Raw genomic sequence first — 55175 nt, forward strand, 5'->3', positions numbered from 1 at the left:
CGTCGCCGCAGCGATGGGTGGGTTCATGCCTGGCATCGACGGTGGTGTGGAGATGCTCAGCGACGGGTTCCAGGTCTCCGTTGCCATCATCGTATCAACGCCTTTCCTGGTCGGCCTCTACATCAAGCATATCAAAGAGGACCATGCTCGCCTGGCCGATGCCGAGACGCGCTGGAATTTCGCACTCGCCAGTGCTGGACAAGGCGTCTGGGACGCCGACATGCGCCGCAATACGGTTCACTATTCCACCACGTGGAAGAAGATGCTCGGCTACGAGGATCACGAACTCGGCAACGACCCAGACCTTTGGCTTGAGCTTGCGCATCCCGACGATGTCGCACGCATGGCCGCCGCCGATCACGATCATATGGAAGGACGTACGCTGGAATACAAACTCGAGTTCCGCATGCGCCATAAAAGCGGGCGCTGGATTTGGGTGTCGGATCACGGCAAAGCGATAGAGCGCGAGCCCGACGGGCGTGTGGCCCGCGCGATCGGCTCGATGACGGATATCACCGAGCGTAAGGAAGCCGAGGAACGACTGATTGTTTCCGCGGCTCTTCTCGCCGACGAGAAGGAACGGTTGCGGGTGATGCTGCAGTCGATCGGCGATGCCGTCATCGGCACGGACGCCGACAACAACATCACCTTCATGAATCCGGTAGCGGAAAAACTTACCGGCGTCACCAGCCTCGCTTCGCTCGGCAAACCGCTCGGCTTCGTCTATCGTGTTGTTGACGAGGAAACCGGGCGGCGGCTCGACGAACCGCACCTTGCCGGCAGCAGGCTGGACCGGGCTGAACATAACAGCCGCGCCGTTCTCGTGCGCGGCGACGGCACGCGCTTCAGCATTCGTCAGGTCGTATCCCCGATCCTGAGCGAACAAAACGAATTCAGCGGCTCGGTCATCGTTTTCCAGGACTTTACCGACGCGCGAACATTGCAGCGGCAACTCGCCCATGCCGCCACGCATGACGCGTTGACAGGTCTTGCCAATCGGCCAAGCTTTATACGAACGGTCGAGGATTTCCTTGCCAAGACCAGGCAGGATGGTTCCCGCTATCAGCTGATGTTCATTGACCTCGATCATTTCAAACCGGTCAACGATACCAGCGGGCACGCGGCCGGCGACGCGTTGTTGCGGCAAGTGGCCTCGACGATAAAGGCGGCCTTGGCGCCGACGGATATCGTGGCCAGGTTTGGCGGCGACGAATTCGCGGTGGTGTTGATGTCGCCTTCGCTTGCCGATGGCGAGAAGGCTGCTCTGGCGGTCCTTGGTGCGGTCAGTGCGCTGGAATTCATCTGGGAGGGGCAGACCCACCGCGTTTCTTCCAGCATCGGTCTCACGTCGATCGCGGCCGACGCCGGAGAGGCCAACGAAATCATCGCAAGAGCCGACGCTGCCTGTTATGCTGCCAAGGCGGCGGGCCGGAACTGCGCCTTCATGGCCTTGCCCGGCTCTGCATCCGGCGTCGCCACACCGATGACGCGCGTGGCAACGGGAACCTGACGTTCAAAAGTAAGCCCGCACCGCATCCGGGATAGAAGCCCGAAAAGCAGAACCGATCATCGGACAGGATGAGGCGCCAATTTGGAGCGGGTCAACGTGTCGGTACGGGATGCTCGCCGCGATAGTCGTAGAAGCCGCGTCCGGACTTGCGGCCAAGCCAGCCGGCTTCGACATATTTCACCAGCAACGGGCAAGGGCGGTATTTGGAATCCGATAGACCTTCGTGCAGCACCTGCATGATCGACAGACAGGTATCGAGCCCGATGAAGTCGGCAAGCTGCAGCGGACCCATCGGATGGTTGGCGCCGAGTTTCATGGCGGTGTCGATGGCTTCCACAGAACCGACACCTTCGTACAGCGTGTAGATCGCCTCGTTGATCATCGGCAACAGGATGCGATTGACGATGAATGCCGGGAAATCCTCCGAGACGGTGATCGTCTTGTCGAGCTGCTTCACATAGGCCTTAGCCAGTTCGAAGGTCTGGTCTTCGGTGGCGATGCCGCGCACCAGTTCGACCAGCTTCATCACCGGAACGGGGTTCATGAAATGGATGCCGATGAAGCGTTCCGGGCGATCGGTCTGCGCCGCAAGTCGCGTGATCGATATCGAGGACGTGTTGGTCGCGAGCACCGCAGTCGGATTTAATTGCGGGCATAGTTGCGCGTAGATCTTGCGCTTGATCGTCTCGTCTTCGGTTGCGGCCTCGATAACCAGGTCCGCGGCAGCAAGATCCGCCATCGCCGCAGCGGAACCGATGCGGGACATGGCATTCTTGCGTTCCGTTTCGTCCAGCTTGCCGGACGCCACCTGGCGAGCCAGGTTGCCGGAGATCGTGGCGATGCCCTTTTCGATCCGGTCGACTGAGACATCGTAAAGCAGGACATTGTAGCCGGCCAATGCCGAGACATGGGCAATGCCGCCCCCCATCTGGCCCGCGCCGATGATGCCAACTGTTTCGATCTTGCCGGTCATTCGCTATCCCGCCAACGCTTCTTCTTGTTTTGTGCGATGCAAACTAAATGGCCGGGGTAGGTTTCGTCTACCCCGGCCAACATATTTTAATACCGATCCGAAAAGGGCGTCAAAGCGCCTTTTGGAGTTCCGGCAGTACCTGGAAGAGGTCGCCGACGATGCCGTAGTCGGCGACCTGGAAGATCGGCGCTTCCTCGTCCTTGTTGATGGCAACGATGACCTTGGAGTCCTTCATGCCGGCGAGATGCTGGATGGCGCCGGAGATGCCGCAGGCAATATAGAGGTCAGGCGCCACCACCTTGCCGGTCTGGCCGACCTGCCAATCGTTGGGGGCGTAGCCGGCATCGACTGCCGCGCGGCTGGCGCCGACCGCGGCACCCAGCTTGTCGGCCACGGGCAGGATGACTTCCTGGAACTTCTCGGCCGAGCCGAGGGCGCGGCCGCCCGAGATGATGATCTTGGCCGAGGTCAGTTCCGGACGATCGCTCTCCGACAGCTTGTTTTCGACGAAGGTCGAAAGGCCGGGGTTTGCGGCAGCCGAGACGGTCTCGACTGGAGCCGAACCACCTTCCGGGGCTGCCTGGAAGGAGGCGGTCCGCACGGTGATCACCTTCTTGCCGTCGCTCGCCTGCACCGTCTGGATGGCGTTGCCGGCATAGATCGGGCGCTTGAAGGTGTCGGCCGAGACCACCTCGATGATTTCCGAGACCTGGGCGACGTCGAGCAGCGCGGCGACGCGCGGCGAGACGTTCTTGCCGGTGGAGGTGGCCGCGGCGACGATGGTGTCGTAATTGCCGGCCAATGAGACGACGAGCGCGGCGGTCGGCTCGGCGAGGCGCTCGGCCAGTTCGTCTGCCTCGGCCAGAAGCACCTTGCGCACGCCCTTCAGCTTGCCGGCAGCGTCGGCGGCTGCCTTGGCGCCCTTGCCGGCGACCAGGACGTCGACGTCGGAGCCGATCTTGAGAGCGGCCGACAGTGCCTTGGCGGTCTGGTCGGAAAGCGAGGCGTTGTCGTGTTCGGCGATAAGGAGGATTGCCATGTTCTTGATCCCTTTCCGCTTCGCTTAAAGCACGCCGGCTTCGTTCTTGAGCTTGTCGACAAGCTCGGCAACCGTCTTGACCTTGACGCCAGCCTTGCGGCCGCCCGGTTCCTCGGTCTTGATGACTTTGAGGCGCGGCTTGATGTCGGCGCCGAAATCGGCCGCGGTCTTTTCGTCGAGCGGCTTCTTCTTGGCCTTCATGATGTTGGGCAGCGAGGCATAACGCGGCTGGTTCAGGCGCAGGTCGACCGTCACAATGGTCGGCATCTTCAATTCGACGGTCTGCAGCCCGCCGTCGACTTCACGGGTGATCTTGGCTTTGTCGCCGGCCAGTTCCACCTTCGAGGCAAAAGTGCCCTGTGACCAGCCGAGAAGCGCGGCCAGCATCTGGCCGGTCTGGTTGGAATCGTCGTCGATTGCCTGCTTGCCGAGAATAACGAGGCCGGGCTGCTCCGCGTCGACGACGCCCTTCAGCACCTTCGCGACGCCCAGCGGCTCGACGGCTTCGTCGGCCTTGACCAGGATGGCGCGGTCGGCGCCCATGGCGAGAGCGGTGCGCAGCGTTTCCTGCGCCTGTGCCGGGCCGATCGAGACCACCACGATCTCCTCGACCTTGCCGGCTTCCTTCAGGCGGATCGCCTCCTCAACCGCGATCTCGTCGAACGGGTTCATCGCCATCTTCACATTGGCGAGTTCAACGCCCGAGCCGTCCGCTTTCACACGAACCTTCACATTCGCATCGACGACCCGCTTCACGGGCACCAGGACTTTCATCTGTCTCTCACCTCTCAAGATGCATTCGGGGCGCTATAACAGTACCGGCCCGCTCAGAGTTGTCGAATGCCGACATTTCGGACGCAATTTCTCAAATTCATCCGCCAAGCTTCGGCCGCCTAAACGGTGGCTGACAGGGCTGCCGCAGGCGCGCGGACCGTAGTTGCGGGCGCCATCCCCGTCAATATCGGCAAAAGGCCCAAATCGGTTGAAAATCGCGCCGGAGCGCAGCCTTCTATTGCCTGCCCCAGCGTGATGCCGGCTTCGTTTCCGCAACGGTAGGGAGCGGGGGCGGTACGGCTTCGGCGGGATTGGTTGCCGGCGCTGTTTCGTCCTCGTTCTCCAACAAGGGGACGCCGCGGCTGCGCAGCACCAGAACAAGGATCGCACCCGTCACGATGCCGCCGATATGGCAAGCCCAGGATATCTGCTCCTCGCCTCCCATAGCGAACATCACGAACTGCAGAAGCACCCAAAGGATCAGGACGATGTAGGCCGGCAGCCTGAGTGGAATGCGGGCGAAGGCCAATACCCACACTTTCACGCGTGGATAGAGGATGAGATAGGCTGCCACCACGCCGGCGATGGCACCCGACGCACCGATCAGGGGGTGTTCGGAGCCCGGAGCGACCCAGCCGTGGAAAAGGGCACCGCCGGCGGCACAGGCAAGATAGAAGATCAGGTAGCGGATGTGACCGAGCGCATCCTCGACATTGTCGCCGAACACCCACAGGAACAGCATGTTGCCGCCGAGATGGAAGATATCGGCATGCAGGAAAGAGTAGGTCAGGTAGCTGAGCTGTTCCGGGATCACGATGAATTGCGGCGACAGTTCCGCCATGTCGTGAACAACGGAAGGGATGAAGCCATAGCTCAGCGCGGCACCCGCGGCATATTCGTCACCGCCGACGCGCGTCATCAGATAGATGGCGACATTGAAGAGAATCAGCCCGATGTTGACATAGGCGTAGCGGATGCGGCGCAGATGGTTGGAATCGTAAAGCGGGATGAACATGCGGCCGGCTTCCGCCCCTCATCCGCTGACGCCAAATCAGCGGTTCTTGCCCGGCACCCATAGCACGTCGGACTTTCCATTGTCATTGACCGTGCGCGCGGCCACGAAGAGGAAGTCCGACAGGCGGTTGATGTATTTCAGTGCTTCGGCGCCAACCTGCTCGTCCGGGTTCTGCGCCAGGGCCACCATAACACGTTCGGCACGCCGCGTTACCGTGCGTGCCAGATGAAGTGCTGCGGCCCCCGGCGAACCTCCGTTCAGGATGAAGGATTTCAACGGCTGAAGGTCCTCGTTGAGCAGGTCGATGTCTTTCTCGAGGCGCTCGACCTGCGAGGCGATGATGCGCAAGGGCTCATATTCCAGCGGCTTGCCGTCGTCCGGCACTGAAAGATCGGCGCCGAGGTCGAATAGATCGTTCTGGATAAGGCCGAGCATCCTATCGATTGCAGGGTGCGAGGCGGCGGTGTGCAGACGTGCCATGCCTATGCAGGCATTGGCCTCGTCGACCGTGCCGCAGGCGTCGATACGTAGGTCGGACTTCAGGCGCCTTGCACCGGTGCCTAGACCGGTGGTGCCGGCATCGCCGGTGCGGGTGTAGATCTTGTTGAGTTTGACCAAGGGATCCTCCCGCAGATTTGGAGACTATTTGCGGGTCAGGTACACCGCGATCATGATCAGCACCAATGCCAGGGCCTGCAGCAGGACGCGGGCCTGCATGAGCTTGTTCGAGGTGACGCCCGAGCCGCCGCGCATCATGTTGATGAGGCCGCGGATCAACACCGCCACGACAGCGACCATCACGACGATGGCGAGAATGTTGAAGACAGTTCCCATGGCGTGTTCCGTTCGTTCAGGCGCGCTTGGCGAGGATGCGGTAGAGCAGGGATGCCGGCAACAGACGTTTCAGCACGACCCCGATTCTGGCCGGCATCGTTACCACATAGTGCGGGCGAGGGCGTTGCGACAGAAGCGCATGGGTCAGCACTTTGTAGACCGCTTCCGGTCCGAGCTTGTAGGGAGACTGGCTTCCACCCTGCTGAAGCCGTTGCAATTGGGCCTGGTAGGCATCGCGATGCACCGAATTCTCATGGTCGATGTGCTTCAGGAACCAGGGCAGGCCGTTGCTCGCGATCTTCGAAGCAATCGGCCCAGGTTCGATCAAGGAAACCTGCACGCCGCTGCCTTCCAGTTCCTGGCGCAGGCACAGCATCAAACCTTCCAGCGCATGTTTGGACGCGGCATAAGCACCACGGAACGGCACCGGGGTGAGGCCGAGAATTGACGAGCAATGAACGATGCGGCCGTGACCCTGGGCACGCATGACAGGTACGATGCGGCGGGTAAGATCGTGCCAGCCAAACAGATTGGCTTCGAATTGTTCGCGCAATGCGACCACCGGCAAGTCCTCGACCGCACCAGGCTGGGCGTGAGCTCCGTTGTTGTAGAGGGCGTCAAGCTTGCCGCCTGTGCGTCCGAGCACGGCTTCGACCAGGGCGGCGATCGATTCCGGTTCGCGATAATCAAGGTAGAAGGTCTCGATGCCGTCAGCTTCGAGCTTTGCGATGTCATCGACCTTACGGGCGGTGGCGAACACCCGCCATCCATCCGTCTTCAGTGCTCGTGCGCAATAGGCGCCAATACCTGACGAAGCACCGGTGACGATTATCGTGCGCGGCGCTTGGGATGAGATACTGGAAGAGGCGGCGAGGCTTGCCATTTACCGCAATGACTTCCCATATTCGCCGCCTGGAAACAACCGGAGGGACAGCTTCGTTGCTACGAACCATCGTCGCCTTCCGCCGCGTGCTCTACGATGCGGTCGGCCATTTCAACAATGACGACGGCTGGGCGATGGCCAGCCATCTGGCGATAACGTCGCTGATGGCGCTGTTTCCATTTCTGATCTTTGCCACATCGCTGGCAAGTTTCCTTGGTGCGCAAGCCTTCGTCGAGACGATCGTGCCGTTGCTGTTCGACACCTGGCCGGAACAGATCGCCAAGCCCATCGCACGGGAGGTCGTCAATGTGCTGACGGTTCGGCGTACGGACCTTCTCACTTACGGCGTGCTGCTTGCCGGTTTCTTCGCCTCCAATGGTATCGAGGCGGTGCGCACGTCCTTGAACCGGGCCTATCGCATGACGGAGACACGTTCGATCATCTTTCGGCGAGCCCAAAGCATCGTCTTCGTGCTGATTGCAGCAGTGGGCTTCCTGGCGATCAGTCTTTTGCTGGTTTTCGCACCGCTGATCGCACGTCTGGCGGAGGCGCATTTCCATTGGATAGGCCCCTACATGGGCACCATCACGCTATGGCGCTTCGTTATCGCTTCGACGGTCATCGTGTTCGCGCTTTTCGCCGTGCATATCTGGCTGCCGATGGGGCGACGCAGCATCGTGTCGATCCTGCCGGGCATCGGCTTCACGCTGGTCGGATGGGTGGTAGGGTCGACGATCTTCGCCTCTTACCTCGACCATTTCTCGTCCTATGTGACGACCTATGCCGGCCTTGCCTCGATCATGATCGCGGTGGTCTTCCTCTACATCGTCTCGGTGATCTTCATTCTGGGTGGAGAACTCAACGCTGCCATCAGCCGCTATGCGGAAGCGCGTGCCCGCGTCGGCTGAGTCGTGGCCAGACCGACGCCGAAAGTGGTGATGGCCATGCCGACGATCTGGACGAGGTTCAGATGTTCTCCAAACAGGATCCAGGCCATCACGGCGGTGACCGCAGGAACCAGATAGAACAGCGAGGCAACTTTCGACATCGCGCCATCGCGGATCATCACCATCAACAGGAAGATAGCGCCGACCGAGAGGACCAGAACAAGCCAGGCCATGGCGAAGATGAAATCGCCATTCAAGGTAAAGATACGGGTTTCGAAAGCGAAACTCGCAGCCGCCATCACCGCTGTGCCGCCGATATATTGCCAGAAGGTCGAGGCGACGAGATCCCCGGAAGAGGCAAAACGCTTCTGCCAGACGGTGCCTGCGCTCATCGCGATGACAGAGATAACCGAGGCGGTAAGTGTAGCCGGTGTGATGCCGCCACCAAGCGCACCGAGTTTTGGCCATAGGACAGTGACGACACCGACAAAGCCGATGGCCAGGCCGGTCCAATGGCGGGGTTGGATCTGCTCGCCGAGCAGCTTACCCGCCATGACGGCGGTGATGAGCGGCTGCAGGCCGACGATCAGTGCCGAGATGCCGGCAGGCAGGCCGCGATGGATCGCCCAGAACACCGCGCCAAGATAGATGCCGTGCATGAGAATGCCGGCGATGATCGCATGCTGGGCTTGTGCGCGGTTTGGCCAGCGCGCTTTAAGGAGCACGATCAGCCCAGCGAACAGCGCCGCGGCAATGGCAAATCGGATCGCCAGGAAGGTGAAAGGCTCTGCCCATGGCATGGCATAGCGGGCGCCGATGAAACCGGTCGCCCACAGCACTACGAAGGTGGCGGGAATGAACCGCTTGAACTCGTGCATGGAATGGCGGACCGCTTTCTGATGGAGAATGTGCCGCTCTAGCCCGGCCACCGGGCTGGGCAAAGCCAAAACCGCTTACTTTTAAAGTAACGCGAATTGAAGCTGCTGCCCGAACTGCTCCTATAGCCCAACCATGCGGCGGATGTCCTGGGGTGTTGCGCCGGCGGCGCGTAATGCGGTCAAGCCCGTATCCTTCAGGCTCTTTGAGAGCTTGCGCCCGTCCGGGCCAAAAATCAGTCGGTGGTGGAAGTAGGCCGGGTGCGGCAGGCCGAGCAGTTCCTGCAACAGCCTTTGCACAGCCGTTGCCTGAAAAAGGTCCATGCCGCGTACGACGTGGGTTACCCCCTGCAAAGCATCGTCCAAAACGACCGACAGATGGTAACTGGTCGGGATGTCCCGGCGCGCCAGAATGACGTCTCCCCAATCCTGCGGCCGTGCGGCGATGCTACGTGTGGCCGAAAGGGTCGTGTCTTCGAACTCTGTCCAGAAAAGATCGCTGCCGATCCGCGCCAGGGCCGCGGCGACGTCGAGCCGCCAGGCGAAGGGAGCACCCTGCGCGATGCGGATATCACGCTCCTCGCGCGGGAGGGTTTTGTCGACAGCGGGATAAAGCGGCACGCCGTCGGGATCACGGGGCCAATCGCGCCCGCGTCGTTCGCGATCGCTGATGAAGGCACGGATGTCGCCACGGCTCATGAAGGCTGGATAGACGAGATTTTCGGCGATCAGCCTGTCGAGCGCCGTTTGGTATGCGGAAAAATGTTCCGACTGGCGCCGCACCGGCTCTTCCCAATCCACGCCAAGCCATTCCAGGTCGCGATAGATGCCCGCCTCGAATTCCGGCGTGCAGCGTGTGGTGTCGATGTCCTCGATGCGCAGCAACAGATGTGCGTCGACTTCACTCGCCAATTGCTGGTTCAGCAGCGCCGAATAGGCATGACCGAGGTGCAGTTCGCCATTCGGGCTTGGAGCGAAACGAAATGTCAGGAATGTCATCGACCGGCGGCAATCGGGTTTTGCAAGTGTAGCCGGATTGCTACCTTGCCGGCCTTCCTCGGACAAGCAACATGCAGCGCATCACCTCTCTCAATGACATAGCCGCGGGTCTCGATGCCTTGTGCGACATCGATCCGCGCCTGGAGACGGTGCGGGCCTTTGCCCGGGACGTGCCGTTGCGTCTTTCGGAGCCGGGCTTTGCCAGCCTTGCTTCGATCATCGTCTCGCAACAGGTTTCCCGCGCCAGCGCTGATGCGATTTTCGGGCGGCTGATCAAGCTGCTGGACCCATTGACGCCCGAGGCCATCCTTGGCGCGGGCGAAGATGTTTTCCGCGAGGCCGGATTGTCGCGGCCCAAGCAGCGTGGGCTGCTCGCCGTCGCCGGCGCGGTCGCAGACGGGCTCGACCTGCATCATCTCTGTTCGATGGACGCCGACGAAGCGATCGCCGAACTCACCGCCGTTCCGGGCATCGGCCCTTGGACGGCGGAATGTTATCTGCTCTTTGCCGCCGGGCACCCGGATGTTTTCCCAGCGCGGGACGTCGCACTGCAGAGTGCGGTCGGCCACGCGCTATCGATCGACCCACGCCCGGCCGAGAAAAAACTCATTCTCCTGGCCGAATCATGGGCGCCTTGGAGAGGCGTCGCGGCGCGACTTTTCTGGTCCTATTACAGGGAATTGAAGGGCAGGGATGCCGCTCCGCCCGTTTGAGCCGCAAAAAAGCTTAAAAATCATGCTCTTTTGAGGGGTGTTCGGCAGGGCTTCCCGCTTCACATCCCTGTCATGTCGGGCTTACAGTATCCGCGCCGTTCGGTTGATGAACCAAGGAGGCAAACAACGTGACGGTTGCCGTATCTCCGGATGGGCTTCCAGCACTGGTGCTGAATGCGGACTATCGTCCGCTCAGCTATTACCCGCTTTCGCTCTGGTCCTGGCAGGATGCGATCAAGGCGGTGTTCCTCGATCGCGTCAACATCGTCGCCGAATACGAGCACGCGGTTTCCTCGCCGAACTTTTCGATGAAGCTGCCCTCCGTTGTCAGCTTGAAGGCCTATGTGAAGCCGTCGCGCTATCCGGCCTTCACCCGCTTCAACGTGTTCCTGCGGGACCGCTTCCAGTGCCAATATTGCGGGACGCCGGAGGATCTCACCTTCGACCACGTCGTCCCGCGTCATCGCGGCGGTGCGACGACGTGGGAGAATGTGGTCGCCGCCTGCTCCCCCTGCAATCTGCGCAAAGGCGGCATGATGCCTTCCCAGGCTAAGATGTGGCCGCTGCAGAAGCCTTACCAGCCGACCGTGCACGATCTGCACAATAACGGCCGTCTCTTCCCCCCGAACCATCTGCACGAAAGCTGGATGGATTATCTCTACTGGGATGTGGAACTCGAGCCTTAAGGCTCATCGCCATTTCAAGTGCGCTTGAAGGCCCCGCGAAAGGCGACTGCCGCCAGGATCAGGCTGGCAATGGCGTTCCAGCCGGCCAGCGACAGCCCGAGGATACGCAGGGCTGCCTTGTCGCAAGATGGCGGCACGAACTTGTCCAGCGCATCCAGTACGCCTTTGCCGCCAGTATCGACCGGGCCGGCGACATTGGTGCAGTCGGTTGGGCCCGGCCACCAGCCCCATTCGACGCCGGAATGGAAAACGCCGAGATAGAGGCCATAGACCATCAGCAGCCCGCCGACGACGAGCAGCACGCGGGTGAGCCAGCCCGGCAGTTTGAACATCGCTGCCAGAGCAGCGAGCAGCATCAGCGGTGCGCCGACATAATAGGGGATGCGTTGCTCGTAGCAGAGCTTGCAAGGGATGTAGCCGCCTATGTACTGGAAGGCGAGGGCCGAACCGACGGTGACAGCCATGGCCACCGCAAGGAACGCGGCGGTGAGCATCGGGCCGCGCTGTGCGGGTGTCGTCGCGTCGGACATCGGGTTTGCTCCTATGATCGGCGATCAGTCGCTCAAAGCGCGTATTTGGCCGCGAAATAAAGCAGAATGAGAACAACGGCAGCTGCGCCCGCCAGCAGGCCGAGCCGTTTTTCGATGAACTCGCGGATCGGTTCGCCATAGCGGCGAAGCAGCCAGGCCAGCAGCAGGAAACGGCCGCCGCGGGCGACGATGGCGAGCACGATGAACAGCAGCAGATTAACGCCGATGACGCCGGAGAGGATCGTCACCACCTTGATCGGAGGCAGATGTGCCGCTCCCGACGTGATCAGCATCAAGATGATGAAGCCGATGCCGGACGACATGCGCAGCGCTTCGAATTCGTCATACTTGCCGTAGAATTCCAGCACCGGCTTGGCAATCGCCTCATAGGCGTAATGGCCGAGAAACCAGCCGGCGATGCCGCCGAGAACCGAGGCAACGGTGGCTACGATAGCATAACGATAGGCCCGCTCCGGGCGAGAGAGCGCCATTGGCAGGTAAAGCACATCTGCGGGCACGAGGAAGACCGAGCTTTCCACGAAAGCGATGAAGGCCAGCCACCACTCGGCCGATTTGCGCGCTGCCAGCGACAGCGTCCAGTCGTAAAGTCCGCGAAGCATGCTGCCCCCTTTTCGTGAGTGCATGCTCTAGAAAGAATTTCTTGGCCACACAATGGCGACCCCTTCACGAAAACGAAAGGTCGCACCGGTCCAGAAGCGAGTTTCTGGCGATTTCGGTTCGTGGATGCCACGCCCCAGTTGACGAACCGGTGCGCGACCGTATAGTCCGCGCGCATCCGGACCGCCCGGTCCGAGCCCCTATGGCGGAATTGGTAGACGCGCTCGACTCAAAATCGAGTTCCGCAAGGAGTGCTGGTTCGATCCCGGCTAGGGGCACCATTTTTCTATCTCACGCGAGTTCGCTTCGCTCACCGCTCCGATGGGCGGCCTGGCCGGCCGACGGGCAGTCGCCCTTGCGAACCCTTTGGTTCGGATGAAGTGCAGCGGCGTGCCCATCCCGCGCGCGCGCCGGGCTGGACAACATCCCAGGCATTCAAGATTTTGGTCAGGGTCGCGCGCGCCCAAACGAGCCTGCTTGCCTGGGTAGGTTTGTCTAAAGTGCACACCGTGTAGTCAGATCGACGTGTCCCGATCGACGGAAGTGGCGGCCGATCAATTGCGATTGAACAGACTTCTTATCCTGTTACGCAGAAGGCGGGCGAAATTGCGGGTCTCTCGGTAGAGATGCAGTTGCGAGGCGGCCTGTCTGGTCGCCTTGTCGGCGTCGGGAGTCAGGCCGATGACAAAGGTGCCGACCGGCCGCCGCTCCATCCACAGACGGCTCATCACAGGATGATCGGGCACGGCGCAGGAATCCGTCATGACGATATTTGGATCGTCGAGATGTTGCTTGGTTACTTCGATCATCAAGAGCGTGCCTGGAGAGAACGTCGCCAGCGTTTCATCATAGGCGGTCTTCCAGGTGTAGGCATGGCCGGCCTCGACGAAGACAATGAGGCTGGCGATGGTGCGGCCATCCAGCGTCAACGAATGAATGCGACACATGTCCTGCTCGGCAAGACGATGCACGGCTTCACGCGCGAACGCGGCGCGGAAGCGGTCGATAGCCATCGCGGTGCGTTCGCGTCCTTTCCAACCTGAGGCTTCCAGCGTCAGGAAGTTCTCGATGGCCCGGCGGATTTCTTCCGGCCCGCGTGCCACTTCGTGTCTCAACTCACCGGTCTCGCCAAGACGCCGCTTCAAGCGGCGGAACTCGCGGTAGTGATGCGAACGCAAGGATTGCTTGAGATAGGTTTCGCCGTCGAGTTTGCTTTGGAGCACCGGACGCTGCGTCTCGCCTGTGATCACCAGCGGCAGGTTGCGGGCCTCTGCAAGCGCCCTGAGCAGGCTCGCCATCGAACCATCGAGGCGCATGTCCGGAAAGGCGAAGACCTTGGGCAGTTTCAGATGCGGACGCGACAGCATCGAGAAGAAATCTTCGATCACGCCAATCGGGTCGTCGCGATCAACGAGGGGAGTGCCGACTGGACCGAACGGGCTTGCCCAGGTGCGCATGATGGCAGCCGCGAGAGGGATGCCAGGCCGCTCCACCGAGAATGGCACCAGCAGGCGAAGCCGGCTGCGATGCTCGTTGCCATCCCGGATGACGGCAAGGCGCACCTCCTTGTCTTCCAGGCGCGGCATTGCCGGCGCCAGGAAACGCGGATTGAAGAAAACATTGGGCTCAACGGTGCGATTGCACAGATAATCGAGTTCCTCAACAAGGTCGAAGCCCGCCGAAGCTGCATAGACGGCAAGCGTCCGTTCACGCCGGTTGGAGGCCAGCAACTCGATTTCCGCCAATTCGGCGGCATCGGGCGAAACACCGGCAAGACCGGTCATAAGCGTCCCCGCGGGGCCGCCGCTTGTCTCTTCGATCAGCGGAACGGCGGCCATCAGGCGGTTCCTTTCGCGGGAATGAAGATAAACATGGCAATGCCAAGCTTGCGCCAGACCGTGAATGACAAGGCTGCGGCCTCGAACACCATGGCAAGCGCGGTGGCCAGCGCAGCTCCCCAGAGATGGAAGCTTGGGATCAGCACCACATTGAGTGCAACGTTGATGGCCAGCGTCAAGGCAAAAACGGCGGCGCAGATGTTCTGATGGCCGCTCATGGTGAGCAGGCTCTCGCAGGGTCCCACCGCCGCACGGGCGACGACACCGCAGACGAGCAGGAACAGCAGCGGATAGCCGGTGGAGAATTCCGGCCCAAACAGCATCAGCATGGGCTTGCCGAGGAGAAGCACAACGAATGCCATCAAAAGGGACGGCCAGAACGTCCAGGACACCGTCTCGCGGGCGAAGGCTGCAAGCTTGCTCCTTTCGCCATGGGTGTAATGGGCATAGCGCTGCGCTACGCCGGCCTTCACTGCAAAATAAACAAAATGCACCAGCGCCAATGTTTTCACGGTCGCGAAATAGACGGCCACGTCGTCAGGAGCGAGATAGAAGCCGACCATCAGCACGTCGGCATTGGTCAGCAGGAAGAAGAAACTCTCCACCAGGAAGATCGGCAACGAAACGGCGATCCAGTCGCGCAGATGGATGGTTGTTGCGCCTGAGGGCACGCGGCCGTCGGTGCGGGCGGTAACCTCGATCAGCTGGAAGATGGTGGTGGCATAGGTGGCGACGATCGACGCAACCAATGCAGTCTTCGCGTCCGCTGGCATGCCGATCAGCAGTGCGATTGCCATGCAGGCAAGGATCGCGAGCGGACGCACGATAAAGACGAGTGAGAGGGCTGACAGCGTCCAGGAATTGGCGCGGGCGACTCCCTGGAGCAGATCGGACATCGCGATCATCGGCAGGCAGAAGATGCCGAGGATGAAGGGCATCACATAGTAGTTTTCGATCCAGCCGGAAAACAGCCACACCCCGGCGATTCCGAGCAGTGCGATTATGGTCGAGGCGACCAGGACGAAGATCCGGCTGGCCAGCAGGATGCCGCGCAGCTCAGGCAGTTTGCCATGTTCGCGGAATTCGGGAATGAAGCGGATCACAGAAGTATGGAAACCGAGGCAGGACAGGTTTCCGACGATGACCATCGTCGTCCAGACCAGCACCAGGATGCCGTATTCGAAAGAACCCATCCAACGCGCCATCAGCACTTGGCTAACGAAGGCAATGACGGCGCTGATGACGCGGATGACGAAAGCGAGCAGCGAAATCCGCCCGGCTTCGCCACGCTCATCGGATGAAAAGAGAACTGCATCGAGTTTGTCGAACAATGGCCGTGCGCGCAGCGCCAGGCGCTGCGGCAGAAACCGCTCAGCTGTCGTGGCTGTGGAAAAGCGCACGCGGTACTCCCAGTCCTCGCGCCGAACCCTAACAGGCCTCAGCACGGCAGACTATCTAGGCGAGACAGCTTAAAAAACGGTTCGGGGCAGGTCCTGATCAACCAGGCCGGGCGAAAGCTGGGACAACATCCGGTCGGGCCGAAGACGATCGCCTGGTTGGAAGCGAAACTGAAAGGTTGATGAAATGGCCATGCGCGTATCGTGCTTGGGAGCCGGGTCCGAGGCGCTGCAAGATCCCCTTTCGCCGGGCAGACATGCCCTTCGAATTTGCGATGAGAATGGCAGGCTTGGTCAGGAGCATGATGCAAGTCGGTAGCGGTGGCGTCGCCGGGGTTCCAATCGCAAAGTTTCCGCACTAATTTGCCGCCCGGGTGGCACGCGCAAGATTCGGAAGGCTCCATGTTCGGCGGTGTCGGCTCAAAGCTCAAAGCCTGGATATTGGGCGGCATTGGCACTTTCGCCGCGCTTGCAGTCGGTGGCGCTCTCGGTGCGTTCGATACGCTGGAAAAGCCAGTCGTCGTCCTCGGACCAGGCCAGCCGATCGAGACGGGGCCCTGGAAGGTCAAGCCGCTGCGAGCCTATACCGTCGACAAGGGTATCTATGGCTTGCCGCTTAAAGCCGGCGAGAAGGCGATTGTGTTTGAAGCCGAGATGACCAATCGCACGGCCCTTTCAAGCAAGAATTATTTTACCACCTTTCAGCCAGGCGGCACGGAAGACAAGCCCTTCGTCGTGCTGGTTCGCGATGCGACGATGTCACCTGCGCTGCAGCCGGGCTTGCCGGAACGCATGGCCTATGTCTGGGCGGTGCCGACCGGGGCAGTGCCGCCTGAGCGTTTCGTGGTTGCGGTAAATGGGAAGATCCACAAGCAGCGCGACAATCTCTATGGCGTGCCCGGCTGGTATAATGAGCATCTCATCGGCACGGTGGCGATGACAGTCGGCGTCGGCCCCGACACACCGGATGCAAAGCCATGATGCGAAGGGTTGCCAATCTGGCGGTTTTCCTGATTGCCATTCTGCTCTGTTACGGCATGCAGACGACCAAGCCGCATTACGCCGACCTTACCGGCCCGATCCCGGCCTACGGCGCGATCTCAAATACGGTTCATACACGCACCTTCGACATCGGTGTCGACAAGGTTGTTTTTGCGCGCACGCTGAAATTCGATCAGTTCGGCAAGCAGAAACTGCTGACCACCGGCGGTGTCTGGGCGATCGTCACCGCCAACCTGGCTGCAACCAAGGATTCGGCCATGGTCGCTGCGGCCACCTGGCGAGGGCCGGACGGTCTCAGCTACCGCGCGAGCGAGCGGGCGTCTCTCGCCACCGGCGGATTGCCGATGGCGCTGGATCCTGGCGTCCCTGCCAAGACGCGCATGGTGTTCGAGATTCTTCCTTCGCAGGCAGACGAGGCGATGCTGCTCGTCTCCGGCAAGCTTTTTGCTCCACTCGATTCGGAAGCGCGCATCGCGCTCGGTCCAGTCGCGCTTCAGGCGGACGGAATGCCGGAAGGCACCGTGGAGACCTATGAACTCGGCAAGACATTCTGAGGTCCGTTTTGAGCATCGCTACGCAGGGAACCCGGAACGAGCGCACGGTGACGGAGCAACGCTGGTGGTTGCGCAGCCTGCTGGCATTGATTGTACTGATCCCTGCCGCGCTCGCAGTGATGTCCTACGACAGTGTGAAGACACTATTGGGCAATCAGGACTTTTTCGCTCAAGACGTCGCCTGGAAGAGCAAGGCTCGTTTCGGCGGCAGCGAGTGGCAGTTGACGGACCTGCGTGCGGCGCTTGGCCGTTCTGACATCCCGCCGGATCTGGTCCCCATATTGGTCGACTTCACGGTCACTGTCGGTGAACCTGATCTGCAGAAGCTGTGGCTTGGTTGCAGGATCATGCTCATTGATGCTGCAGATCGTCATTGGCTGCCGACGGGGGCGGTATCGTTCCGACAGGCGGATGATGCCAAGACCTGCGTTTCGGCGATGTTTTCCGGCGCTAAGAGTGGCGATACGCTGAAGGTACGCGAGACTTTTCTTGTACCGAAGGACGCGACCGCGACCATCCGGCCGGCCGTGAGCGTAGGCAGCGAGCGCCCCTCATTCCTGCTCTTCCAGCGGCCGCAAGATTAGATCACGGTCTACCGTGCGCCGATTTATGCCGGCTTGCCGACCGCTTGCGCCGAGGCGCGTTTCGGCAATGCGAAAGCGCATTCCAAAATGGCGGCGAGAAAACAAATCCGCAGCGGCTCGACGAGGATTCCCGTCGAACTGTCCTGGAACGGGCTGCCGAACAGGAAAGTCACGCCATGGGCGATCACCTGCCAGGTGTCGAGATCGTGCGGGCCGATCAATCGCGTGGCGCCCAACCATGCCCAGGCAGCCGCCCAGTCGATCAGCCGGTAGCCGACGATAAGGACGACGACCAGCAGCACGCTTGAACTCAGCGTCAGCCGCACGCCGTTGGCGATCGGCAGATAGCGGGAGCGGTAGCCACTGATGAAATGTTCGACGAAGTCGCGCAGGAATTTCGGGATCGTCTTGTAGCGCTCGCCGAAACGCTCGACACGCTGGTGGATCCGCATCAGTTCCTGGTCGTCACGAACATTGTAACCATAGATCAGTGCCGTCATCACCAGCCAGATGACCGGCATGAGCATGTAGAAGAACAGGTTGATCAGAGTGGTGGAGATGCCGAGCGGCATCATCTCCACGGGCGTGACAATCGGCGCTGCAGCCATGGCCTTGCCGATCGGCGCTGCCATGCCGTCTCCTGCGGCCTGAAAGAATGAACCGATGTTGCGGCTCATCACCCAGGACATTGCCGAATCCTTCCAACGGCTGATGACGTAGAGACCGATGAAGATCCAGTTGGTCTCGCAGATGACGACGATGATCTGCCATGCGGAGGAGGCGCCGCCGCGTTTCTGCATTTCCTTGGCGACGCGCCGGATCAGCCAGGAAATGGCGACTGAAAACAGCAGCCAGCGTGAATCCAGCACGTCGAGGACATTGCCGGATTCACCGAAGGGAGCGAGATCCAACGCTGCGCGTGAATATTGACGTACCGTGTCGCCGAGGAAGCCCCAGGCGGCGTAGTAGGCGAAAAACGGCAACAGGGCGATGGTGACCATATTGGTCAGCCGTGCGGTGCCGCTGGTTTCGCCCTCTCCGTTCGTCGTGCCGGCTGCCGCGGCCTGGGCGGCACGTATGGCAGGCAATGCCGGGCGCAATATCTGGAACATCGCCACCGTCACCACGAGTTGCGTGAGCGCCACCAGGGTCAACAAAGCAAGGCCAGCCATGTGGTTGACCATGGCCACATGGGTGGCAAGCCGCATGAACAGGCCGCCGGCAACGATCCCGAGAAGCACCAAAGCGATGAGTTGTGGCCAGAAACGGCAGAACAGGCGCAGCGTCAGTCCGACCGGCCTTACAATGTCGGCAAGCATATCCACCTCGCGACGCGCCCCCGCAGCCTTTTAGCAAAGTTTCAGCCGATGTCTGCCCTTGCAGTCGTCGATACGGCCGGCTGCTGACAGTTCCGCGGCGAGGTCGTAGGCGCGCTTCCCGAAAAGCCGATTGGGCCAAGGGAACCATGCCGGCAGTTTTTCATTGGAAAATCGCCGGACGGGAGAGGACCGGCAGGAGGAAAACGTCATGAAAACCGCACTTGCCATCCTGGTGGCGGCCGTTGCTTTTGGCCAATCGGCAGACGGGCTGTCAGCCGCGCCGTTGAACACGATGAACGAGGTGGGAACTGCATTGCAGAATTGCTGGAGCCCGCCTTCCGATGCAGCGAAAGGGGCGGTGACGCTGCAATTCAGTTTCAAACGCGACGGATCGCTGATCGGCCCGCCCAAGGCGACCAGCATTCGCGTGGAGGGCGATGCCGACAAGCGCCAACAACTCGTCCAGGCAGCGATCGATGCTATTCAGAAATGCCTGCCGCTCACTTTCGCACCGAAGCTGGCGGACGGCATGGCGGGCACGGTCTTTACCTTGCAACTGGCTTCGCCGAAGCAGCAATAGCGCTGCTCCGGAAAGTGACGAAGCCGTGAGCCGGTTCGGTCAGCCGAAAGCGCCGTGGCAGTGCTTGTATTTCTTGCCTGAGCCGCAAGGGCAGGGTTCATTGCGCCCGACCTTGCCCCAGCTGGACGGATTCTGGGGATCACGCTGTTCAGCAGGCACGACGCGAATATCCTCCAGGACGGAGACGTCAGAACCTTCACCAAAATCATTCTGACCGGTGCTGGCATCGATATGCTGGCCGAACATTTCCGGCGCTTCCGGCATTGGCGCATCGGCGGCCTCGCGCACCAGCTCCACGCGCATCAGTTGGGCGGTTACAGCCTGGCGCAGATTGCCGAGCATGGCCTGGAACAGCTCGAAGGCCTCGCTCTTGTATTCGTTCAGCGGGTCGCGTTGCGCATAGCCCCGGAAGCCGACGACTGAACGAAGGTGATCGAGGTTAACGATGTGCTCGCGCCATAGATGGTCAAGCGTCTGCAGCACAACCGACCGTTCGACATAGGCCGTGACATCCGGACCGAAACGGCCGGCCCGTTCTTGGGCAGCCTCGTCGGCGGCCTTGGTGATGCGCTCGCGGATATCGTCTTCGGCGATGCCTTCCTCCTTGGCCCATTCCTCGATCGGCAGGTCGAGGTTGAGATACTGTTGAACCTCTGCCTTCAGGCCGGCGATATCCCATTGCTCGGCATAGGCGTTTTCGGGAATAGCCTTGGTGACGATCTCATCGATGACGTCGCCGCGCATTTCGGCAATCGTCTCCGACAGGCCGTCGCCATCCATCAGTTCCAGACGCTGTTCAAATACAACCTTGCGCTGGTCATTGGAGACGTCGTCATATTTGAGAAGGTTCTTGCGGATATCGAAGTTGCGTGCTTCGACCTTCTTCTGAGCCTTTTCGAGCGCCTTGTTGATCCAGGGATGGATGATGGCTTCATCCTCCTTGAGGCCCAGCTTCTGCAGCATGCCATCCATGCGTTCGGAGCCGAAGATGCGCATCAGATCGTCCTGCAGCGACAGGAAGAACTTCGAGCGGCCAGGGTCGCCCTGACGGCCGGAACGGCCACGGAGCTGATTGTCGATGCGGCGTGATTCATGGCGTTCGGTGGCGAGCACATAAAGGCCACCGGCCGCGAGTGCCTTCTCCTTGAGTTGGGCGACGTCCTCGCGGATGGCCTTTTCCTTCGCATCGCGTTCCGGGCCTTCGGGAAGACCGGCCAGTTCCTCGCTGATGCGCATCTCGGCATTGCCGCCAAGCTGGATGTCGGTGCCGCGGCCAGCCATGTTGGTGGCGATGGTGATGGCGCCAGGCTTGCCTGCCTGGGCGACGATCGACGCCTCCCGTTCGTGGTGGCGCGCGTTCAGCACTTCGAAATTCTTGAAGCCTTCCTGGCGCAGACGCTCTGCGAGATGTTCGGAGCGTTCGATGGAGGTGGTGCCGACGAGCACTGGCTGGCCCTTGGCATGAGCCTCGCGGATTTCGCGCACGATCGCCTTGTATTTTTCCTCGACTGTCCGATAGACCTCGTCGTCCTCATCTATGCGGCTGACCGGCAGGTTGGTCGGCACCTCGGTGACCTCAAGGCCGTAGATGTTGCCGAATTCTTCCGCTTCGGTCAGCGCCGTACCGGTCATGCCGGCCAGCTTCTTGTACATGCGGAAGTAGTTCTGGAAGGTGACGGAGGCCAGCGTCTGGTTCTCCGGCTGAATCTGGACGTGTTCCTTGGCTTCCAGCGCCTGGTGGAGGCCTTCCGAGTAGCGGCGGCCAGGCATCATGCGGCCGGTGAATTCGTCGATGATGACGATTTCGCCGTTTCGTACGATGTAATCCTTGTCGCGGGTGAACAGGCGGTGCGCTTTCAGCGCGTTGTTGACGTGGTGCACCATGGCGACGTTTTCGACGTCGTAGAGCGATTCGCCCTTCAGCAGGCCGGCGCCGCGCAGCAGGTTCTCCACCTTCTCGGTACCTTCTTCGGTGAAAATCGCCGTCTTCTGCTTTTCGTCGACCTCGTAGTCGGCGGGCTGCAGCTGGATGATGAAGGTATCCACGGTGTTGTACATATCGGAACGGTCCTCGAGCGGACCGGAAATGATCAGCGGCGTGCGCGCTTCGTCGATCAGGATGGAGTCGACCTCGTCGACGATCGCGTAATTGTGTCCGCGCTGGACCATCTGTTCGCGCTCATACTTCATGTTGTCGCGCAGATAGTCGAAGCCGAGCTCGTTGTTGGTGGCGTAGGTGACGTCGCAGGCGTAGGCCGCGCGGCGTTCCTCGTCGGAAAGGCCGTGCACGATGATGCCGGTGCTCAGGCCAAGGAAGCGATAGATGCGTCCCATCCATTCGGCGTCGCGCGTGGCGAGATAATCGTTGACGGTGACGACGTGAACGCCCTTGCCCGACAATGCGTTGAGATAAACGGGCAGCGTGGCGACCAGCGTCTTGCCTTCACCCGTGCGCATCTCGGCGATGCCGCCGTTGTGCAAGACCATGCCGCCGACCAGCTGCACATCGAAGGGCCGCATGCCGAGAACCCGTCGTGCCGCCTCGCGAGCCGTGGCGAAGGCCGGTACCAGAATATCGTCGAGCGTTGCGCCATTGGCGAGTTCCTGACGGAATTTTTCAGTTCGACCGGCGAGTTCGGCATCGGAAAGCGCCCGCATCTCGTTTTCGAGAGCATTGATCGCTTCGACGCGTGGGCGGGTCGCTTTGACGCGACGGTCGTTGGAAGAGCCGAAAATCTTACGGGCGAGACCGCCGAGACTGACCATTCAATGGTCCTTTCGCTTGCAATCCTGGGCGCGGGAGGGAATGCGGCAGGCATCCCATAAACCCACCTGAACAGAGAAACACCAAAAAGCGCCCGGAAAACGGTTCTGGACGCAAAGTCGTTGGACAGATAAGAGGGGGCACAATCGATGTCAACGCTGCGTTACCGAGCCGCGGAACGCCTAATTCTGCCACATTCCGGCTGATCAAAAGACCCACTCATCCACATCGGAGCTCTTTCGTATGTCTTTACTGTCTCGCCGCGCGTCGCTCGCCAGCCTCGGACTGGCTGTCGGCCTGTCGGCTCTGTCGCTTTCGCCGCTCGCCGCCCAGGAAACCCAGCCGGCCAAGCCTGCGGACGCTGCTGCAGCCCCGGCCCCCGCTCCGGTCGACCCGAATGCGGTTATCGCGACTGTGGACGGAAAGCCGATTACCGAAGCCGATCTGACACTTGCAGAAGGCGAGCTGTCACGCCAGTTCGCACAGCTCCCACCGGAGCAGCGCCGGGCTGCGGCCTTGTCGGCTGCAATCGAAATCAAGGTCCTCGCAGCGAAGGCGGTCGCTGATGGGCTCGACAAGGATCCCGAGTTCCAGCGCCGTTCCGCTTTCCTGCAGCAGCGCGCGCTGCATGGCGAACTGGTCGAGAAGGAAGTCGTCGGCAAGATCACCGAGGAAGAAATCCGTGCCCGCTACGACAAGGAAATCGCCGCGCAGCCGCCGGTGAACGAGGTGCATGCCCGTCACATTCTCGTGAAAACGAAGGAAGAGGCGGACGCCATCGTCAAGAAACTGGATGCCGGCGAAGATTTCCAGAAGCTCGCCAACGAAAACACCAGCGATCCCAGCGGCAAGACCAACGGTGGCGACCTCGGCTTCTTCGGACCTGGGCAGATGGTGCCTGAGTTCGAAAAGGCGGCGATGGCGCTGGAAGTCGGAAAATACACCAAGGATCCGGTGCAGACGCAATTCGGCTGGCATATCATCAAGGTAGAGGACAAGCGCCAGCAGCAACCGCCTGCCTTCGATCAGGTCAAGGAACAGGCTAAGTCGGCGGTTGTCCGCGACAAATACTTCGCTGCCGTCAAGGAAGCACGCAAGGCCGCCAAGGTCGAGATTCCGGACGAGACGTTGCGCAAGGCCGTCGAGGCGGCCGAGGGCGGCGCCGCCAAGTAAGCTGCTTCGCTCAGAGAAGTCACCGAAAGAGCGGCGCCTACACAGCGCCGCTTTTTTGTATCATCGAACAGCCAGGTCGCCGCGGTTTGAAGCCGAAGGCGCAGGAAATTCTAGGCCTTTATTCCCCGAACGATGGCGCGGATGGCGGTGCGCAGCTTGTCCGCGTCTTCGTCCAGCCGCCCAGTCAGAAGATGGACCCAGGCATAGGACGAGACCAGATCAGCCACCTGGCTCGGATCGACATCATCGGCCACTTCGCCCCGTGTCTTGGCGCGTTCGACCAGCTTGCCCGTATGGGCCCGGCGGCCATGTGCGTAATCCGCGAGCGCTTCGGCCGCTGTCTCGTCGAACTGGGCCTCGGCGACCAGCGAGCGGAAGATGGTGCCGGCCGGTGTGTTGCGCCATTGGTCAAACAGGCTCTGAGCGAACAGGAAGAGATCCTTTTCGATATCGCCAGTGTCGGCATAAACGATGTCGCGTTTCTGGCGCTGGTAGACTTCGATGAGGAGCGCGGCCTTGCTCGGCCACCACCGATAGATGGTTGGTTTGCCGGCGCGGGCGCGCCGCGCCACAGCTTCGATGGAAAAGCCTGAGTAACCTTGCTCCTGGAGGACGGCTTCGGCCGCAGCCAGGATGGCCTCGGCGCTGGCGGGATTGCGCCGGGCGCCGATCGAGCGGCGGGCCTTTCCTTCACTTGCGGTCAATGCACTGACGCTCCTCGAAACTTTGCCGAGCACCTTACACCGACTCTTGACGAAACGAAACGATCCGTTCTATATATGCAACGAAACGTATCGTTCCAATGGAGAGAGCCATGCCTGCTGTTGCAAGCGCTTCGTCCGTGTCCACCCCATCCCGATTTTCCCGGCCACGCTTTGCACTGCTGGTGCTGGCGGGCGTTTATCCGCTCATCACGACCATTCTTTATGCACTGGCGCCGCTGACAGAAGGATGGTCGATCTGGCAGCGCACGCTGCTGATCGCGCCGGTCATGGTGGTGGCGATGATCTGGGGCGTGATCCCTACTGTGCAGTGGGCGTTCCGGGGTTTCATCAACCCGCAGGCACGCTGACGGCGGACGGGTGGGGCGTCAGAAAACGCCTTGCGAAGCCTCGCGCTATCGGGCAAACGGTGCATGCCTTACCGTTTTCCGGACTGCAGAGGTCTTTCATGTCCGCTACGATTTCCCCGCTCGCCCCGAAGAAATATCCCAAAATGCCGGCGATCGAAGGGGTGCGCATAGCGACAGCCGAAGCAGGTATCAAATACAAGAACCGCACCGATCTCCTGACCATGGTGTTCGACGCGGGAACAACAGTCGCCGGCGTCTTCACGCGCTCGAAATGCCCATCGGCTCCGGTCGACTTGTGCCGGCAGAACCTCGGCCAGGGAAAGGCCCGCGTGCTGGTTGTGAATTCCGGAAATGCCAATGCCTTCACCGGCAAGAGGGGTCGCGAGACGACATCGATGACTGCCGCCGCCGCCGCCAAGGCGGTAGGCTGCAGTGTGGAGGAAGTGTTCCTGGCTTCGACCGGAGTGATCGGTGAACCGCTCGATCCCGGCAAATACAGCCATCTGCTGGCCGGCATGGCCAAGGACGCGCGCCCGGACCAATGGAGCGAAGCCGCCAAGGCGATCATGACCACAGATACCTTTCCGAAGGTGATCACGGCTACGGTCAAGCTGGGCGACGTCGATGTGACCCTGAATGGCATCGCCAAGGGGGCCGGCATGATCGCGCCGGATATGGCGACGATGCTGTCCTTCGTCGCCACTGACGCTCCCATCGCTGCGCCGGTATTGCAGGATTTGCTGTCCAAGGGCACAGCCAAGACCTTCAATGCGGTGACGGTGGATAGTGATACCTCTACCAGCGATACGCTTTTGCTGTTTGCCACCGGCGCCGCGGCCAAGCGTGGTGCCCCCGAGATTACCGACCCCAAGGATGCGCGTCTCGGTGCTTTCCGACGTGCTTTCAACAAGATGTTGAAGACGCTCGCCATTCAGGTCGTGCGCGATGGCGAAGGCGCCCGTAAGCAGATCGAGGTCACGGTGACCGGTGCGAAGTCGGCGCGTTCGGCCAAGCGCATCGCGCTGTCGATCGCCAATTCACCGCTGGTCAAGACCGCCGTAGCCGGCGAAGACGCAAATTGGGGTCGCGTCGTCATGGCCGTGGGCAAGGCTGGCGAACCGGCGGATCGAGACCGGTTGGCGATCTGGTTTGGCGACAATCGTCTGGCTGTCGACGGGGAGCGCGATGCAGGCTACTCGGAAGAAGCGACTTCGGCCTACATGAAGCGTGACAGCATAGTCATCCGGGCCGACATTGGCATCGGCCGAGGCAAGGCTACCGTGTGGACCTGCGACCTCACCAAGGAATATGTCGCCATTAATGGCGATTACCGGAGCTGATTTGTTGAACCCGCAACATCCTGCCACCGTGCTGGCCAAGGTGCGCCGCTACGAGGCTGCGGGCTTTCGCGCCTGGCCGGCGGCGGCGGTGCACTATGACGGCACCTGGGTGGTGCGGTTGACGGCAGGCCACCCTGCCAAGCGGCTGAATTCGATCAACCCTCTCGATCCGGGCGATGTCCACCAGCTTGCCGAGCGCATCGCGCGAGCCGGCCGTCGTTTCGAAGCCTATGGACGGCCGTTGACCTTCCGCATTTCGCCTCTGGCTGGTGCGGCGCTTTCCCGCCACCTCGATGCAGAGGGCTGGTCGCGCTTCGGCGAGTCGCTGGTCATGCGCGTGCCGCTTGCAAAGGCGCCGGTCGACGATGTCCTCGATCAGATTCCGCTCAAAGATATCAGCCGCTTCGTTTCCGCGACGTTGAAAGTGCATGGTGCCGATGCTTCGTTGCGGCCCGGCTTGTCGGAGATCATCGGTGCGATCCAGCCGGAAGCTGGCTTATTCGCGCTCGAGCGGGGCGACGAGCCAATGGCAACGCTGATTTGTGTCCATGACGGCGATCTCGCCGGCCTGTTCGAAATTGCCACGGACAAGACGGTACGCCGACAGGGCTACGGCCGACAACTGGTGTTGTCGGCCTTGAAATGGGCGCGGCTGCGCGGCGCCCGCGAAGCCTGGCTGCAGGTCGAGGCAGACAACGCGCCGGCATTGGCGCTCTATCATGGCCTCGGTTTCGAGGAGGTCTATCGTTACCATTACCGGCAACCGGCCTCCCTATGACCTCTGAACCGCCAAAGCCGAAGCGGCTGCTTCTGGTCGTCGCCTGCGCTCTGGTCGATGCTGACGGGCGCGTGCTGATTGCACAGCGGCCGGAAGGCAAACAACTTGCCGGCATGTGGGAGTTTCCGGGAGGCAAGGTGGAGCCGGGCGAGACGCCGGAAGATTGCCTCGTGCGCGAGCTGCGCGAGGAGCTCGGCATCGAGACCAAAACAGCCTGCCTCGCTCCGCTGACCTTCGCCAGTCACAGCTATGACGATTTCCATCTTTTGATGCCGCTTTATGTCTGTCGCCGGTTCTGGGGTACACCGGAGCCAAAAGAGGCGCAGGCGTTGAAATGGGTGCGGCCGAAGCAGATGCGCGATTATCCGATGCCGCCGGCCGATGCCCCGCTTATCCCTTTCCTCATCGACCTGCTCTGATCGCCACAATTAGCGTTAACAGAGGTTTAATCCACTCATGAAAGAGTGCTCCGGGTTGCGGCAACTGTGTCGTCTTGGGGCAAGGGCGTGAGCATTGACCGGGAATGGGCGGATATCCACCCTCGGCGTTCGATGGGCGCTGTCGGCATGGGCGTGCTGAGGGTTACGCTGCTCTTCGGTTCGGCAGCCATCGCGCTCTCCATTCTGAGCGCCTCCTATCTCGACAGTCATTTTTCGCAGCATTTCGCAAGCGCCGATCCGCAGTCCGGGCTCGATATGATGAGCACCGGGTCTATCGGGCGGACGTCCACCTACACGGTACGCCGCAGCGTCTTGCAGCCGAGCCCGGAGGCCGTGTGTATCATCCGCGAGAACGGTGCTCGCTCCGGTTCGTGTTGAATCGTCGTCACCGAATTCATGCGCCGTTAAGGCTGCCGCGTTAACCTTTGTAAATCAGTCGGCGTTAAGGTCCCCCCGAGAGGGAAGGCGAACATGTCATTGCTGCCAAGATTCCTGACGGACAAGACAGGCGCGACAGCCATTGAATACAGCCTGCTTGGCACCTTGATTGCTGTCGCCATCATCGCCGGCGTCGGCGCGACCGGCGAAAGGCTGGATTGGCTGTGGAGCAATAACAACAGCGAAATCGTCAAGGCGCTCAACAAGAACTAGGACAACGGCCCGGATGACCTCCCAGGCGATGCGCTTATTGGTTGCCCGGGTCCTGCAGGATCTTTGCTAGCGACACAGTGGCTGATCCAGGTTTCAGCGGCTTTTGTTGCGACGCATCCGGCGCCCAGCCGGAAAGCCAGATGATCGAAAAACTCGCTTTTACGCGACCGTCGGCATCGGAAAAGCGCTCCGCATAGATTTCGGCGGTGCGCGCGAGCAACGCGCTGCTCATCGGGCGCCGGCTGCGGTCGATCAAGGCGTTGGTTTCGCCCATCGCCTTGAGATCACTCATGAGGCTGAACGGCGTCCCATAGCGAACTGTGACGGTGTCGACGTCGGCGACGGGCAAAGCGAGACCGGCCCGCTGCAGCAGTGCACCGACATCACGTACATCGGCAAAGGGAATCACGCGCGGACTTGCTCCGCCGTGAAGTTCGGTTTCAGCCGCAAGCAGGCTTTCGCGCAGTTCTGCGAGTGTGCCTGCGCCGGTCATGGCGCCGAGGAAGAGGCCGTCCGGCTTCAGAGCACGGCGTATCTGGGCGAGCATGCCGGGAATGTCGTTCATCGACTGCAGGGCCAGAAGCGATACGACGAGATCGAGGCTGCCAGGTTCGAACGGAACAGTCTCGGATTCCGCAATCATGCCCGCCCCATCGGCCAGAAATGCAGGGTCAGCCTCGACGCGAAAGATCTCACCGACTTTGTTGCTGGAAGCGAGGATCTCGGCTGCATGCGTGGTCTGGCAGAACAGGGTCGCGGCACGGCTGAAGCGGCGCTCTACCGCTGCCAGCCGGTCGGCCAAATCATCGGCGACCCGTTGGGCCAGGAAATCTGCACCCTGGACCGATCGGGCAAGTGCGCGGCGTTTCCTCGCCAACCATAGGGCGGTATCGAACAAGGGCTGCAAAGACGGGTCCTGCTTCTGCTATGCTGGTTCGTGAGACGGGCAATCACGTGGCCGATCCGATGGCTGATATCAAGGGGCTAGCCCAGACGGTGTTGCAATGGCCGGCGCGGATATTGTTTCCGCCGGTCTGTGCCGGCTGTCGTCGGCAGGTCTCCCAACCCGGCGTTTTGTGTGGTGATTGCTGGCCGAAGCTGCGCTTTCTGGAGCGTCCCTGGTGCCCCGTCATGGGAACGCCGTTCACCCACGATATGGGTGACGGTTTCTTGTCGGCTGAGGCGATCGCCGATCCGCCACCCTTTGAGAGAGCGCGCGCAGCGGCCGTCTACTCTGGCGTGGCCAGGCAGATGGTACAGGCGCTGAAGTATAACGACCGCACCGATCTTGCACCGTGGATGGCGCGCTGGATGGCGCGCGCCGGCGCGGAACTGCTGGACGAGGCGGATATCATCGTACCCGTACCATTGCATTGGCGACGGTTTTTCCGCCGTCAATTCAACCAGTCGGCTGAACTCGGACGTGCGCTCGCCGTCAAAGCCGGGCTGCGTTTCCTGCCGCAGGCTGTCCAGCGTGTGAAGATGACGCGCAAGCAGGTCGGGCTGCAACGGCACGAGCGCGAGGACAATGTGCGGGCTGCTTTTCGCGTGTCGCCGGAGCTCGAGATCGAGATCGCTGGCCGCCGTGTGCTCGTGATCGACGACGTCTATACCACTGGCGCTACGGTGCGAGCGGTGGCGAAGACGCTCAAAAGAAGTGGCGCCGGTGCGGTCGACGTGCTCACTTTCGCACGCGTGTTGCCGGGGGACTTTCAGGCCGACGACTCCGAGACTATATAGGTTTCATGACAAGCTATGGTTTTGGGCAGGATTGTTGACCCATGGTCGACGTGACGATCTACACACGCATGATGTGCGGCTATTGCGCCGCCGCCAAACGCCTTCTCGACCGGAAGGGCGTGACCTATACAGAGCACGATGCCTCCTTCTCTCCGGAACTGCGTCAGGAAATGATCCAGCGGGCCAATGGCCGTGCCACATTCCCGCAAATTTTCGTTGGGGATGTCCACGTCGGCGGTTGCGACGATCTGCACGCGCTGGATGCCGCAGGTCGGCTTGATTCTTTGCTCGCCGGCACGGCGGTTCGCTGAACGCACAGGACTATCGAAAGCGAGGACGAGACGATGGGTGTTTTCAAGGCCGCCGCCATTCAGATGCGGTCCGGGACCAGCCCGGAGCGCAATGCCGCTGACATGGAGCGTCTCGTGCGCGAGGCGGCCGCACAAGGCGCCATCTATGTACAGACACCCGAAATGACCGGCGCGCTGGTACGCGACAAGGATGCCAAACAGGCCATATTCACCAGCGAGGACAAGGATGTTGTCGTCGCGAAGGCCCGGCAACTGGCGCGCGAACTCGGCATCTATTTCCACATCGGCTCGACGGCCATCCTGCGGGCCGACGGCAAGCTGGCCAACCGCGCTTTGCTGATCGCGCCGGATGGCGAGACACTCGCGTCCTACGACAAGATCCATATGTTCGACGTCGATCTCGACAATGGCGAGAGCTGGCGGGAATCTTCGGCCTACGAGCCCGGCACCGAAGCCGGGGTCGTTGACCTCGCCGGCACGAAACTCGGCTTTGCCATCTGCTACGACCTGCGGTTCCCGCAACTTTTCCGCAGCGAGGCGCTGGGTGGCGCCGCCGTGTTGTCGGTGCCTGCCGCGTTTACCCGCCAGACCGGTGAAGCGCACTGGCACGTGCTGCTGAGAGCGCGAGCCATCGAGAACGGCGCTTTCGTTGTCGCCGCAGCGCAGGGCGGTCTCCACGAGGATGGCCGCGAGACCTATGGTCATTCGCTGATCATCGATCCGTGGGGGCGTATCCTGGCCGAGGCAGATCACAATGAGCCGGCGGTGATCGTGGCGGAAATCGATCCGGCGCAATCGGCTGCCGCGCGTGCCAAGATCCCCAATCTGAAGAACGCGCGCGACTTTTCGCTGCGCCGGTTCGAAGCCGAGCCGGTTTCGCTCCGAGGAGCTGCATCTTGATCCGCTTTTCACTGACGTGCGAGCGGGAACACGATTTCGAAGGCTGGTTCCGCTCCAACGACGATTTCGACCAGCAGAAAAAACGCGGCTTCGTCGAGTGCCCGACTTGTGGCTCGCACAAGGTCGAGAAGGCGCTGATGGCGCCTGCGGTTTCGACCAGCCGCAAGCAGGAAAAAATGGCGCTGGCCATGGGCGAGCAGCAGCGGCATGCGATGGCGCAGCTCAAGGCGTTGGCCGACAAGATGCGCGAAAACTCGGACTATGTCGGCGACAAGTTCGCCGAGGAGGCCCGCAAGATCCATTTCGGCGAGGCCGATCAACGCGGCATCTACGGCGAAGCGACGCTCGAGGAAGCTCAGAGCCTGGCTGAAGACGGCGTCGAATTCATGCCGATCCCGACCTTCCCCGACGACCGCAACTGAACGGCGGGCGCGTTAGAGCAATTCCAGGAAAAGCGTGTAACGGTTTTCCGTCCGGAATTGCGTAAAAACAAAGAGTTAGAGCGTTTCCGCGTTTCTGCGAAAAAGGGGAACGCTCCAAGCCTGCATTCAAGTCTTCGCTTCCAACCCCTTGATCAACTTTTCGAGCAGGGTGGCCAAATGGTCCTGCTCGTCGCGCGTGAGCGCCGAAAGAACCTGATGCTCATTGGCGACGTGAGCGGTCACGGCTTCGTCGATCAGGTCGCGGCCTTTTTTGGTCAACTGAACGATCACGCCGCGGCGGTCCTGCGGGTGTGGCTCACGGGCAATCAGCCCTGCCTTTTCCAGCCGGTCCAATCGGTTGGTCATGGCGCCCGAGGTCACCATTGTCGCTTCATAGAGTGCTGTCGGCGTCAAAGCGAAGGGTGCGCCTGAGCGTCGCAAGGTCGCCAGGACATCGAACTCACCGTGCTGCAGGCCGAACTGGGCGAATAGGGGGTTCAGCTTGTCCCGAGCCACGACAAAGGCGGCATAGCTAAGACGTCCAAACACTGCCATGGGGCGGACGTCCAGATCCGGCCTCTCCTTCTGCCATTGCGCCACCGCATTTGCTGCACGGTCCATCTATCTCACCATAAAGTATCTTGACACTAAGATTCTTTCTATTAAATGATATGCCATCGACCGGCAATCGCCAAGTGGCAGGAGATGAGAATGATCAAAGTCGCCGTCCTCGTCGGCAGCCTTCGCCAGGAATCTTTCAGTCGTAAGGTGGCGAAGGCAGTGGCGGAACTCGCGCCGACGCTTTCGCTCGATTTCATCGATATCGGTGCGGTGTCTTTCTTCAACGAAGATCTGGAAGCGAACCCGCCCGTCGATTGGCAGGTGTTGCGCCATCGTGTGTCTTCGGCCGATGCGGTGCTTTTTGTCACTGCCGAATATGTGCGGTCGGTGCCTGGCGTCCTGAAGAACGCCATCGATATCTGCGCTCGGCCGCAAGGGCAGGGCGCGCTGGGCGGCAAGCCCGCGGCAATCATTTCGACGTCGCTCGGTGCGCTTGGCGGCTTCGGTGCCAACCACCACCTCAGGCAATCTCTCGCTTCGCTCGACATGACGGTGCTTGGCCAGCCCGAAGCCTATATCGGCAACACCGGCGCTCTGTTCGATGTGGACGGCACTCTGGTCGATGAGCGCGCACGCGTGTTCCTTGCGACCTTCGCCAAAGCCTTCGAAACATTCATCCAGCGTCAGGCCCCGCAGGCTGAAGAGCGGCGGGTAGCCTGAGCCTCCAAAGGGGTCCTCACCATGACAACGCTAACTGAACAGAACCGCGCGGGCACTTCGATGAGATCGGTCTGGGACTCGGCCTTCGGCCTGCTTTTGATCACCGGCACCTTGCTGGGCCTGACGCTTCCCCTCGGCAAGCTGGCGACCGCCGATGCCGTGCCGGCGATGCTGTGGGCGTTCATGACCTCGTTCGGCATCGGCGGCGTACTTCTGCTGGTGCTGTTCTACCGGCACCACCGTGTGGTGATGACAGGGCACAAGCTGCGTTACTACATCATCGCGGCAGCGATCTCCTTCGCCATCCCGAACTTCCTGATCTTTTCGGCGATTCCCCACCTCGGCGCGGGCTACACCGGCATCATGTTCACGCTTTCGCCAGTGGTCACGCTCACCCTGTCGATCCTCTTCGGCGTGCGTCGTCCCAATCTGCTCGGCGTGATCGGCATCGTGGTCGGCTTCGCAGGGGCGCTGATGGTTGCTTTGACCAGAGGCGAAGCAGGCCAGCCAGCCGATCTTTTCTGGGTGCTCATTGGGCTGCTGATCCCGGTCTTCCTCGCCGCCGGCAACATCTATCGAACCATCGACTGGCCGACAGGTACCGATGCCATAGAACTTGCCGTCGGCAGCCATCTTGCGGCAGCAGCGATGTTGTTTGGCGGGCTTCTCTTCTCTGGCCAAGCCGGTTCGTTCGGTACGCTGCTCAACGTGCCCTGGCTGGTATTGGCCCAAGTGGTCACAGGAGCGGCGATGTTCGCCTTCTACTTCCGCCTCCAGGCCGTTGGCGGTCCGGTCTATCTCAGCCAGATCGGCTATGTCGGCGCAGCCATCGCGCTGGTCTCGGGGACATTGTTTCTCGGCGAGCACTATCAGCTGCTGACCTGGGCGGGCGCAGCCATCATCGTCGCCGGCGTTTTCATCACGACCAAGGCGCAGCGGCAGGCGGCTTGATCTGCTTAGCCCTCCTCGCGCACACCGATCACTTCCGGCTGCGGGTGGCGCCTGCGGTGGGTTGCCGCTGCGCGGGCGGATTGCTCGTAGATGCCTGTCATCAATTCCAGCGTGCGTGCCGCGTCCTCCAGCCTGTCGGCGAGGTCCGGCACGCGTGTCACCGCATCGATCAGCAGCGCTGAACGGATGTCGGCATAACGCTCCGTCACGCGGTGTCCCAGGGGGGTGACCTCATAGGTTACCCCGGCGCGACCGCTGCCTTGTCGCTTGACGAGATCGGCCTTCACCAGCTTGCGCAAACTGTACTGAATGTTCGGAATGTCGTCGCGGTTGGTCATCTGCGCGAGGTCCCGGATGCTCTTCGGCCGGTCGTTCATACGGATGATATGCAGCAGCGCGTTCTCAGGACCGCTTGCCGAGAATTCGATCACCGTCGCCAGGCATTCCGCTTGCCAGCGGCCGAAAGCCTCATAGGAACGCATGAGCGCGTATTCGATTTCCGCGACGTCGATCTCGAGCGGCGTCCGCGCCAGGTGCCAGCCCCGGTCGAGCAGATCCCTCTGCTGGTTCGATGTCTTCTTGGCTTTCATCCATGCCTCCTCACGCTGCGACCATGCACCAGCGAGGCGGCTTGCGTCCATGTCGTTTTATGATAGACTTTCTATTATAAAATATAACAAATGGCGAGGACATAGAGATGAGCATGCTCAACGGCGGCCCAGCCGCCCAACCCTTCTTCCTTGGCACTTTCGCTTCCAACTGCTCCGGCGGCATGACCGTCACCAAGCTGCCGGAGCGATGGGTCAATTCCTGGGACAACAACCTGCGGCTCGCGCGGCTTCTCGACGACGCCGGCATCGACTTCATGCTGCCGATCGCGCGCTGGATCGGTTACGGTGGCGCAACCAACTTCCATGGCAGCGTGCTGGAGACGATCACCTGGGCGACGGGTTTGCTGGCGCTGACGCGCAACATCACTCTCTTTGCAACGACGCACACGACGGCAAATCATCCGGTGGTCGTGGCCAAGCAACTCGCAACCATCGATCAGATCGGCGCAGGCCGCATCGGCCTCAACATCGTCGCCGGGTGGAACAAGCCGGAATATGAGGCGCTGGGGTTGACGCTGCCTGACGACCACGTCACGCGCTACGGCTATGCGCAGGAATGGTTCGATATCGTCCAGGCCCTGTGGAGCCGCACCGAAGCCTTCGATTGGGATGGGACCTACTTCAAGCTGAAGAATGTGCTCGGCGACCCGCGGCCATCGTCGGAACTGCCGATCCTCAATGCCGCCGGTTCGGAAGAAGGGCGACGCTTCGCGGTCCGCAATGCCAACTTCCTGTTCACGCCGGCGATTGACCTCGAGCGGTCGAAGGACGAGATCCAGGCCCTCAAAGGGCAGGCTCTCGAAGCCGGTCGCAAAGTGGACGTGCTAACCTTCTCGCATGTCGTGTGCCGACCGAGCGAAAAAGAAGCAAAGGACTATCTGGAGCATTTCGGCCGCATCAATGCCGACTGGGCTGCAGTCGACAATCTGGTGCGCCTGCAATTTGCGCATGCGCAGTCGTTTCCGCATGATCTTCTCGCGCTTATCCGTGACCGTATGGCGGCAGGACACGGCGGTTTTCCCCTGACAGGCACCCCCGAACAGGTCGCCGACGGCATCACAGCCTTGCACGAGGCCGGCTTCCGCGGCACGACCCTGTCGTTCGTCGACTACGCGGAGGAGTTCCCCTATTTCCGCGACACCGTGCTTCCGATCCTCGAACAGCGTGGCATCCGTATGGCGCCTGGCGCGGCGCGCTCCGCAGCGTGAGGACGGCCATGAAAGTATCAACGCCACCCGTTGACGCGGCCACTTTCCGCTCGGCCATGCGGCTTATCGTCGGCAATGTCAGCGTCATCACCGCAGGGGTCGGCGAGGACCGATCCGGTCTTGTCGTGATCTCCGTGGTTTCCCTATCGGCTGAACCGCCCAAGGTCATCGCCTGTGTGAACCGCTCGTCCTCGACCTGGTCGGTGATCGAACGGCATCGCCATTTCGCCGTCAATTCGCTTGGCCCGCGGCATCAGAAAATCGCCGAACGCTTCTCCGGCTTCGGCGGCGTAAAAGGCAATGATCGTTATGCCGAGGCGGAATGGATGACGATGAAAACCGGCGCCTCGGTTCTGGTGGATGCCGTGGCGTCGTTCGACTGCAGCCTCGACGAAATGATTGACCGCGGCACGCATTCGATCGTCATCGGCTCCGTGGAAGCCGTGCGTGCCCAAGATGCCGGCGAGGCGCTGATCTATTGGCGCGGCGCATATCGGCCGCTTCAAACCGAGATGTAGCGAACACGCCAACCAGGCGGCCGGACCGGCCGGCTCCGGCCACTTGTTCGTCAGGCCGCTTTTTCTGCAAGCACCATGTAGTTGACGTCCATATCCTTGGAACGCTGCCAGCGATCGGCGAGCGGATTGTAGATGACGCCGGAACGGTCGGTTATCGCCAGGCCGGCGCCGCTCAATGCCCGCTCCAGCTCTTCCGGCCGCACCAACTTGCCGAATTTGTGCGTGCCGCGCGGCAGCCAGCGCAACACATATTCGGCGCCGATGATGGCAAGTCCGAGCGCCTTGAGGGTGCGGTTGATGGTGGCGACGAACATGATGCCGCCCGGCTTCACCATCTCGCCGCACTTGCCCACGAACAGGTCGATGTCGGCGACGTGCTCGACCACTTCCATGTTGAGCACGACATCGAACTTCTCGCCAGCGTCGGCGAGGTCTTCGGCTGTGGTAGCGCGGTAATCGACAGCCACACCCGCCTCGTTCGCATGCAGCTTCGCCACTTCGATGTTGGTCGTGGAAGCATCGGCCCCGACCACTTCGGCGCCCAGGCGCGCCATCGGCTCGCACAGCAGTCCACCGCCGCAGCCGATATCGAGGATGCGAAGGCCCTCGAAGGGTTTTGCCGCGCGGGCATCGCGGCCAAAGCGGGCCGCGATCTGGTCGCGGATATAGGCCAGCCGCACGGGATTGAACTTGTGCAGCGGACGGAATTTTCCATTGGGGTTCCACCATTCGGCGGCAAGGGCCGAAAAGCGCTCGACTTCTCCGGCGTCGATGGTCGACCGTCGGGGCTCTGGCATGGCTTTGTCTCCTTCGGGGAGAAGGAAGTCGGCAGAAGAAGGGTGAATGTCAAGGCGCGTTTTCGACATGTGTCAGCGCGAGGTGGCCGTATCGCACCCCGAAGCCCTTGTTTTCCAAAGTGCCCGCCTGTTCAGGGCGCTTCGGCAAGCACCTGCAAATTTCCCGTGTATTCCCTCCAGCCGGCATCAAGCAGATGCAGTGTCGGCTCAGGGGCCAGCCCCCCATGCGTCAGCACGAGACGGACGATGCCGGCGTGTTCTGACAAGCCGAAAACGACGTGCCCCGCAGGTGCCTGATCCGTACAATCGAATGACCAGACCATGCGGTGCGGAGGGGAGATCTCCAGCACTTCGACCTCGGTCCAGCCGCGCCAGCCGGCAGCGGCTTCGCCGGTGATGCGGAAGCGGTGGCCGACGACGGGCCGAAAATCGATGGCGAAGAACCATTGCTCGATCAGCTTCGGCTCGGTCAGGCAGGCCCATACCGTTGCAAGCGATGCGCGAATGTCGCGTTCAAATGTCAGATCGATCGGTTTCAGCATCGAGCTTCTCTGCCAATTCAACGAGACCGTCGAGCTTTTCGGTCCAGAAAGCCGACAGTTTTGCGGTCCAGTCGGCGACGATGATCAGCGGGGTGGGATTCAGCCGATAGAGGCGTTGACGCCCGACGGGACGCCGCTGCACGAGGCCGGCCCGGCTCAGCACCTGAAGGTGCAACGAGACATTTGCGACGGTTGCGCCGACTTCTGCGGTCAGCTCAGCGACGGAACGCTCGCGATTTCCGATGCGCTCAAGGAGGCGCCGTCGTGTCGGGTCGGCAATGGCGGCAAAGACGTCGCCTTGGGTTGAGGTTCTCACCATCGACAGATCCATTCAAGTATTTACTTGAATTTAAATCTGCGTCGGAGGTAGGGTGCCCGTCAAGGTCCTGAATGGCGGGGGACAAACCACAGGAGAACGAGGAAATGACCGCCTTGAATGGAGTGATCCCCTGTCTGACCATCGATGGCGCCAAGAAGGCCATCGAATTCTATAAGAGCGCCTTTGGCGCTGAGGAGGTAAGCCGCAAGGATGCCGAGGACGGCAAGCGGTTGATGCATGCACATATCCGCATCAACGGCGCTGATGTCATGATGTGGGATCTTTTCCCGGAATTCGGCATGTCGACGGACAAGCCGCATGGCGTCACGGTTCATCTCGAAGTCGATGATGCGGACAGGTGGTGGTCGCGCGCGGTCGATGCCGGCGCCACCGTGACGATGCCGCTGGACAATGTGTTCTGGGGTAGTCGCTATGGTCAGCTGCGCGATCCGTTCGGGCATAGCTGGGCGATCGGCAGCCCACTGAAGAACTAGCCCAGGGGGATGCTTTCGAGGCGAGGCAAGCAAGCCAGAGCGCAAGAGACTTGCGCCACGCTGCCACATCGGGCGCGTGCGCCTTGCGGAGGCCTTGTGTTTTGGCTAAGGAAGCCGCGCATTTTTGCGTCCCGGCCAGCCGGGGCTTTCCTGTCCATCCCTGGCCGATAGGCCTGCATTCAAAGGCTTTCCGCTTCCATGGCGCGCATCGTGATGAAGTTCGGCGGGACCTCCGTCGCCGACCTCGACCGCATCCACAATGTGGCGCGTCACGTCAAACGTGAGGTCGAGGCAGGTCATGAGGTGGCTGTCGTCGTTTCGGCGATGTCGGGCAAGACCAACGAGCTCGTCGGCTGGGTTCAGGGCATGCCGAAGGCGACGGGCGCGAACAGCCCGTTTTTCGACGCGCGCGAGTATGATGCCATCGTGGCCTCCGGCGAGCAGGTCACGTCCGGCCTGCTGGCGATCGCGTTGCAGTCGATGGGCATCAACGCACGGTCCTGGCAGGGCTGGCAGATCCCGATCAAGACCGATGGCGCGCATGGTGCGGCACGCATCACCGACATCGACGGTTCGTTCCTGGTCCAGCGCTTCAAGGAAGGTCAGGTCGCGGTGATTGCCGGATTCCAGGGTATCGCCCCGGACAACCGTATTTCGACGCTTGGCCGCGGCGGCTCCGATACCAGCGCGGTGGCGATTGCGGCAGCCGTGAAGGCAGATCGCTGCGATATCTATACCGATGTCGACGGCGTCTACACCACCGACCCGCGCATCGAACCCAAGGCCAAGCGGCTGGACCGCATCTCCTTCGAGGAAATGCTGGAAATGGCTTCGCTCGGCTCCAAGGTCCTTCAGGTACGCTCGGTGGAGCTTGCCATGGTACACAAGGTGCGCACCTTCGTGCGATCGTCCTTCGACGATCCCGATGCGCCCGGCATGGGGGATTTGCTCAATCCGCCTGGAACGCTCATTTGCGACGAGGATGAAATCGTGGAACAGCAGGTCGTCACCGGAATTGCCTACGCCAAGGACGAAGCGCAGATTTCGCTGCGCCGCGTCGCCGATCGGCCGGGTGTGGCCGGCGGCATTTTCGGCCCGCTGGCCGAAGCCAACATCAATGTCGACATGATCGTCCAGAACATCTCGGAAGACGGCAAGTCGACCGACATGACCTTCACGGTGCCGTCGGGCGACGTCGCAAAAGCCCTGGCCGTGCTGGAGAAGGTCAAGCAGACCGTGGGCTTCGATGCTCTTCAGCACGATGAAGGCATGTCGAAGGTCTCCGTCATCGGCATCGGCATGAGGAGTCATGCCGGCGTCGCGGCGACCGCTTTCCGGGCACTTGCCGAAAAAAGCATCAATATTCGCGCGATCACCACGTCCGAGATCAAGATTTCGATCCTGATCGACGGTCCTTATACGGAACTGGCTGTTCGCACTTTGCATTCCGTCTACGGTCTCGATAAGCAGTAAGAGACCCGAGTCGGTTTTTTGCGTCGGGCCGGTGCGCTGGGAACCGCACCGGTCCCATCGCCTTTGGAGAAGCCGCGATGCGTGAGACGGCTGTCGGCCCGCGCGTTTTGTTGAAACGGCTCCGCGAGCTCATGCAGGAGCCGCTGGAGCCGCAGGATCGGCTCGACCGTATCGTGCGCGACATTGCTTCCAACATGGTGGCGGAAGTCTGCTCGCTCTACGTCCTGCGCGCCGACTCCGTGCTCGAACTCTATGCCACCGAAGGTCTCAACAAGAACGCGGTGCACCTGGCGCAACTGCGCCTCGGCCAGGGCCTGGTCGGTACGATCGCCGCAAGTGCGCGCCCGCTCAATCTCTCCAACGCGCAGGAACATCCTGCCTTCGCCTATCTGCCGGAAACCGGCGAAGAGATCTATCACGCCTTCCTGGGCGTGCCGGTGCTGAGGGCTGGTCGCACGCTCGGTGTCCTGGTCGTGCAGAATCGCACCAAGCGCGTCTATCGCGAGGATGAGGTCGAGGCGCTGGAAACCACCGCCATGGTGATCGCCGAGATGGTCGCGACCGGCGACCTTGCCCGGCTGTCGCGGCCCGGCATGGAGCTCGATCTCAGCCGGCCGGTTTCCTTCACCGGCGTGTCCTTCAACGAGGGCGTCGGCCTTGGTCATGTCGTGTTGCATGAGCCGCGCATCGTCGTCACCAATCTGTTCAATGAAGACAGCGAAGAAGAAATCCGCCGGCTGGAGGAATCACTCGGCTCGCTCAGGCTTTCCATCGACGACATGCTGGAGCGGCGGGACGTCGCTTTCGAAGGAGAGCACCGCGAGGTGCTGGAAGCCTACCGCATGTTCGCCAATGACCGGGGTTGGGTCCGCCGTCTGGAAGAGGCGATCCGCAACGGTCTGACGGCGGAAGCAGCAGTGGAGAAGGTGCAGTCGGACATGCGCGCGCGCATGATCCACATGACAGATCCGTATCTGCGCGAGCGGATGAGCGACTTCGACGATCTGGCCAACCGCCTGCTGCGCCAGTTGATGGGGCGCGGGCCGGAAGATGTCGCCGCCTCGCTGCCGAAAGATGCCATCATCGTCGCCCGTTCCATGGGCGCCGCCGAACTGCTCGACTATCCGCGCGACAAGATGCGGGGGCTGGTGCTGGAAGAGGGCGCTGCCACCAGCCATGTCGTCATCGTGGCGCGTGCCATGGGCATCCCGGTTGCCGGCCAGGTCAAAGGCGCCGTGTCGATGTCGGAAAACGGCGATGCCATCATCGTCGACGGCGATGAAGGCGCCATCCATCTGCGACCCCAGCAGGATCTCGAGGCTGCCTACGCCGAAAAGGTGCGCTTCCGCGCCCGCCGCCAGGAACTCTACCGCGAGCTGCGCAAGAAGCCGTCGGTCACCCGGGATGGTGTACAGGTGGACCTCTTGATGAACGCCGGCCTGGCCGTTGACCTGCCGCAGCTGGTCGAATCGGGCGCCGCCGGGATCGGCCTGTTCCGCACCGAGCTGCAGTTCATGGTGGCAGCCACTTTCCCGCGCGCCGAAGCGCAAGAGAAGCTTTATCGCGACGTGCTGGAGGCGGCGCGCGGCAAGCCGGTTACCTTCCGCACCATCGACATCGGCGGCGACAAGGTGCTGCCCTATTTCAAGAATGCCACGCAGGAAGAGAACCCCGCGCTGGGTTGGCGTGCAATACGTTTGACGCTGGATCGGCCAGGTTTGCTCAGAACGCAGATCCGTGCGCTGCTCAAGGCCGCCGGCGGCCGCGAATTGAAGCTGATGTTGCCTATGGTGACGGAGCTCGGCGAGATCGCGCAGGCGCGCGAGATCATCGAACGTGAGGTGAGACACCTGTCACGCTTCGCTCACCATCTGCCGACCAGCCTGAAGGTCGGCGCGATGCTGGAAGTGCCCTCGCTGCTGTTCCAGCTTGATGAGCTCATGAAGGCTGTCGACTTCGTCTCGGTCGGCTCCAACGACCTGTTCCAGTTCGTGATGGCGGTCGACCGCGGCAACACGCAGTTGGCTGATCGCTTCGACCCTGTCTCGATACCGTTCCTGCGCGTTTTGAAACAGATCGCCGATGCCGGCCACCGCAACGATACGCCGGTGACGCTCTGTGGCGAGCTTGCCGGCAAGCCGATTTCGGCCATGGCCCTGATCGGCGTCGGCTTCCGCTCCATCTCGATGTCGCCGGCGGCGATCGGCCCGGTCAAGGCGATGCTGACCGAGCTGCCGCTGGAGGAACTGGAAGCCTTCTTCGCCGACAACCTCAATCAGCCTGCCACCGGCATGCCGATCCGCGCGTTGCTGCAGGCTTTCGCGGACGACCGCGGTATTCCTTTGTAAGAAGCCTTTGATACCACATGATCAATCTGCCCCGTGACCGCATGGACCAAGTCGTCAAGCGTTTCGACATGCTCGAAGCGCAGATGGCGGCCGGACCTGCACCTGACGCCTATGTGAAGATGGCGGCCGAGTATGCCGACATGCAGGAACTGGTCGCCAAGATCCGGGCGTTGCGCACCGCCGAACGCGAGCAGGAAGATCTGGAGGTGATGCTCGGTGACAAGGGCACCGACGCGGAGATGCGGGCGCTGGCCGAAGCGGATCTGCCGACAGTGGAAAGCCGCATCGAGGCGCTGCAGCAGGAAATCCAGATCCTGCTGCTGCCCAAGGACGCTGCCGACGAGCGCAACGCGATCCTGGAAATCCGCGCCGGCACCGGCGGCGATGAAGCCGCCCTGTTCGCGGGCGACCTGTTTCGCATGTATGAGCGCTATGCTGCTTCCAAGGGCTGGCGGTTCGAGGTCGTTTCGGCCAGTGACGGGGAGGTCGGCGGCTTTAAGGAAATCATCGCATCGGTTTCGGGAAGGGGCGTGTTCGCGCATCTGAAGTTCGAATCCGGCGTACATCGGGTGCAGCGCGTGCCTGCTACTGAAGCGCAAGGGCGCATTCACACCTCGGCGGCGACGGTGGCTGTGCTGCCGGAAGCCGAGGAGGTCGATATCGAAATCAAGGCGGAGGACATCCGCATCGACACCATGCGTGCATCCGGTTCGGGTGGCCAGCACGTCAACACCACCGATTCGGCCGTGCGCATCACGCACTTGCCCACCGGCATCATGGTGGTGCAGGCCGAAAAATCGCAGCACCAGAACAGGGCACGTGCCATGCAGATCCTGCGCGCGCGCCTCTACGACCTCGAGCGCAGCCGCGCCGACGAGGAGCGTTCCGAGTCGCGCAAGTCGCAGGTTGGTTCGGGCGATCGTTCGGAGCGTATCCGCACCTACAATTTCCCGCAGGGACGTCTTACCGATCATCGCATCAACCTCACGCTCTACAAGCTCGACCGGGTGATGGAAGGCGAACTGGACGACGTGGTCGACGCACTGATTGCCGACCACCAGTCGAAGCTCCTGGCGGAGATGAAGGAAAATTGAGGCCGTGAAAGGCACGACCCTCGCAGAACTCTTGCATTTGGCACGCAGGCGACTGTCGGATGCCGGCATAGAGGGTGCCGCATTCGACGCGAGGCTTCTGGTCGAGGACATAACCGGTACCACGCGATCCGAAGCGATTACTGATCCCGATCGCCTCATCGACGCCGATATGCTGACGGCGGTCGATGCCGCGCTGAGCCGTCGGATTTCAGGCGAACCCGTGCATCGCATCCTTGGCTATCGCGAATTCCATGGCCTGCGGTTCAGCCTTTCGGCCGAAACTCTCGAGCCGCGTCCGGACACGGAGACATTGGTCGACGCGATGGTGCCATTGCTGGCCGAGATTGGTGAACGCAAGGGGACATGCAGCATTCTGGACCTTGGCACGGGCACCGGCGCGATTGCACTGGCGCTGCTGGCAGCAGTCCCCCGGGCAAGTGCCCTGGGGGTGGATATTTCTGAGGATGCTCTGGATACGGCCGCCCGCAATGCACGCGGTCTCGGCCTCTCGGAGCGTTTCAAAGCCCTCAGGTCCAACTGGTTCGAAGGAATTTCAGGGCAATTTGATGCAATCGTCTCGAACCCTCCCTATATACGCAGCGCGGAGATCGAAACGCTGCAGAAGGAGGTGCGCAATTTCGATCCGTTGCGGGCGCTGGACGGCGGTGCCGATGGCCTTGACGCCTATCGAACAATCGCCAGGGAAAGCGCCAGGCATCTGGAAACCGGCGGTTTTGTCGCCGTTGAGATCGGAAGCAGCCAGAAGGCAGAGGTGACCGATATTTTCCTGGGTGCAGGATTCCTCATGAAAACAGCGTTGCGCGATCTTACCGGAAACGATCGCGTCCTGATGTTCACAGGCGGCGGAAAAGCTTGAAGGTGCGGCGAAAAACCGCTTGGCAAGGCTAAGGAATGCAGCTAGGGTCGATTTACCGGATGAGACGAAGCAGGCAGTGCTCTTAGCGATTCGGTTTCCTTTGAAATAGCTGCCTTCTTGCGAAACGACGCCCAAGCTTCGTGCGGGAATCATCTGGCAAGTGACGTAACCGGAACAGGATGACACGTGGCGCCAACGCAATCCATGCGGGCGAGCACCGGTGAAACAGCGAAACGGCAGGCTGCATGAGCGCCGCCGTACGCGAATATTTTCAAGTTTTGAAGCGAAGAGACCCTGATGAGGCCACAACAGCAGAATAGACGCATGCGCGGTCGCAACAATGGCGGCGGCAACAACAATAATAACAACAACCGCAAAGGGCCGAACCCGCTCAACCGCAACTACGAGAGCAACGGTCCGGATGTGAAGATCCGCGGCTCCGCTCAGCAGATTGCCGAGAAATATGCGACTCTCGCCCGTGATGCGATGAGTTCCGGCGACCGGGTGATGGCTGAGAATTATCTCCAGCACGCTGAACACTACAACCGCATCATTGCCGCCGCCCAGGCGCAAATGCCGATCCAGAACTTTCAGCAGAATCGTGACGATTTCGATGACGATCTCGACGAAGAGCGCGAGGAGTTCGAGGGTGGCGCGAATGCAGGCGAAGGCCAGCAGTCGACCGGCAACGGTTCCGGCCCGCAGCCGGTAATCGAAGGCACGCCCGCCGAGGTTGCCCTGAATTCCGAGGGTGCCCGCGAAAATAACGCCCGCGAAGGCGGCTATCGCGACAACAACCGGGACAATGGCAATCGCCATCACCGTGATCGCCGCCATAACAATGGCTTCGGGCAGAATGGACAGCGTGGTGACCGTGGCCCGCGTGGCGAAAACGGCAACAGGCGCGAAGAAACGCAGCCGCAGGCAGCAGCCCAGGCTGAAGCAGCCCCGGCGGTCGTCGCGGAGGAGCCGGCTGCTCCGGTTGTCGCCGAACCGGCCGCGCCGCAGTTCGAGAGCTTCAATCCGGCGCAGCTCGCTGCTCATGCTGAAGCGCGTGAAGCAGAGACAGAGGCTGCACCGCGGAAAACCACTCGGCGGCCGCGCAAGCCAAAGGCCGAGGCCGCTGCACCTGCGGACAAGACGGAAACGGCCAACGCCGAGAGTTGAGCAGAGACTTCTTTGAGATCATGAGCGGCGGAGAGAAATCTCCGCCGTTTTTGTTTGGCTGAGCTATAGTCCCCGCCGGATGGCACCGGATAAAATATCTGCCTTGATCGGTATCAAGGCGTCTTGAGAGACAAGGGCTTACGTCCCATATCACGGCTGAACAGGGCTCGGCTCAGAGGAGCGGGCCCGTCACCAAAGCTGATCCGGTGCCGCAAAGCGGGCCGGTGACGGAAGGAGACGATGATGAATCTTGAGAAATATTCCGAGCGCGTGCGCGGATTTATCCAGTCCGCACAGCAATATGCGCTGAACCGCAATCACCAGCAGTTCACTCCAGAACATATCCTGAAAGCGCTAATCGATGACGACGAGGGGTTCGCCGCTTCCTTGATCGAGCGAGCAGGCGGTCGTCCGCGCGATGTGGAAGTCGCTGTCGACGCAGCACTCAACGCCCAACCCAAGGTCGAAGGCGGCAATGGCCAGCTTTATCTGGCGCAGCCACTGGCGAAAGTTTTCTCGACCGCCGAGGATCTGGCCAAGAAGGCTGGCGACAGCTTCGTCACGGTGGAGCGCCTGCTGCAGGCACTCGCCATGGAGAAGTCGGCCAAGACCGCCGATATTCTGTCGAAGGCAGGTGTGACGGCGCAGGCGCTCAATGCGACGATCAACGATATCCGCAAGGGCCGGACTGCCGATTCTGCATCCGCTGAGCAGGGCTATGATGCATTGAAGAAATACGCGCGCGATCTGACCGCGGATGCTCGTGCCGGCAAACTCGATCCTGTCATTGGACGTGACGACGAGATTCGGCGCACCATCCAGGTGTTGTCGCGTCGCACCAAGAACAATCCGGTGCTGATCGGTGAGCCGGGCGTCGGCAAGACGGCGATCGCCGAGGGCCTGGCGCTGCGCATCGTCAATGGCGACGTGCCGGAAAGCCTGAAGGACAAGCAGTTGATGGCGCTCGATATGGGCGCGCTGATTGCCGGAGCGAAATATCGCGGCGAGTTCGAGGAACGGCTGAAGGCCGTCTTGAACGAAGTCACCTCGGCGGCCGGTGGCATCATCCTGTTCATCGACGAGATGCACACGCTGGTCGGCGCCGGCAAGGCGGACGGCGCGATGGATGCGTCGAACCTGCTGAAGCCCGCGCTGGCGCGCGGCGAATTGCACTGCGTCGGTGCAACCACACTCGACGAGTACCGCAAATATATCGAGAAGGACGCCGCTCTTGCGCGTCGTTTCCAGCCAGTCTTTGTCGAAGAGCCGACGGTCGAGGATACGATCTCGATCCTGCGCGGCCTGAAGGAGAAGTACGAACAGCACCATAAGGTGCGGATTTCGGACTCAGCGTTGGTCTCGGCTGCGTCGCTCAGCAATCGCTACATCGCCGACCGTTTCCTCCCCGACAAGGCGATCGACCTGGTCGACGAAGCGGCTTCGCGCCTCAGGATGCAGGTCGATTCCAAGCCGGAAGCGCTGGATGAGATCGACCGCCGCATCATGCAGCTGAAGATCGAGCGCGAAGCGCTGAAGGTTGAGAAAGATGAAGCTTCCAAGGATCGATTGGTTCGGCTCGAAAAGGAGCTGACCGGGCTCGAGGAAGAGTCCGATGCCTTGACCGCGAAGTGGCAGGCCGAGAAGCAGAAGCTCGGATTGGCAGCTGATTTGAAGAAGGATCTCGACGAAGCCCGCAACGAACTGGCGATCGCACAGCGCAAGGGTGAATTCCAGCGCGCCGGCGAGCTTGCCTATGGCAAGATTCCTGAACTGGAAAAGCAACTCGCCGAAGCCGAGGCGCGCGATGGACAGGGCGGCGGCATGGTCGAGGAAGTGGTTACTCCAGACCACGTCGCCCAGATCGTTTCCCGCTGGACGGGCATTCCGGTTGACAAGATGCTGGAAGGCGAGCGCGAGAAGCTGCTTCGCATGGAAGACGAGATCGCCAAGCGTGTCGTCGGTCAGGGCGAAGCGGTGCAGGCCGTGTCGAAGGCAGTACGGCGCGCCCGTGCCGGCCTGCAGGATCCGAACCGGCCGATCGGCTCGTTCATGTTCCTCGGGCCGACCGGCGTCGGCAAGACCGAACTCACCAAGGCGCTCGCCTCGTTCCTGTTCGATGACGAGAGCGCGATGGTGCGCATCGACATGTCCGAGTTCATGGAGAAGCACTCGGTTGCCCGTCTCATTGGCGCGCCTCCCGGCTATGTCGGCTATGAGGAAGGTGGCGCCTTGACCGAAGCCGTGCGACGCCGGCCCTACCAGGTCGTGCTGTTCGACGAGATCGAAAAGGCGCATCCGGATGTGTTCAACGTGCTGCTGCAGGTGCTCGATGATGGCCGGCTGACTGACGGGCAGGGCCGCACGGTCGACTTCCGCAACACGCTGATCATCATGACGTCGAATCTCGGCGCGGAATATCTGGTCGGTCTCGGCGAAGATCAGGATGTCGATGCCGTGCGCGACGAAGTGATGGCGGTGGTAAAGGCCTCGTTCCGGCCGGAATTCCTCAACCGCGTCGACGAGGTGATCCTGTTCCACCGGTTGCGTCGCAAGGATATGGGCCAGATCGTCGAGATCCAGCTCAAGCGTCTGGAGAAGCTGCTGGTCGATCGCAAGATCACGCTCGACCTCGACAAGGAGGCGGTCGAGTGGCTGGCGGACAAGGGCTACGACCCGGCCTATGGCGCGCGGCCGCTGAAGCGGGTGATGCAGAAGGAGCTGCAGGATCCGTTGGCGGAAAAGATCCTGATGGGCGAGATCCTGGATGGTTCGACCGTCAAGGTCACCGCCGGTTCCGACAGGCTGAACTTCCGTTCGAAGCCGACTGTGGTGGCCGAGCAGGCCGCTTAACGGCAGGTCGTTGAACCGCCGTTTTCAGACAAGGCGCACCTCTTCCGGTGAAGAGGTGCGCTTTTTTGTATCGGGATAACGGGCCTATTTCGCAAACCGTTTTGCCCCAGCAACGCACATCACCACGCCGAGCGTGACGACCAGCATGGCAGCGCTGACCTGCTCGTGCAGCAAGGTGGCCGCTAGCGCGAGACCGAAGAAAGGTTGCAGGAGTTGCAACTGACCGACTGCTGCGATGCCACCCTGCGCCAGTCCGCGATACCAGAACACGAAGCCGATCAGCATGCTGAACAGCGAAACATAGGCGAGGCCGACCCAGGCAGGTATGCCGACACCCGCAAGAGAGGCCGGAAAGGTGACAAAGGTCAACGCCAGCATCACCGGCAGCGAAATCACAAGCGCCCAGCAGATCACCTGCCATCCACCCAGCCGTCGCGAGAGCTTCGCACCCTCAGCGTAACCCAATCCGCAGACGATGATGGCGGCCAGCATCAGTGCGTCGCCGGCCGGCGAGGCGGATAGGCCCTGCGATAAGGCAAATCCGGCTACAAGCGCGCTGCCGAGGCATGAAAACAGCCAGAAGGCCGGCCGAGGTCGCTCGCCACCGCGCAGCACGCCGAAGATCGCAGTTGCCAGCGGCAACAGGCCGATGAAGACGATGGAATGCGCCGAGGTGACATGCTCGAGCGCCAGCGCGGTCAAAAGCGGGAAGCCGACCACCACGCCGAGCGCTACGACGACAAGCGAAACCAGATCGTCGCGGTTCGGGCGTTTCTCGCGAAAGATCGTCAGCAAGGCGAGCCCGAGCAGGCCGGCGAGCGCGGCGCGTGTGACCGTCAGGAACACCGGGCTGAAATCCATCACGGCCACCCGGGTTGCCGGCAGTGAGCCGCTGAAGATGAGCACTCCCAGAAAACCGTTGAACCATCCACTCGTCGTCTTGTCCACGCGCACACTCCCGGCGATCGGTGGACCCGTTATCGGCGCGAATTGAGTGGCTTCACCAGATACAATGAGGTACAGTTTAATCAAACTGTTATGGGTACGGTGACACTACAGATGGATGGCCTGCACGCCGCTTCGAGCAGAGGCGGAACGTTGATCGAAACTGTCATGGCGACGGTGCGGCAACGCATTGCCGCGCGCCAGCTTACGCCCGGCGCCAAGCTGCCCTCCGTCCGCGCTTTCGCCAAAACAATGCAGGTTTCCACGTCGACCGTGGTCGAAGCCTATGAGCGACTGGCTGCCGAAGGCGTGATCCGTTCCCGTCCAGGCTCCGGCTTCTTTGTCTGCGGTCCGCTGGCGCCGCTTTCACTCGCCGAGGTAGGACCGCGGCTCGATCGCGAGATCGATCCTTTATGGATATCGCGGCAGTCGCTGGAAGCCGGTGGCGATATACTGAAGCCCGGCTGCGGCTGGCTTCCCGCCGACTGGATGCCGCAACAGGCATTGCGGCGCGCTTTGCGTGGTCTTGCCCATGCCAAGGACATGGTTCTGGCCGACTACGGCACGCCGCTCGGTTTGGCACCGTTGCGGCAACTGCTGGCACGCCGCATGGGCGAGCATGGCATCGAAGCCTCGCCCGAGCAGATCGTGCTGACGGAGTCGGGCACGCAGGCGATCGATCTGCTGTGCCGTCTTCTCATCGAACCCGGCGATACGGTGTTGGTCGACGATCCCTGCTATTTCAATTTCCACGCGCTGTTGCGCGCCCATCGCGCCAAGATTGTCGGAGTGCCCTATACGCCGACAGGGCCAGACCTCGACCTGTTCGCGCAGGCGCTCGCCGAACATCGGCCACGGCTCTACATCACCAACTCGGCGCTGCACAATCCGACTGGGGCGACGTTATCCCCTGTCACCGCACATCGCTTGCTCAAGCTGGCTGACCAGTCGGATCTCACCATTGTCGAGGATGACATCTTCGCCGACTTCGAGACGGAACCAGCGCCGCGCCTTGCCGCGTTCGATGGGCTCTCGCGGGTGGTGCACATCGGCAGTTTTTCCAAGACGCTGTCTGCTTCGGTACGCTGCGGCTTTATCGCGGCGCCATCCGACTGGATCGAGCGGCTGACGGACCTCAAGATTTCAACCACCTTCGGCGGCGGGCGGCTTTCAGCGGAATTAGTATTTTCGCTGCTCAAGGACGGCAGCTATCGCAAACATGTCGAGACACTGCGGCAGCGATTGTCGGCTGCAATGGTTGATACCATGCAGCAACTTGAACCCATCGGCGTCAGGCCATGGATCGAACCGCGTGCCGGCATGTTCCTTTGGTGCAGCCTGCCTGACGGGCTGGACGCTGCCGACGTTGCGCGGCGCGCGCTGGCTGACGGCGTCGTGCTGGCGCCCGGCAATGCCTTCAGCCTGTCGCGGACGGCCAGCCGTTTCCTGCGTTTCAATGTCGCCCAGTCAAAGGATACACGCATGTTGGAAGTGATCGCCAAAGCCATGCGCGGCTGAGTGTTTCAACACGAATAAGCTCACGCCCCGGCAGACGCCGGTGGCTTGCGGTGAGCGTCGATGCTCCACGGACCGGGTCCGGCGACAGACAGATACAGAAATAAAAAACAATAGACGATCGCGAGGTTGCCGCCGTTGAGAACCGGGAAGAACGAATTCGGCGCATGGCCGATCCAATAAGCAAACGCCATCAGGCCGGAGAGTATGAATGCCACGGGGCGTGTGAACAGTCCGACCAGAAGCAAGGCGCCACCGACCAGTTCCAGGGCCCCCGCAAACCATGACAGGGAAAAAACCGCTGGCAGGCGTTCGAGTGTCGGAAAGCCCAGTAACTTGCCGGTGCCGTACTGGAACAGGGTAAGGGCGCTTACGACCCGAAGAATGCTTAAAAACTGCGGTCGCAGTGAATCGACATCGATCATCGGCTTTTTCTCGTTGTTTCTCCCCGGTACTGATAGCGGCGACTGCCGATAACAGGGCAATAAACTGTTCGAGATTTTAGCAAATGCTGAATTGCGAAACGTATGGGGAGCTTGATCGGTCAGATCAAGCGAAAGGTGCCACTGCACAGGGCGTCAATCACGGCGGCAGCCGTTCGTCCTGGGGGCTGATCGCCGATGTCGATGGCGTGCGCTTCAAGCTCTTCCAGCGCAGAGAGCTGCCGGTGAAGTGCCGAGATCGGTTCCGGGTCGGTCAGCGTGTCGCCGCCACGCTCGCGGCAGCGACGGATGGCGACATCGAGTGGCGGGCGCAGAACTACATAGTGCAGCGGAACGGTGAGGCGCCTGAACGGTTGCAGGAACCACGGGCCGACAATCCCATCGACGATGACGAAGAACCCGCCCTTTGCGTACCCCTCCGCCGCCTTGGCGAGCACGTCCACCACAACGGCGTTCTGTGCGTGGGCTTGTGGCAAATAGGGCGCGACGGCGCCATTTTTGATGAAATGCCAGAAATCGTCGGAGTGCAGGTGGACTTTTGCCGATCCGGCTTCGGCTCCAAGCATCTTGGCGGTGGTGGTTTTGCCAGACCCAGGTGTGCCCGTCAGAATGAGAATTTCGCCGGCGAAATCGATCATGGCTGCGTCTAACACAATGCGGGCCGGCGCCCAAGCGTCTCGGATCGATGGGAAATGTCAGCTTAAGGATGCCACGGCCGACATTGACGCTCGCATCGCTGTTCCTAACCTGTCAAGGAAGAGACAAAGCACTGGTTGGCAATCGACGAGGCCCGGTTTGACGCTCGATGAATACAACAGTTTCTGTGCTTCTCTGCCGGCTGCCCATCACGTGGTGCAGTGGGGCGGCGCGCATGTCTGGAAGGTAGGCAGCAAGGTCTTCGCTATCGGCGGCTGGAGCCAGCACGCCGAGCATCCTTTCTTCACATTCAAGTGCTCAGACATGGCTTACGATGTTCTCAAGGAGCAGCCCGGTTGCCGCCCCGCGCCCTATCTCGCCTCGCGTGGAATGAAATGGATCCAGCGGGTGACCGCAGAGAGCATGGATGATGAGGCGTTGATGGACTACCTGACAGACAGCCACCGCCTTGCTGCCCGCAATCTGACAAGGCGCGAGCGGCGGGAATTGGGACTGGAAGGTTAAACTCGGCTCTCATGGAACCGCACTTGCCTTCCCGCCATGTTCATGCCCAGTTCATGGTCAAATCGTTAGGCGGATCATGGCCCTCGCGGGAATTCGCGCGCTCGGCCGATGAGCCAGATCGGTGACGGAACGCCCGGAGAGTTCGGACTAAATGCTGCGCACGATTCTTTCGTTTTCAGCCCTGACGCTCGGCGCGTCGCTGTCATTCGTCGCCCAGGCTGCAACGACCGTGAAGCAGGGCGAGGAAAGCCAGATCTCGCACAAGGCCGAGGGTATCCAGGTCGCGCAGGACGGCGACTATCAGGTGTTCTACGACGGCAAGGGCAATCGGGTCATCGTCGACGGCTATACCGGCAAGGTGATTGCGATCCAGCCGCCGCAGACACGCTTCGACCGGCGCGCGCTGCGTCTCGAAAACCGGCAACGGCGCGTCGAACGCGCGCCCGATGATGAACGCTATTATCTCGACGACCCCGAGGACATGGCACGCTTCCGCAGAAGGCAGATGGAAGACCAGCGTGCCTATCAATATCCGGAGGACGATGGTGGCTACTATGACGGCTATCCGCCTCAGGGCGGCATGGCCGATACCTTTCCGCCAGCGCCCGGGTCGCGCGATCGCTACGGCGATCCGTTGCCTGCCAATCCTGAAGGCATTCCTGCCCCACAGCCGGTTGAGCGGCAACCTCTGGAGGCTTCGATCGACCCGGCGCAGCCGACATCTCCGGATGCGTCCATCGCCCCCGACCAGCCAGCAACCGGTGGAAAGTCGGCAGTCAACCCGTCGCTGTCGCTAGGTGCCCGCGAAGATGTCGCGGCACTGCAGGTTCTGCTCGACCGTGCCGGTGCTTCGCCCGGTGCCGTCGATGGACGTTTCGGCTCCAACATGGACAAGGCGATCACTGCCTATCGGGAAATCACGGGGACCAATCTGAAGTCGACCGATACGGCGGCCATCAAGGAGGAACTCGAGAAATCGGGGGGGCCAGCCTTTGCTACCTATTCCATCACTGCCGAGGATGCAGCCGGTCCTTACGTTGCCTCCATCCCGGAAGACTACAGCCAGAAGGCGACGCTGGAACGCATGAGCTTTACCTCGGTAACCGAGGCGCTTGCCGAACGCTTCCATATGGATGAAGCTTATCTCAAGGCGATCAATCCAGGCGTCAACTTCAACCGGCCGGGCACGCTGGTGAAAGTGGTCAATTTTGGCAAGCTGGCGCAGACGCCAGTAACGCACATCATTGCCGACAAAGGCCGCAAACAGGTTCGTGCCTATGATGCTTCGGGCAAGCTGGTGGCAGCCTATCCTGCGACGATCGGCTCGTCCGACACACCGTCGCCCACGGGCACGCACGCGGTTTCGCGCGTCGCTTTCGATCCGAATTATACCTACAACCCCAAGATCAATTTCAAGCAGGGTGCCAACGACAAGGTTCTCACCATCCCACCGGGGCCGAATGGGCCAGTCGGGTCGATCTGGATCGCGCTGGACAAACCGACCTATGGTATCCATGGCACGCCGGAGCCGTCGAAGATCGGCAAGACCGAAAGCCATGGCTGCGTGCGGCTGACCAACTGGGACGCCGCTGAGTTGGCGAGGCTGGTGAAGCCCGGCGTGCCGGTCGATTTTGTAGAATAGGGCTTCTTTCAGAACGACTGGGGCTTCGTTTTCGATTTCGCGCAGGGTTCCGTCCGAAAATCGATACCGGTTTGCGCAGCCATGCGTTAAGCAGAGCCATGCAGGCAAGTGGCGATACAGGCATGGATGCCGGTGTTCTCGGTGGATTGGCTTCGACAGAAACCTTCTGCCCGCAGCGCAACCGCCGCTATGTGCTGGTCGCCGCCATTCTCGCTTCCGCGCTTGGTTTCATCGACGGTTCGGTGCTTTCGATTGCCATGCCCATTCTGCGTGCCAATCTGGGTGCAAGCCTTGTCGAGGCGCAGTGGATTTCCAATGCCTATGCGTTGACGCTGTCGGCGCTGATCCTGGCCGGTGGGGCGGCCGGTGACCGGTTCGGTCTGCGCCGTGCCTTCGTTGCCGGGATCACGCTGTTCATTGCGGCATCGATCGCCTGTGCACTCGCGCCGACCGCGCCGCTGCTCATCCTGTCCCGCGCGATCCAGGGTATCGGTGCCGCCGTCATGGTTCCCGGCAGCCTTGCCATCATCGCCAAGGCTTATCCAAAGGCCGAGAGGGGCCGCGCCATCGGAATCTGGGCAGCTGCCTCGGCATTGACGACCGCCCTCGGTCCCGTGCTCGGCGGGATGGTGCTATCCAGTTTCAGTGATGGCGTCTGGCGCGCGATCTTCGCCATCAATCTGCCGCTTGGTGCTCTTGCGATCTGGCTGCTGCTCGCCAAGGTTCCTGCCGATTCACCCGCGCATCCGAGGGGACTGGACCTCGGCGGGGCTGGGCTTGCCACATTATCCTTTGGCGCCATGGCGTATGGTTTGACGGCGATGAGCGCGGAAGGCGGCAACGGTTCCATGATGATGAATGCCATCGTGTTTCTCATCGGCGTTGTCGCGCTCGCGGTTTTCGTGGCGTGGGAACGTCACCACCGCGAACCGATGATCGACCTCAAGCTGTTTAGGATTGCCGCTTTCTCCGGGGCCAATGCGGCAACTTTCTTTCTCTATTTCGCGCTGTCGGCGGTCCTGTTTTACCTGCCTATGCTTCTGATCGCTGGCTGGAGGCTGAGCACGGCAGAGGCAGGCTTCATTTTCCTGCCGCTGTCGGCGGCGATCGCCTTGTTGTCCGGGCCCGTCGGCCGATGGTCCGACCGTACCGGAGCGCGCCTGCCTATAACACTGGGCAGCTTTGTGGTGGGTCTCGCACTCGTCGGACTGGCTGTTGTGGTGGGAGTGGATTTCCGCGGCTTCTGGAGCGGCATTTTCCCGCTGACGATGCTGATGGGATTTGGCATGGCATTGGTCGTGTCGCCTTTGTCGACCGCGATCATGACTTCGGTCGACGACAGAGACACCGGTGCCGCCTCCGGGATCAACAATGCGGTCGCGCGGATCGCCGGGCTGATGGCTGTCGCCGCGCTCGGCGCGGTGGTGGGACTGGCCTATGCCGCCGCTGGCGGTTCTGCGAGTGGCTCCGAGTTCGGCGTATTGCCTCAGTCCGACATCGAGCCGGCGGCGGAGGCCATACGGACAGCCGCAACCGGGCGAGCCTTCCAGGCTGTCGCGGCAATCTCGGCGGTCATGTGTTTCATGGCTGCCTTGACCGCATGGCTGACGCAGCCGGCACAAATGTTGCCGACTCGTGAAGGCGGGCCGGGAGGTGCTATCGATCCTTAGAGCGGTTCCGTTTCACGGGACGTCCATCTGCGTCACGCAATTCCGGACGGAAAACCGTCGGGTACTTT

The 55175-nt window shown here is 61.4% G+C and carries 59 protein-coding genes and 1 tRNA gene (1 of these 60 running past the window's edge); 35 read left to right on the forward strand and 25 right to left on the reverse strand.

Going from position 1 to position 55175, the window contains the following annotated elements:
• Window positions 1-1510, forward strand: the 3' portion of a protein-coding gene (locus L4923_RS06045; RefSeq protein WP_239362784.1) for a diguanylate cyclase domain-containing protein. The gene continues 746 nt to the left of window position 1, outside the view; 1510 of the gene's 2256 nt are visible here — the last part of the coding sequence; the start codon falls outside the window, past its left edge; it ends in the stop codon at window positions 1508-1510.
• A 91-nt stretch (window positions 1511-1601) separates the two neighbouring features.
• Here L4923_RS06045 and L4923_RS06050 read toward each other — a convergent pair whose 3' ends face one another.
• From L4923_RS06050 to L4923_RS06080, 7 genes are all read right to left on the reverse strand, one after another.
• Window positions 1602-2483, reverse strand: a complete 882-nt coding sequence (locus L4923_RS06050) for a 3-hydroxybutyryl-CoA dehydrogenase (RefSeq protein ID WP_239362786.1) — start codon at window positions 2481-2483, stop codon at window positions 1602-1604.
• 109 nt (window positions 2484-2592) lie between these two features.
• Window positions 2593-3522, reverse strand: coding sequence for an electron transfer flavoprotein subunit alpha/FixB family protein (locus L4923_RS06055; RefSeq protein ID WP_239362789.1), 930 nt, complete (start codon window positions 3520-3522; stop codon window positions 2593-2595).
• A 24-nt stretch (window positions 3523-3546) separates the two neighbouring features.
• Window positions 3547-4296, reverse strand: coding sequence for an electron transfer flavoprotein subunit beta/FixA family protein (locus tag L4923_RS06060; RefSeq protein WP_239362791.1), 750 nt, complete (start codon window positions 4294-4296; stop codon window positions 3547-3549).
• Window positions 4297-4531: 235 nt separating this feature from the next.
• Window positions 4532-5311 carry a rhomboid family intramembrane serine protease gene (locus L4923_RS06065; protein WP_239362793.1) on the reverse strand — a complete coding sequence of 260 codons (780 nt, stop codon included), beginning with the start codon at window positions 5309-5311 and terminating at the stop codon, window positions 4532-4534.
• A 36-nt stretch (window positions 5312-5347) separates the two neighbouring features.
• Complete coding sequence (locus L4923_RS06070; RefSeq protein WP_239362795.1) at window positions 5348-5929, reverse strand: cob(I)yrinic acid a,c-diamide adenosyltransferase; 582 nt, start codon at window positions 5927-5929, stop codon at window positions 5348-5350.
• A gap of 24 nt (window positions 5930-5953) precedes the next feature.
• On the reverse strand, window positions 5954-6145 hold the full coding sequence (locus L4923_RS06075) for a twin transmembrane helix small protein (protein ID WP_239362797.1): 192 nt from the start codon (window positions 6143-6145) through the stop codon (window positions 5954-5956).
• Window positions 6146-6161: 16 nt separating this feature from the next.
• Window positions 6162-7028 carry an SDR family oxidoreductase gene (locus tag L4923_RS06080; protein ID WP_239362799.1) on the reverse strand — a complete coding sequence of 289 codons (867 nt, stop codon included), beginning with the start codon at window positions 7026-7028 and terminating at the stop codon, window positions 6162-6164.
• Window positions 7029-7084: 56 nt separating this feature from the next.
• Between L4923_RS06080 and L4923_RS06085 the strand changes: the two genes are divergently transcribed.
• Window positions 7085-7936, forward strand: coding sequence for a YihY/virulence factor BrkB family protein (locus tag L4923_RS06085; protein ID WP_239362801.1), 852 nt, complete (start codon window positions 7085-7087; stop codon window positions 7934-7936).
• On the opposite strand, the gene L4923_RS06090 is transcribed toward L4923_RS06085, so the two are convergent.
• Window positions 7906-8793 (reverse strand): DMT family transporter, encoded by an 888-nt coding sequence (locus tag L4923_RS06090; RefSeq protein ID WP_239362803.1) that lies wholly within the window; start codon window positions 8791-8793, stop codon window positions 7906-7908. The genes L4923_RS06085 and L4923_RS06090 overlap by 31 nt on opposite strands.
• A gap of 120 nt (window positions 8794-8913) precedes the next feature.
• Window positions 8914-9789 carry a tRNA glutamyl-Q(34) synthetase GluQRS gene (gene gluQRS, locus L4923_RS06095; protein WP_239362804.1) on the reverse strand — a complete coding sequence of 292 codons (876 nt, stop codon included), beginning with the start codon at window positions 9787-9789 and terminating at the stop codon, window positions 8914-8916.
• A gap of 71 nt (window positions 9790-9860) precedes the next feature.
• On the opposite strand from gluQRS, the gene L4923_RS06100 reads away from it, so the two are divergent.
• Entirely contained in the window at window positions 9861-10502 is a 642-nt protein-coding gene (locus L4923_RS06100; RefSeq protein ID WP_239362805.1) for a DNA-3-methyladenine glycosylase family protein, read from the forward strand.
• Window positions 10503-10630: 128 nt separating this feature from the next.
• On the forward strand, window positions 10631-11188 hold the full coding sequence (locus tag L4923_RS06105; RefSeq protein ID WP_129412956.1) for an HNH endonuclease: 558 nt from the start codon (window positions 10631-10633) through the stop codon (window positions 11186-11188).
• A gap of 14 nt (window positions 11189-11202) precedes the next feature.
• Here L4923_RS06105 and L4923_RS06110 read toward each other — a convergent pair whose 3' ends face one another.
• Window positions 11203-11718 (reverse strand): disulfide bond formation protein B, encoded by a 516-nt coding sequence (locus L4923_RS06110; RefSeq protein WP_239362806.1) that lies wholly within the window; start codon window positions 11716-11718, stop codon window positions 11203-11205.
• 32 nt (window positions 11719-11750) lie between these two features.
• Window positions 11751-12338 (reverse strand): YqaA family protein, encoded by a 588-nt coding sequence (locus L4923_RS06115; RefSeq protein ID WP_239362807.1) that lies wholly within the window; start codon window positions 12336-12338, stop codon window positions 11751-11753.
• Between the two features lie 194 nt (window positions 12339-12532).
• Between L4923_RS06115 and L4923_RS06120 the strand changes: the two genes are divergently transcribed.
• Window positions 12533-12617: transfer RNA gene (locus L4923_RS06120), tRNA-Leu, on the forward strand.
• Between the two features lie 273 nt (window positions 12618-12890).
• Here L4923_RS06120 and L4923_RS06125 read toward each other — a convergent pair.
• Together L4923_RS06125 and L4923_RS06130 are read right to left on the reverse strand one after the other, a co-directional pair.
• On the reverse strand, window positions 12891-14174 hold the full coding sequence (locus L4923_RS06125) for a GNAT family N-acetyltransferase (protein ID WP_239362808.1): 1284 nt from the start codon (window positions 14172-14174) through the stop codon (window positions 12891-12893).
• Window positions 14174-15574: an oligosaccharide flippase family protein gene (locus L4923_RS06130; RefSeq protein WP_239362809.1), complete on the reverse strand. Its 1401-nt coding sequence runs from the start codon at window positions 15572-15574 to the stop codon at window positions 14174-14176. The genes L4923_RS06125 and L4923_RS06130 overlap by 1 nt, the downstream gene beginning before the upstream one ends.
• A gap of 399 nt (window positions 15575-15973) precedes the next feature.
• Here L4923_RS06130 and L4923_RS06135 point away from each other — a divergent pair, with 399 nt between their 5' ends.
• The 3 genes from L4923_RS06135 to L4923_RS06145 all read left to right on the forward strand — a co-directional run bounded on the left by L4923_RS06135 (window position 15974) and on the right by L4923_RS06145 (window position 17711).
• Complete coding sequence (locus tag L4923_RS06135) at window positions 15974-16552, forward strand: hypothetical protein (RefSeq protein ID WP_239362811.1); 579 nt, start codon at window positions 15974-15976, stop codon at window positions 16550-16552.
• Window positions 16549-17127, forward strand: a complete 579-nt coding sequence (locus L4923_RS06140; protein WP_239362813.1) for a hypothetical protein — start codon at window positions 16549-16551, stop codon at window positions 17125-17127. Before L4923_RS06135 ends, L4923_RS06140 begins: the two co-directional genes overlap by 4 nt.
• Before the next feature lie 68 nt (window positions 17128-17195).
• Window positions 17196-17711 (forward strand): hypothetical protein, encoded by a 516-nt coding sequence (locus L4923_RS06145; protein WP_239362815.1) that lies wholly within the window; start codon window positions 17196-17198, stop codon window positions 17709-17711.
• Between the two features lie 23 nt (window positions 17712-17734).
• Here the strand turns inward: L4923_RS06145 and L4923_RS06150 are convergent, their stop codons facing one another.
• A complete protein-coding gene (locus L4923_RS06150; protein WP_239362816.1) occupies window positions 17735-19030 on the reverse strand; it encodes a hypothetical protein in 1296 nt (431 codons plus the stop codon).
• A gap of 208 nt (window positions 19031-19238) precedes the next feature.
• Between L4923_RS06150 and L4923_RS06155 the strand changes: the two genes are divergently transcribed.
• Complete coding sequence (locus tag L4923_RS06155) at window positions 19239-19610, forward strand: hypothetical protein (RefSeq protein ID WP_239362817.1); 372 nt, start codon at window positions 19239-19241, stop codon at window positions 19608-19610.
• A 39-nt stretch (window positions 19611-19649) separates the two neighbouring features.
• On the opposite strand, the gene secA is transcribed toward L4923_RS06155, so the two are convergent.
• Window positions 19650-22376 (reverse strand): preprotein translocase subunit SecA, encoded by a 2727-nt coding sequence (gene secA, locus L4923_RS06160; RefSeq protein WP_239362819.1) that lies wholly within the window; start codon window positions 22374-22376, stop codon window positions 19650-19652.
• Between the two features lie 241 nt (window positions 22377-22617).
• Between secA and L4923_RS06165 the strand changes: the two genes are divergently transcribed.
• Complete coding sequence (locus L4923_RS06165) at window positions 22618-23547, forward strand: peptidylprolyl isomerase (RefSeq protein ID WP_239362820.1); 930 nt, start codon at window positions 22618-22620, stop codon at window positions 23545-23547.
• A 110-nt stretch (window positions 23548-23657) separates the two neighbouring features.
• Here the strand turns inward: L4923_RS06165 and L4923_RS06170 are convergent, their stop codons facing one another.
• Window positions 23658-24251 (reverse strand): TetR/AcrR family transcriptional regulator, encoded by a 594-nt coding sequence (locus tag L4923_RS06170; protein ID WP_275448268.1) that lies wholly within the window; start codon window positions 24249-24251, stop codon window positions 23658-23660.
• A 110-nt stretch (window positions 24252-24361) separates the two neighbouring features.
• On the opposite strand from L4923_RS06170, the gene L4923_RS06175 reads away from it, so the two are divergent.
• The 6 genes from L4923_RS06175 (at window position 24362) to L4923_RS06200 (ending at window position 27828) form a co-directional block, all read left to right on the forward strand.
• Window positions 24362-24619, forward strand: a complete 258-nt coding sequence (locus tag L4923_RS06175; RefSeq protein WP_239362821.1) for a putative antibiotic biosynthesis monooxygenase — start codon at window positions 24362-24364, stop codon at window positions 24617-24619.
• A 98-nt stretch (window positions 24620-24717) separates the two neighbouring features.
• Window positions 24718-25959 (forward strand): bifunctional glutamate N-acetyltransferase/amino-acid acetyltransferase ArgJ, encoded by a 1242-nt coding sequence (gene argJ / locus L4923_RS06180; RefSeq protein WP_239362822.1) that lies wholly within the window; start codon window positions 24718-24720, stop codon window positions 25957-25959.
• On the forward strand, window positions 25940-26737 hold the full coding sequence (locus L4923_RS06185) for a GNAT family N-acetyltransferase (RefSeq protein ID WP_239362823.1): 798 nt from the start codon (window positions 25940-25942) through the stop codon (window positions 26735-26737). Before argJ ends, L4923_RS06185 begins: the two co-directional genes overlap by 20 nt.
• On the forward strand, window positions 26734-27156 hold the full coding sequence (locus tag L4923_RS06190) for a (deoxy)nucleoside triphosphate pyrophosphohydrolase (protein ID WP_239362824.1): 423 nt from the start codon (window positions 26734-26736) through the stop codon (window positions 27154-27156). The genes L4923_RS06185 and L4923_RS06190 overlap by 4 nt, the downstream gene beginning before the upstream one ends.
• A gap of 87 nt (window positions 27157-27243) precedes the next feature.
• Window positions 27244-27555 carry a hypothetical protein gene (locus L4923_RS06195; protein WP_239362826.1) on the forward strand — a complete coding sequence of 104 codons (312 nt, stop codon included), beginning with the start codon at window positions 27244-27246 and terminating at the stop codon, window positions 27553-27555.
• 93 nt (window positions 27556-27648) lie between these two features.
• Window positions 27649-27828, forward strand: a complete 180-nt coding sequence (locus tag L4923_RS06200; RefSeq protein ID WP_239362829.1) for a Flp family type IVb pilin — start codon at window positions 27649-27651, stop codon at window positions 27826-27828.
• A 34-nt stretch (window positions 27829-27862) separates the two neighbouring features.
• On the opposite strand, the gene L4923_RS06205 is transcribed toward L4923_RS06200, so the two are convergent.
• On the reverse strand, window positions 27863-28735 hold the full coding sequence (locus L4923_RS06205) for a methyltransferase domain-containing protein (protein WP_239362831.1): 873 nt from the start codon (window positions 28733-28735) through the stop codon (window positions 27863-27865).
• Between the two features lie 47 nt (window positions 28736-28782).
• Between L4923_RS06205 and L4923_RS06210 the strand changes: the two genes are divergently transcribed.
• The 4 genes from L4923_RS06210 to L4923_RS06225 are packed head-to-tail and all read left to right on the forward strand — an operon-like array spanning window position 28783 to window position 31201.
• Window positions 28783-29568 carry a ComF family protein gene (locus tag L4923_RS06210; RefSeq protein WP_425530904.1) on the forward strand — a complete coding sequence of 262 codons (786 nt, stop codon included), beginning with the start codon at window positions 28783-28785 and terminating at the stop codon, window positions 29566-29568.
• 41 nt (window positions 29569-29609) lie between these two features.
• Window positions 29610-29879 (forward strand): glutaredoxin 3, encoded by a 270-nt coding sequence (gene grxC / locus L4923_RS06215; RefSeq protein WP_239362833.1) that lies wholly within the window; start codon window positions 29610-29612, stop codon window positions 29877-29879.
• A 33-nt stretch (window positions 29880-29912) separates the two neighbouring features.
• Entirely contained in the window at window positions 29913-30779 is an 867-nt protein-coding gene (locus L4923_RS06220) for a carbon-nitrogen hydrolase family protein (RefSeq protein WP_239362834.1), read from the forward strand.
• The gene (locus L4923_RS06225) at window positions 30776-31201 is read left to right on the forward strand and encodes a DUF1178 family protein (RefSeq protein ID WP_239362835.1); all 426 of its coding nucleotides are present in this window, start codon (window positions 30776-30778) and stop codon (window positions 31199-31201) included. The genes L4923_RS06220 and L4923_RS06225 overlap by 4 nt, the downstream gene beginning before the upstream one ends.
• Window positions 31202-31327: 126 nt before the next feature.
• On the opposite strand, the gene L4923_RS06230 is transcribed toward L4923_RS06225, so the two are convergent.
• Window positions 31328-31822 carry a MarR family winged helix-turn-helix transcriptional regulator gene (locus L4923_RS06230; protein WP_239362836.1) on the reverse strand — a complete coding sequence of 165 codons (495 nt, stop codon included), beginning with the start codon at window positions 31820-31822 and terminating at the stop codon, window positions 31328-31330.
• 90 nt (window positions 31823-31912) lie between these two features.
• Between L4923_RS06230 and L4923_RS06235 the strand changes: the two genes are divergently transcribed.
• Window positions 31913-32482, forward strand: coding sequence for an NADPH-dependent FMN reductase (locus L4923_RS06235; RefSeq protein WP_275448269.1), 570 nt, complete (start codon window positions 31913-31915; stop codon window positions 32480-32482).
• A gap of 60 nt (window positions 32483-32542) precedes the next feature.
• Window positions 32543-33433: a DMT family transporter gene (locus L4923_RS06240; protein ID WP_239362890.1), complete on the forward strand. Its 891-nt coding sequence runs from the start codon at window positions 32543-32545 to the stop codon at window positions 33431-33433.
• A 5-nt stretch (window positions 33434-33438) separates the two neighbouring features.
• On the opposite strand, the gene L4923_RS06245 is transcribed toward L4923_RS06240, so the two are convergent.
• On the reverse strand, window positions 33439-34023 hold the full coding sequence (locus L4923_RS06245; protein ID WP_239362839.1) for a winged helix DNA-binding protein: 585 nt from the start codon (window positions 34021-34023) through the stop codon (window positions 33439-33441).
• A gap of 107 nt (window positions 34024-34130) precedes the next feature.
• Between L4923_RS06245 and L4923_RS06250 the strand changes: the two genes are divergently transcribed.
• Both L4923_RS06250 and L4923_RS06255 read left to right on the forward strand, forming a co-directional pair.
• Window positions 34131-35252 (forward strand): LLM class flavin-dependent oxidoreductase, encoded by a 1122-nt coding sequence (locus L4923_RS06250; RefSeq protein WP_239362841.1) that lies wholly within the window; start codon window positions 34131-34133, stop codon window positions 35250-35252.
• A gap of 8 nt (window positions 35253-35260) precedes the next feature.
• A complete protein-coding gene (locus L4923_RS06255; protein ID WP_239362843.1) occupies window positions 35261-35770 on the forward strand; it encodes a flavin reductase family protein in 510 nt (169 codons plus the stop codon).
• Window positions 35771-35820: 50 nt separating this feature from the next.
• Here the strand turns inward: L4923_RS06255 and ubiG are convergent, their stop codons facing one another.
• The 3 genes from ubiG to L4923_RS06270 form a co-directional block, all read right to left on the reverse strand.
• A complete protein-coding gene (gene ubiG / locus L4923_RS06260) occupies window positions 35821-36567 on the reverse strand; it encodes a bifunctional 2-polyprenyl-6-hydroxyphenol methylase/3-demethylubiquinol 3-O-methyltransferase UbiG (protein WP_239362845.1) in 747 nt (248 codons plus the stop codon).
• A 131-nt stretch (window positions 36568-36698) separates the two neighbouring features.
• Entirely contained in the window at window positions 36699-37109 is a 411-nt protein-coding gene (locus tag L4923_RS06265; RefSeq protein ID WP_239362846.1) for an SRPBCC family protein, read from the reverse strand.
• Complete coding sequence (locus L4923_RS06270) at window positions 37081-37428, reverse strand: ArsR/SmtB family transcription factor (RefSeq protein ID WP_239362847.1); 348 nt, start codon at window positions 37426-37428, stop codon at window positions 37081-37083. The genes L4923_RS06265 and L4923_RS06270 overlap by 29 nt, the downstream gene beginning before the upstream one ends.
• Window positions 37429-37532: 104 nt before the next feature.
• On the opposite strand from L4923_RS06270, the gene L4923_RS06275 reads away from it, so the two are divergent.
• The 7 genes from L4923_RS06275 (at window position 37533) to clpB (ending at window position 47731) form a co-directional block, all read left to right on the forward strand.
• Entirely contained in the window at window positions 37533-37922 is a 390-nt protein-coding gene (locus L4923_RS06275) for a VOC family protein (protein WP_239362848.1), read from the forward strand.
• A 198-nt stretch (window positions 37923-38120) separates the two neighbouring features.
• Window positions 38121-39395 carry an aspartate kinase gene (locus L4923_RS06280; protein WP_239362849.1) on the forward strand — a complete coding sequence of 425 codons (1275 nt, stop codon included), beginning with the start codon at window positions 38121-38123 and terminating at the stop codon, window positions 39393-39395.
• Window positions 39396-39472: 77 nt separating this feature from the next.
• Window positions 39473-41743, forward strand: coding sequence for a phosphoenolpyruvate--protein phosphotransferase (gene ptsP / locus L4923_RS06285; RefSeq protein ID WP_239362850.1), 2271 nt, complete (start codon window positions 39473-39475; stop codon window positions 41741-41743).
• Window positions 41744-41760: 17 nt separating this feature from the next.
• Window positions 41761-42837 (forward strand): peptide chain release factor 1, encoded by a 1077-nt coding sequence (prfA, locus tag L4923_RS06290; RefSeq protein WP_239362851.1) that lies wholly within the window; start codon window positions 41761-41763, stop codon window positions 42835-42837.
• A gap of 4 nt (window positions 42838-42841) precedes the next feature.
• Window positions 42842-43714, forward strand: a complete 873-nt coding sequence (gene prmC, locus L4923_RS06295) for a peptide chain release factor N(5)-glutamine methyltransferase (protein WP_239362852.1) — start codon at window positions 42842-42844, stop codon at window positions 43712-43714.
• Between the two features lie 297 nt (window positions 43715-44011).
• Entirely contained in the window at window positions 44012-44881 is an 870-nt protein-coding gene (locus L4923_RS06300; RefSeq protein WP_239362854.1) for a DUF4167 domain-containing protein, read from the forward strand.
• 243 nt (window positions 44882-45124) lie between these two features.
• Window positions 45125-47731: an ATP-dependent chaperone ClpB gene (gene clpB, locus L4923_RS06305; protein WP_239362856.1), complete on the forward strand. Its 2607-nt coding sequence runs from the start codon at window positions 45125-45127 to the stop codon at window positions 47729-47731.
• 84 nt (window positions 47732-47815) lie between these two features.
• Here clpB and L4923_RS06310 read toward each other — a convergent pair whose 3' ends face one another.
• On the reverse strand, window positions 47816-48679 hold the full coding sequence (locus L4923_RS06310; RefSeq protein ID WP_239362858.1) for a DMT family transporter: 864 nt from the start codon (window positions 48677-48679) through the stop codon (window positions 47816-47818).
• 111 nt (window positions 48680-48790) lie between these two features.
• Here L4923_RS06310 and L4923_RS06315 point away from each other — a divergent pair, with 111 nt between their 5' ends.
• Window positions 48791-50194, forward strand: a complete 1404-nt coding sequence (locus tag L4923_RS06315; protein ID WP_239362860.1) for an aminotransferase-like domain-containing protein — start codon at window positions 48791-48793, stop codon at window positions 50192-50194.
• A gap of 20 nt (window positions 50195-50214) precedes the next feature.
• Here L4923_RS06315 and L4923_RS06320 read toward each other — a convergent pair whose 3' ends face one another.
• Together L4923_RS06320 and L4923_RS06325 are read right to left on the reverse strand one after the other, a co-directional pair.
• Entirely contained in the window at window positions 50215-50616 is a 402-nt protein-coding gene (locus L4923_RS06320; RefSeq protein WP_239362862.1) for a DoxX family protein, read from the reverse strand.
• Window positions 50617-50735: 119 nt separating this feature from the next.
• Window positions 50736-51272, reverse strand: a complete 537-nt coding sequence (locus L4923_RS06325) for an AAA family ATPase (protein ID WP_275448270.1) — start codon at window positions 51270-51272, stop codon at window positions 50736-50738.
• Between the two features lie 157 nt (window positions 51273-51429).
• On the opposite strand from L4923_RS06325, the gene L4923_RS06330 reads away from it, so the two are divergent.
• From L4923_RS06330 to L4923_RS06340, 3 genes are all read left to right on the forward strand, one after another.
• Window positions 51430-51795 carry an MmcQ/YjbR family DNA-binding protein gene (locus tag L4923_RS06330; protein ID WP_239362864.1) on the forward strand — a complete coding sequence of 122 codons (366 nt, stop codon included), beginning with the start codon at window positions 51430-51432 and terminating at the stop codon, window positions 51793-51795.
• A gap of 151 nt (window positions 51796-51946) precedes the next feature.
• Entirely contained in the window at window positions 51947-53437 is a 1491-nt protein-coding gene (locus L4923_RS06335) for a L,D-transpeptidase family protein (protein WP_239362866.1), read from the forward strand.
• Window positions 53438-53559: 122 nt separating this feature from the next.
• Window positions 53560-55107, forward strand: a complete 1548-nt coding sequence (locus tag L4923_RS06340) for an MFS transporter (RefSeq protein WP_239362868.1) — start codon at window positions 53560-53562, stop codon at window positions 55105-55107.
• The last annotated feature ends 68 nt before the right edge of the window (window positions 55108-55175 follow it).

Origin of the sequence: Terribium retamae, from assembly GCF_022347545.1 — a bacterium.
Classification (GTDB): Bacteria; Pseudomonadota; Alphaproteobacteria; order Rhizobiales; family Rhizobiaceae; genus Mesorhizobium; species Mesorhizobium retamae.

Bases quoted from the DNA above. Each gene is read 5' to 3' on its own strand.
- L4923_RS06335 (WP_239362866.1), top strand. From the start codon at position 51,947: ATGCTGCGCACGATTCTTTCGTTTTCAGCCCTGACGCTCGGCGCGTCG.
- L4923_RS06320 (WP_239362862.1), bottom strand. From the start codon at position 50,616: ATGATCGATGTCGATTCACTGCGACCGCAGTTTTTAAGCATTCTTCGG.
- L4923_RS06110 (WP_239362806.1), bottom strand. From the start codon at position 11,718: ATGTCCGACGCGACGACACCCGCACAGCGCGGCCCGATGCTCACCGCC.
- L4923_RS06265 (WP_239362846.1), bottom strand. From the start codon at position 37,109: ATGCTGAAACCGATCGATCTGACATTTGAACGCGACATTCGCGCATCG.
- L4923_RS06115 (WP_239362807.1), bottom strand. From the start codon at position 12,338: ATGCTTCGCGGACTTTACGACTGGACGCTGTCGCTGGCAGCGCGCAAA.
- L4923_RS06190 (WP_239362824.1), top strand. From the start codon at position 26,734: ATGACCTCTGAACCGCCAAAGCCGAAGCGGCTGCTTCTGGTCGTCGCC.
- L4923_RS06055 (WP_239362789.1), bottom strand. From the start codon at position 3,522: ATGGCAATCCTCCTTATCGCCGAACACGACAACGCCTCGCTTTCCGAC.
- L4923_RS06300 (WP_239362854.1), top strand. From the start codon at position 44,012: ATGAGGCCACAACAGCAGAATAGACGCATGCGCGGTCGCAACAATGGC.
- L4923_RS06255 (WP_239362843.1), top strand. From the start codon at position 35,261: ATGAAAGTATCAACGCCACCCGTTGACGCGGCCACTTTCCGCTCGGCC.
- L4923_RS06200 (WP_239362829.1), top strand. From the start codon at position 27,649: ATGTCATTGCTGCCAAGATTCCTGACGGACAAGACAGGCGCGACAGCC.
- L4923_RS06065 (WP_239362793.1), bottom strand. From the start codon at position 5,311: ATGTTCATCCCGCTTTACGATTCCAACCATCTGCGCCGCATCCGCTAC.
- gluQRS (WP_239362804.1), bottom strand. From the start codon at position 9,789: ATGACATTCCTGACATTTCGTTTCGCTCCAAGCCCGAATGGCGAACTG.
- L4923_RS06315 (WP_239362860.1), top strand. From the start codon at position 48,791: ATGGATGGCCTGCACGCCGCTTCGAGCAGAGGCGGAACGTTGATCGAA.
- secA (WP_239362819.1), bottom strand. From the start codon at position 22,376: ATGGTCAGTCTCGGCGGTCTCGCCCGTAAGATTTTCGGCTCTTCCAAC.
- L4923_RS06075 (WP_239362797.1), bottom strand. From the start codon at position 6,145: ATGGGAACTGTCTTCAACATTCTCGCCATCGTCGTGATGGTCGCTGTC.
- L4923_RS06050 (WP_239362786.1), bottom strand. From the start codon at position 2,483: ATGACCGGCAAGATCGAAACAGTTGGCATCATCGGCGCGGGCCAGATG.
- grxC (WP_239362833.1), top strand. From the start codon at position 29,610: ATGGTCGACGTGACGATCTACACACGCATGATGTGCGGCTATTGCGCC.
- L4923_RS06235 (WP_275448269.1), top strand. From the start codon at position 31,913: ATGATCAAAGTCGCCGTCCTCGTCGGCAGCCTTCGCCAGGAATCTTTC.
- argJ (WP_239362822.1), top strand. From the start codon at position 24,718: ATGTCCGCTACGATTTCCCCGCTCGCCCCGAAGAAATATCCCAAAATG.
- L4923_RS06080 (WP_239362799.1), bottom strand. From the start codon at position 7,028: ATGGCAAGCCTCGCCGCCTCTTCCAGTATCTCATCCCAAGCGCCGCGC.
- L4923_RS06245 (WP_239362839.1), bottom strand. From the start codon at position 34,023: ATGAAAGCCAAGAAGACATCGAACCAGCAGAGGGATCTGCTCGACCGG.
- L4923_RS06280 (WP_239362849.1), top strand. From the start codon at position 38,121: ATGGCGCGCATCGTGATGAAGTTCGGCGGGACCTCCGTCGCCGACCTC.
- L4923_RS06155 (WP_239362817.1), top strand. From the start codon at position 19,239: ATGAAAACCGCACTTGCCATCCTGGTGGCGGCCGTTGCTTTTGGCCAA.
- L4923_RS06100 (WP_239362805.1), top strand. From the start codon at position 9,861: ATGCAGCGCATCACCTCTCTCAATGACATAGCCGCGGGTCTCGATGCC.
- L4923_RS06325 (WP_275448270.1), bottom strand. From the start codon at position 51,272: ATGATCGATTTCGCCGGCGAAATTCTCATTCTGACGGGCACACCTGGG.
- L4923_RS06250 (WP_239362841.1), top strand. From the start codon at position 34,131: ATGAGCATGCTCAACGGCGGCCCAGCCGCCCAACCCTTCTTCCTTGGC.
- L4923_RS06090 (WP_239362803.1), bottom strand. From the start codon at position 8,793: ATGCACGAGTTCAAGCGGTTCATTCCCGCCACCTTCGTAGTGCTGTGG.
- clpB (WP_239362856.1), top strand. From the start codon at position 45,125: ATGAATCTTGAGAAATATTCCGAGCGCGTGCGCGGATTTATCCAGTCC.
- L4923_RS06150 (WP_239362816.1), bottom strand. From the start codon at position 19,030: ATGCTTGCCGACATTGTAAGGCCGGTCGGACTGACGCTGCGCCTGTTC.
- L4923_RS06165 (WP_239362820.1), top strand. From the start codon at position 22,618: ATGTCTTTACTGTCTCGCCGCGCGTCGCTCGCCAGCCTCGGACTGGCT.
- ubiG (WP_239362845.1), bottom strand. From the start codon at position 36,567: ATGCCAGAGCCCCGACGGTCGACCATCGACGCCGGAGAAGTCGAGCGC.
- L4923_RS06230 (WP_239362836.1), bottom strand. From the start codon at position 31,822: ATGGACCGTGCAGCAAATGCGGTGGCGCAATGGCAGAAGGAGAGGCCG.
- L4923_RS06135 (WP_239362811.1), top strand. From the start codon at position 15,974: ATGTTCGGCGGTGTCGGCTCAAAGCTCAAAGCCTGGATATTGGGCGGC.
- ptsP (WP_239362850.1), top strand. From the start codon at position 39,473: ATGCGTGAGACGGCTGTCGGCCCGCGCGTTTTGTTGAAACGGCTCCGC.
- L4923_RS06185 (WP_239362823.1), top strand. From the start codon at position 25,940: ATGGCGATTACCGGAGCTGATTTGTTGAACCCGCAACATCCTGCCACC.
- L4923_RS06240 (WP_239362890.1), top strand. From the start codon at position 32,543: ATGAGATCGGTCTGGGACTCGGCCTTCGGCCTGCTTTTGATCACCGGC.
- L4923_RS06140 (WP_239362813.1), top strand. From the start codon at position 16,549: ATGATGCGAAGGGTTGCCAATCTGGCGGTTTTCCTGATTGCCATTCTG.
- L4923_RS06125 (WP_239362808.1), bottom strand. From the start codon at position 14,174: ATGGCCGCCGTTCCGCTGATCGAAGAGACAAGCGGCGGCCCCGCGGGG.
- L4923_RS06175 (WP_239362821.1), top strand. From the start codon at position 24,362: ATGCCTGCTGTTGCAAGCGCTTCGTCCGTGTCCACCCCATCCCGATTT.
- L4923_RS06220 (WP_239362834.1), top strand. From the start codon at position 29,913: ATGGGTGTTTTCAAGGCCGCCGCCATTCAGATGCGGTCCGGGACCAGC.
- L4923_RS06270 (WP_239362847.1), bottom strand. From the start codon at position 37,428: ATGGTGAGAACCTCAACCCAAGGCGACGTCTTTGCCGCCATTGCCGAC.
- L4923_RS06340 (WP_239362868.1), top strand. From the start codon at position 53,560: ATGGATGCCGGTGTTCTCGGTGGATTGGCTTCGACAGAAACCTTCTGC.
- L4923_RS06060 (WP_239362791.1), bottom strand. From the start codon at position 4,296: ATGAAAGTCCTGGTGCCCGTGAAGCGGGTCGTCGATGCGAATGTGAAG.
- prfA (WP_239362851.1), top strand. From the start codon at position 41,761: ATGATCAATCTGCCCCGTGACCGCATGGACCAAGTCGTCAAGCGTTTC.
- L4923_RS06275 (WP_239362848.1), top strand. From the start codon at position 37,533: ATGACCGCCTTGAATGGAGTGATCCCCTGTCTGACCATCGATGGCGCC.